57 protein-coding genes (2 of these 57 only partly in view) are annotated in these 55,027 nt (G+C 73.6%); 21 read left to right on the top strand and 36 right to left on the bottom strand.

All coding sequences use genetic code 11. From position 1 onward, the window contains the following. The 6 genes from pdxS to pgsA form a co-directional block, all read right to left on the bottom strand. Nucleotides 1-715 carry the 5' portion of a pyridoxal 5'-phosphate synthase lyase subunit PdxS gene (gene pdxS, locus K8Z49_RS02620; RefSeq protein ID WP_021593372.1) on the bottom strand. 209 nt of this gene lie to the left of the window's left edge, so only the first 715 of its 924 coding nucleotides appear in the window; its start codon is at nt 713-715; the stop codon falls past the left edge of the window. Nucleotides 716-845: 130 nt separating this feature from the next. Continuing rightward, nucleotides 846-1,877 (bottom strand): DUF3048 domain-containing protein, encoded by a 1,032-nt coding sequence (locus K8Z49_RS02615; RefSeq protein ID WP_021593371.1) that lies wholly within the window; start codon nt 1,875-1,877, stop codon nt 846-848. A 95-nt stretch (nt 1,878-1,972) separates the two neighbouring features. Beyond that, nucleotides 1,973-2,527, bottom strand: a complete 555-nt coding sequence (locus tag K8Z49_RS02610) for a hypothetical protein (protein ID WP_083598472.1) — start codon at nt 2,525-2,527, stop codon at nt 1,973-1,975. Nucleotides 2,528-2,538: 11 nt separating this feature from the next. Beyond that, nucleotides 2,539-3,699 (bottom strand): glycosyltransferase family 4 protein, encoded by a 1,161-nt coding sequence (locus tag K8Z49_RS02605; protein ID WP_021593369.1) that lies wholly within the window; start codon nt 3,697-3,699, stop codon nt 2,539-2,541. 27 nt (nt 3,700-3,726) lie between these two features. Beyond that, entirely contained in the window at nt 3,727-4,656 is a 930-nt protein-coding gene (locus K8Z49_RS02600; protein WP_021593368.1) for a phosphatidylinositol mannoside acyltransferase, read from the bottom strand. Further along, nucleotides 4,653-5,327 (bottom strand): phosphatidylinositol phosphate synthase, encoded by a 675-nt coding sequence (pgsA, locus tag K8Z49_RS02595; protein WP_412517537.1) that lies wholly within the window; start codon nt 5,325-5,327, stop codon nt 4,653-4,655. The genes K8Z49_RS02600 and pgsA overlap by 4 nt, the downstream gene beginning before the upstream one ends. 326 nt (nt 5,328-5,653) lie before the next feature. On the opposite strand from pgsA, the gene K8Z49_RS02590 reads away from it, so the two are divergent. From K8Z49_RS02590 to K8Z49_RS02580, 3 genes are read left to right on the top strand one after another with little or no spacing between them, the layout of a single operon-like run. Further along, entirely contained in the window at nt 5,654-7,816 is a 2,163-nt protein-coding gene (locus tag K8Z49_RS02590; protein ID WP_021593366.1) for an elongation factor G-like protein EF-G2, read from the top strand. Between the two features lie 55 nt (nt 7,817-7,871). Beyond that, entirely contained in the window at nt 7,872-8,327 is a 456-nt protein-coding gene (locus K8Z49_RS02585; RefSeq protein WP_021593365.1) for a hypothetical protein, read from the top strand. Beyond that, nucleotides 8,324-9,259, top strand: a complete 936-nt coding sequence (locus K8Z49_RS02580; protein WP_021593364.1) for a hypothetical protein — start codon at nt 8,324-8,326, stop codon at nt 9,257-9,259. The genes K8Z49_RS02585 and K8Z49_RS02580 overlap by 4 nt, the downstream gene beginning before the upstream one ends. 7 nt (nt 9,260-9,266) lie before the next feature. Here the strand turns inward: K8Z49_RS02580 and K8Z49_RS02575 are convergent, their stop codons facing one another. Both K8Z49_RS02575 and K8Z49_RS02570 read right to left on the bottom strand, forming a co-directional pair. Beyond that, nucleotides 9,267-9,677 carry a thiol-disulfide oxidoreductase DCC family protein gene (locus K8Z49_RS02575; protein WP_021593363.1) on the bottom strand — a complete coding sequence of 137 codons (411 nt, stop codon included), beginning with the start codon at nt 9,675-9,677 and terminating at the stop codon, nt 9,267-9,269. Continuing rightward, nucleotides 9,674-10,300 (bottom strand): HIT family protein, encoded by a 627-nt coding sequence (locus K8Z49_RS02570; RefSeq protein ID WP_021593362.1) that lies wholly within the window; start codon nt 10,298-10,300, stop codon nt 9,674-9,676. Before K8Z49_RS02570 ends, K8Z49_RS02575 begins: the two co-directional genes overlap by 4 nt. Nucleotides 10,301-10,499: 199 nt before the next feature. Here K8Z49_RS02570 and K8Z49_RS02565 point away from each other — a divergent pair, with 199 nt between their 5' ends. Then, complete coding sequence (locus K8Z49_RS02565) at nt 10,500-11,144, top strand: Asp23/Gls24 family envelope stress response protein (protein ID WP_024935473.1); 645 nt, start codon at nt 10,500-10,502, stop codon at nt 11,142-11,144. A 30-nt stretch (nt 11,145-11,174) separates the two neighbouring features. Here the strand turns inward: K8Z49_RS02565 and K8Z49_RS02560 are convergent, their stop codons facing one another. The 6 genes from K8Z49_RS02560 to K8Z49_RS02535 form a co-directional block, all read right to left on the bottom strand. Then, nucleotides 11,175-11,777 carry a hypothetical protein gene (locus K8Z49_RS02560; protein WP_412517536.1) on the bottom strand — a complete coding sequence of 201 codons (603 nt, stop codon included), beginning with the start codon at nt 11,775-11,777 and terminating at the stop codon, nt 11,175-11,177. Between the two features lie 107 nt (nt 11,778-11,884). Then, nucleotides 11,885-13,870: a threonine--tRNA ligase gene (thrS, locus tag K8Z49_RS02555; RefSeq protein ID WP_021593359.1), complete on the bottom strand. Its 1,986-nt coding sequence runs from the start codon at nt 13,868-13,870 to the stop codon at nt 11,885-11,887. Nucleotides 13,871-14,161: 291 nt separating this feature from the next. Continuing rightward, nucleotides 14,162-15,637, bottom strand: coding sequence for a sugar porter family MFS transporter (locus tag K8Z49_RS02550; protein WP_412517535.1), 1,476 nt, complete (start codon nt 15,635-15,637; stop codon nt 14,162-14,164). A 52-nt stretch (nt 15,638-15,689) separates the two neighbouring features. After that, nucleotides 15,690-16,322 (bottom strand): class I SAM-dependent methyltransferase, encoded by a 633-nt coding sequence (locus tag K8Z49_RS02545; RefSeq protein ID WP_250362525.1) that lies wholly within the window; start codon nt 16,320-16,322, stop codon nt 15,690-15,692. Between the two features lie 61 nt (nt 16,323-16,383). Then, nucleotides 16,384-16,869, bottom strand: a complete 486-nt coding sequence (locus K8Z49_RS02540) for a cysteine dioxygenase (protein ID WP_021593356.1) — start codon at nt 16,867-16,869, stop codon at nt 16,384-16,386. Nucleotides 16,870-16,914: 45 nt separating this feature from the next. Next, nucleotides 16,915-16,998, bottom strand: coding sequence for a putative leader peptide (locus K8Z49_RS02535; RefSeq protein WP_412520975.1), 84 nt, complete (start codon nt 16,996-16,998; stop codon nt 16,915-16,917). Between the two features lie 133 nt (nt 16,999-17,131). Between K8Z49_RS02535 and K8Z49_RS02530 the strand changes: the two genes are divergently transcribed. Then, entirely contained in the window at nt 17,132-18,385 is a 1,254-nt protein-coding gene (locus K8Z49_RS02530) for a sensor histidine kinase (protein ID WP_412517534.1), read from the top strand. A 73-nt stretch (nt 18,386-18,458) separates the two neighbouring features. Further along, nucleotides 18,459-19,097: a response regulator transcription factor gene (locus tag K8Z49_RS02525; RefSeq protein WP_235206437.1), complete on the top strand. Its 639-nt coding sequence runs from the start codon at nt 18,459-18,461 to the stop codon at nt 19,095-19,097. Between the two features lie 9 nt (nt 19,098-19,106). Here the strand turns inward: K8Z49_RS02525 and K8Z49_RS02520 are convergent, their stop codons facing one another. Both K8Z49_RS02520 and K8Z49_RS02515 read right to left on the bottom strand, forming a co-directional pair. Beyond that, the gene (locus K8Z49_RS02520) at nt 19,107-20,060 is read right to left on the bottom strand and encodes a quinone oxidoreductase family protein (protein WP_412517533.1); all 954 of its coding nucleotides are present in this window, start codon (nt 20,058-20,060) and stop codon (nt 19,107-19,109) included. Between the two features lie 28 nt (nt 20,061-20,088). Next, nucleotides 20,089-20,835 (bottom strand): SDR family oxidoreductase, encoded by a 747-nt coding sequence (locus K8Z49_RS02515; protein WP_021593352.1) that lies wholly within the window; start codon nt 20,833-20,835, stop codon nt 20,089-20,091. A 46-nt stretch (nt 20,836-20,881) separates the two neighbouring features. Between K8Z49_RS02515 and K8Z49_RS02510 the strand changes: the two genes are divergently transcribed. Both K8Z49_RS02510 and K8Z49_RS02505 read left to right on the top strand, forming a co-directional pair. Then, nucleotides 20,882-22,105: an acyl-CoA dehydrogenase family protein gene (locus tag K8Z49_RS02510; RefSeq protein ID WP_024935475.1), complete on the top strand. Its 1,224-nt coding sequence runs from the start codon at nt 20,882-20,884 to the stop codon at nt 22,103-22,105. Continuing rightward, a complete protein-coding gene (locus K8Z49_RS02505; protein ID WP_021593350.1) occupies nt 22,102-22,773 on the top strand; it encodes a TetR/AcrR family transcriptional regulator in 672 nt (223 codons plus the stop codon). The genes K8Z49_RS02510 and K8Z49_RS02505 overlap by 4 nt, the downstream gene beginning before the upstream one ends. On the opposite strand, the gene K8Z49_RS02500 is transcribed toward K8Z49_RS02505, so the two are convergent. Further along, the gene (locus K8Z49_RS02500) at nt 22,718-23,800 is read right to left on the bottom strand and encodes an ROK family transcriptional regulator (RefSeq protein WP_024935476.1); all 1,083 of its coding nucleotides are present in this window, start codon (nt 23,798-23,800) and stop codon (nt 22,718-22,720) included. The two genes, K8Z49_RS02505 and K8Z49_RS02500, sit on opposite strands and share 56 nt — an antisense overlap. A gap of 74 nt (nt 23,801-23,874) precedes the next feature. Here K8Z49_RS02500 and K8Z49_RS02495 point away from each other — a divergent pair, with 74 nt between their 5' ends. Further along, nucleotides 23,875-25,065, top strand: coding sequence for an MFS transporter (locus K8Z49_RS02495; RefSeq protein ID WP_021595009.1), 1,191 nt, complete (start codon nt 23,875-23,877; stop codon nt 25,063-25,065). Nucleotides 25,066-25,146: 81 nt separating this feature from the next. Here the strand turns inward: K8Z49_RS02495 and K8Z49_RS02490 are convergent, their stop codons facing one another. From K8Z49_RS02490 to K8Z49_RS02455, 8 genes are all read right to left on the bottom strand, one after another. After that, nucleotides 25,147-25,350: a cold-shock protein gene (locus K8Z49_RS02490; RefSeq protein ID WP_021595010.1), complete on the bottom strand. Its 204-nt coding sequence runs from the start codon at nt 25,348-25,350 to the stop codon at nt 25,147-25,149. 151 nt (nt 25,351-25,501) lie between these two features. After that, a complete protein-coding gene (kynU, locus tag K8Z49_RS02485) occupies nt 25,502-26,788 on the bottom strand; it encodes a kynureninase (RefSeq protein WP_412517532.1) in 1,287 nt (428 codons plus the stop codon). 11 nt (nt 26,789-26,799) lie between these two features. Continuing rightward, nucleotides 26,800-27,846 carry an amidohydrolase family protein gene (locus tag K8Z49_RS02480; RefSeq protein ID WP_021595012.1) on the bottom strand — a complete coding sequence of 349 codons (1,047 nt, stop codon included), beginning with the start codon at nt 27,844-27,846 and terminating at the stop codon, nt 26,800-26,802. Nucleotides 27,847-27,871: 25 nt separating this feature from the next. Beyond that, nucleotides 27,872-28,444 (bottom strand): 3-hydroxyanthranilate 3,4-dioxygenase, encoded by a 573-nt coding sequence (locus K8Z49_RS02475; RefSeq protein WP_412517531.1) that lies wholly within the window; start codon nt 28,442-28,444, stop codon nt 27,872-27,874. Beyond that, nucleotides 28,441-28,884, bottom strand: a complete 444-nt coding sequence (locus K8Z49_RS02470; RefSeq protein WP_075024428.1) for a RidA family protein — start codon at nt 28,882-28,884, stop codon at nt 28,441-28,443. The genes K8Z49_RS02475 and K8Z49_RS02470 overlap by 4 nt, the downstream gene beginning before the upstream one ends. Nucleotides 28,885-28,990: 106 nt before the next feature. After that, on the bottom strand, nt 28,991-29,734 hold the full coding sequence (locus K8Z49_RS02465) for a 2-keto-4-pentenoate hydratase (RefSeq protein WP_021595015.1): 744 nt from the start codon (nt 29,732-29,734) through the stop codon (nt 28,991-28,993). Next, nucleotides 29,734-30,519, bottom strand: coding sequence for a 2-keto-4-pentenoate hydratase (locus tag K8Z49_RS02460; protein ID WP_021595016.1), 786 nt, complete (start codon nt 30,517-30,519; stop codon nt 29,734-29,736). The genes K8Z49_RS02465 and K8Z49_RS02460 overlap by 1 nt, the downstream gene beginning before the upstream one ends. 11 nt (nt 30,520-30,530) lie before the next feature. Continuing rightward, the gene (locus tag K8Z49_RS02455) at nt 30,531-31,967 is read right to left on the bottom strand and encodes a 2-hydroxymuconic semialdehyde dehydrogenase (protein ID WP_412517530.1); all 1,437 of its coding nucleotides are present in this window, start codon (nt 31,965-31,967) and stop codon (nt 30,531-30,533) included. Nucleotides 31,968-32,077: 110 nt separating this feature from the next. Here K8Z49_RS02455 and K8Z49_RS02450 point away from each other — a divergent pair, with 110 nt between their 5' ends. Beyond that, a complete protein-coding gene (locus K8Z49_RS02450) occupies nt 32,078-33,019 on the top strand; it encodes a LysR substrate-binding domain-containing protein (RefSeq protein ID WP_021595018.1) in 942 nt (313 codons plus the stop codon). On the opposite strand, the gene K8Z49_RS02445 is transcribed toward K8Z49_RS02450, so the two are convergent. Next, entirely contained in the window at nt 32,994-33,854 is an 861-nt protein-coding gene (locus tag K8Z49_RS02445) for an alpha/beta hydrolase (protein ID WP_021595019.1), read from the bottom strand. The genes K8Z49_RS02450 and K8Z49_RS02445 overlap by 26 nt on opposite strands. Nucleotides 33,855-33,942: 88 nt before the next feature. Next, the gene (locus K8Z49_RS02440; RefSeq protein ID WP_412517529.1) at nt 33,943-35,526 is read right to left on the bottom strand and encodes an ABC-F family ATP-binding cassette domain-containing protein; all 1,584 of its coding nucleotides are present in this window, start codon (nt 35,524-35,526) and stop codon (nt 33,943-33,945) included. 73 nt (nt 35,527-35,599) lie between these two features. On the opposite strand from K8Z49_RS02440, the gene K8Z49_RS02435 reads away from it, so the two are divergent. Beyond that, complete coding sequence (locus K8Z49_RS02435; protein WP_235206433.1) at nt 35,600-36,265, top strand: TetR/AcrR family transcriptional regulator; 666 nt, start codon at nt 35,600-35,602, stop codon at nt 36,263-36,265. On the opposite strand, the gene K8Z49_RS02430 is transcribed toward K8Z49_RS02435, so the two are convergent. The 6 genes from K8Z49_RS02430 to K8Z49_RS02405 form a co-directional block, all read right to left on the bottom strand. Then, nucleotides 36,252-38,609, bottom strand: coding sequence for a penicillin acylase family protein (locus K8Z49_RS02430; RefSeq protein ID WP_412517528.1), 2,358 nt, complete (start codon nt 38,607-38,609; stop codon nt 36,252-36,254). The genes K8Z49_RS02435 and K8Z49_RS02430 overlap by 14 nt on opposite strands. 78 nt (nt 38,610-38,687) lie before the next feature. Continuing rightward, nucleotides 38,688-39,440: an amino acid ABC transporter ATP-binding protein gene (locus tag K8Z49_RS02425; protein ID WP_033332065.1), complete on the bottom strand. Its 753-nt coding sequence runs from the start codon at nt 39,438-39,440 to the stop codon at nt 38,688-38,690. Nucleotides 39,441-39,466: 26 nt separating this feature from the next. Continuing rightward, nucleotides 39,467-40,405 (bottom strand): amino acid ABC transporter permease, encoded by a 939-nt coding sequence (locus K8Z49_RS02420; RefSeq protein WP_021595024.1) that lies wholly within the window; start codon nt 40,403-40,405, stop codon nt 39,467-39,469. 7 nt (nt 40,406-40,412) lie between these two features. Next, nucleotides 40,413-41,354, bottom strand: coding sequence for an ABC transporter substrate-binding protein (locus K8Z49_RS02415; protein WP_021595025.1), 942 nt, complete (start codon nt 41,352-41,354; stop codon nt 40,413-40,415). Beyond that, the gene (locus tag K8Z49_RS02410; protein WP_021595026.1) at nt 41,351-42,160 is read right to left on the bottom strand and encodes a nitrilase-related carbon-nitrogen hydrolase; all 810 of its coding nucleotides are present in this window, start codon (nt 42,158-42,160) and stop codon (nt 41,351-41,353) included. The genes K8Z49_RS02415 and K8Z49_RS02410 overlap by 4 nt, the downstream gene beginning before the upstream one ends. Continuing rightward, the gene (locus tag K8Z49_RS02405) at nt 42,157-43,095 is read right to left on the bottom strand and encodes a hypothetical protein (RefSeq protein ID WP_024935480.1); all 939 of its coding nucleotides are present in this window, start codon (nt 43,093-43,095) and stop codon (nt 42,157-42,159) included. The genes K8Z49_RS02410 and K8Z49_RS02405 overlap by 4 nt, the downstream gene beginning before the upstream one ends. Before the next feature lie 129 nt (nt 43,096-43,224). On the opposite strand from K8Z49_RS02405, the gene K8Z49_RS02400 reads away from it, so the two are divergent. Continuing rightward, nucleotides 43,225-44,559: an aminotransferase class I/II-fold pyridoxal phosphate-dependent enzyme gene (locus tag K8Z49_RS02400; RefSeq protein ID WP_412517527.1), complete on the top strand. Its 1,335-nt coding sequence runs from the start codon at nt 43,225-43,227 to the stop codon at nt 44,557-44,559. On the opposite strand, the gene K8Z49_RS02395 is transcribed toward K8Z49_RS02400, so the two are convergent. Genes K8Z49_RS02395 through K8Z49_RS02385 form a run of 3 tightly spaced genes read right to left on the bottom strand, consistent with a single transcriptional unit; the run spans nt 44,556 to nt 46,842 of the window. Continuing rightward, complete coding sequence (locus tag K8Z49_RS02395; protein ID WP_412517526.1) at nt 44,556-44,999, bottom strand: NUDIX domain-containing protein; 444 nt, start codon at nt 44,997-44,999, stop codon at nt 44,556-44,558. The genes K8Z49_RS02400 and K8Z49_RS02395 overlap by 4 nt on opposite strands. After that, nucleotides 44,996-45,634 (bottom strand): response regulator transcription factor, encoded by a 639-nt coding sequence (locus tag K8Z49_RS02390; protein ID WP_075024438.1) that lies wholly within the window; start codon nt 45,632-45,634, stop codon nt 44,996-44,998. The genes K8Z49_RS02395 and K8Z49_RS02390 overlap by 4 nt, the downstream gene beginning before the upstream one ends. Further along, nucleotides 45,622-46,842, bottom strand: a complete 1,221-nt coding sequence (locus tag K8Z49_RS02385; RefSeq protein ID WP_412517525.1) for a sensor histidine kinase — start codon at nt 46,840-46,842, stop codon at nt 45,622-45,624. Before K8Z49_RS02385 ends, K8Z49_RS02390 begins: the two co-directional genes overlap by 13 nt. 172 nt (nt 46,843-47,014) lie before the next feature. On the opposite strand from K8Z49_RS02385, the gene K8Z49_RS02380 reads away from it, so the two are divergent. From K8Z49_RS02380 to K8Z49_RS02340, 9 genes are all read left to right on the top strand, one after another. Beyond that, the gene (locus tag K8Z49_RS02380) at nt 47,015-47,761 is read left to right on the top strand and encodes an ABC transporter ATP-binding protein (protein ID WP_111833633.1); all 747 of its coding nucleotides are present in this window, start codon (nt 47,015-47,017) and stop codon (nt 47,759-47,761) included. Continuing rightward, a complete protein-coding gene (locus K8Z49_RS02375) occupies nt 47,758-50,184 on the top strand; it encodes an FtsX-like permease family protein (protein WP_412517524.1) in 2,427 nt (808 codons plus the stop codon). Before K8Z49_RS02380 ends, K8Z49_RS02375 begins: the two co-directional genes overlap by 4 nt. Nucleotides 50,185-50,198: 14 nt before the next feature. Beyond that, the gene (locus K8Z49_RS02370) at nt 50,199-50,369 is read left to right on the top strand and encodes a hypothetical protein (RefSeq protein ID WP_021600329.1); all 171 of its coding nucleotides are present in this window, start codon (nt 50,199-50,201) and stop codon (nt 50,367-50,369) included. A gap of 111 nt (nt 50,370-50,480) precedes the next feature. Beyond that, nucleotides 50,481-51,317, top strand: a complete 837-nt coding sequence (locus K8Z49_RS02365) for a DUF4253 domain-containing protein (RefSeq protein ID WP_075024440.1) — start codon at nt 50,481-50,483, stop codon at nt 51,315-51,317. 191 nt (nt 51,318-51,508) lie between these two features. Next, nucleotides 51,509-52,342: an STAS domain-containing protein gene (locus K8Z49_RS02360; protein WP_021600206.1), complete on the top strand. Its 834-nt coding sequence runs from the start codon at nt 51,509-51,511 to the stop codon at nt 52,340-52,342. Beyond that, entirely contained in the window at nt 52,342-52,728 is a 387-nt protein-coding gene (locus K8Z49_RS02355; RefSeq protein WP_412517523.1) for an STAS domain-containing protein, read from the top strand. Before K8Z49_RS02360 ends, K8Z49_RS02355 begins: the two co-directional genes overlap by 1 nt. Then, complete coding sequence (locus K8Z49_RS02350) at nt 52,725-53,135, top strand: anti-sigma regulatory factor (protein WP_021600208.1); 411 nt, start codon at nt 52,725-52,727, stop codon at nt 53,133-53,135. Before K8Z49_RS02355 ends, K8Z49_RS02350 begins: the two co-directional genes overlap by 4 nt. Further along, nucleotides 53,123-54,175, top strand: coding sequence for an ATP-binding protein (locus K8Z49_RS02345; protein WP_412517522.1), 1,053 nt, complete (start codon nt 53,123-53,125; stop codon nt 54,173-54,175). The genes K8Z49_RS02350 and K8Z49_RS02345 overlap by 13 nt, the downstream gene beginning before the upstream one ends. A gap of 4 nt (nt 54,176-54,179) precedes the next feature. After that, nucleotides 54,180-55,027 carry the 5' portion of an ATP-binding protein gene (locus K8Z49_RS02340; protein ID WP_412517521.1) on the top strand. The gene runs 865 nt beyond the window's last position, so the window shows 848 of its 1,713 coding nt (coding positions 1-848); its start codon is at nt 54,180-54,182; the stop codon falls past the right edge of the window.

Below are 55,027 nucleotides of genomic sequence, written 5' to 3'. Positions count from 1 at the left end.
GCATCATCATCGCGGCGTCGGCGGGGGTGGCGATGCCGCCGGCGGTGAACAGCACCACGGGCAGCTTCCCGGCCTGCGCCACCTCCTTGACCAGCTCGTAGGGGGCCTGGAGCTCCTTGGCCGCGACGTACAGCTCGTCCTCGGGCAGGTTCTGCAGGCGGCGGATCTCCTGCCGGATCTTGCGCATGTGCGTCGTGGCGTTGGAGACGTCGCCGGTGCCCGCCTCGCCCTTGGAGCGGATCATCGCCGCGCCCTCGGTGATGCGGCGCAGCGCCTCGCCGAGGCTCGTGGCGCCGCAGACGAACGGGACGGTGAACGCCCACTTGTCGATGTGGTTGTCGTAGTCGGCGGGCGTGAGCACCTCGGACTCGTCGATGTAGTCGACGCCGAGGGCCTGCAGCACCTGGGCCTCCACGAAGTGGCCGATGCGGGCCTTGGCCATGACCGGGATGGACACCGCGGCGATGATCCCGTCGATCATGTCGGGGTCGCTCATCCGGGAGATGCCGCCCTCGGCGCGGATGTCGGCGGGGACCCGCTCCAGGGCCATGACGGCGACCGCGCCGGCGTCTTCGGCGATCTTCGCCTGCTCGGGCGTGACGACGTCCATGATCACGCCGCCCTTGAGCATCTCCGCCATGCCGCGCTTGACGCGGGCGGTCCCGGTCTCGGGCGCGGCGTTCTCAGGAGCGGAAGTGGAAGTGGACACGGGCATTCCTCACGTGACGGACGACAAGTCGCTTTCCATGGTATTGCCTGCTCGCACGACCTCTCGACCCGGCAGAGTGTCAACGTGCGGCGCCCGCCGCTTACGAAGTGACGGAACCGGGCGGTGCGCGCATGCGCTATGGGGTGTAAGGCTTGCCGTCGTTGACGAGAAGCACCCAGACCTGGCCGGGGGCGAAGTTCATGGGCTTGCCGTCCGCCGCGGTGAAGGTGGTGCCCTTGCCCTCGGACGGCCGCGACCACTTGGCCTTGTAGGACTTCCCGTCGCGCAGGACGACGGCCCGCCCGGTGCCGGTGGTGTGGATCAGGGGCGTGTAGCTGCCGAGGAAGTCGTGGAACTTCGACCGGGTCGTCTTGGCGTACTGGATGACGACGGTCTTGCCGCCGAGGCGCCCGCCCTCGGCGGCGCGGTCGGGACGCCCGCCCCAGCTGGCGAGCCACCGCTTCTCCTTCGCCGACCAGGTGAACCCCATGGTCGCGGCCGGCCACCTGGCGGTGAAGGACTTGGTCCGCTTGCCGCCGGCCGGGGCCTCCCCGAAGCGGAACCCGATGTCGCGCGGCTTGCCCGCCTTCGGGGCGCGCTTCAGCAGGTTCTTGGGGTCGGCGTAGAGGTTGTACGGGATGGGCTTGGCGCCGGACCGGAAGTAGGCGCCGCCCGCCTTCTCCTGCGAGATGTCGTACAGCGGCGCCTTCCGGATGTACTTCTTCATCTTGCTCTGGACGCCGGAGAACGCGAACGCGGGGCGCCCGAACTGCGGCAGGATGTGCAGGTCGGAGATGCGGGCGCTGCGCACCGGCCCGACGCGCTTCGGCAGCTTGGACGAGTAGACGGCCATCAGCCGCGTCTCGCCGCCCTCGACCTGCTCGACGTAGACGATGTCGGCGTCCTTCACGCCGCTCTGCGGGAACGCGGGCGCGGTGTTCTCGATCTTGACGGCGAGGACGGGGTTGTCCAGGCCCTTGCGGCCGCCGGTGAACGGGTGCGTCGCGGGCTCGGGCGTCCCGCTCTCCCGGGGCGTGCCGGAGCTCTTCGGCGGCGGCGCCGTCTTCGGGCCCCCGGAGTCCGAGCAGGCCTGCAGCGCGGCGCCGGCGACGAGGACGCCGAGACCCGCGGCGACGCGGCCCGGGACGGTGCCCCATACGGAACGCACGATGTACCCCTCCCTTGGACGGTCTGCCAGAGGGTAGCGAACGTGGTCGGATGCGCCGCCCCGCCCAGCGGTACGGGCCGGCGCCGCCGGTGTGATCAACGCGGCGGTCGGATTCCGGGCGGATCGTCGTCGATCTCGAAGAAGTCCGGCAGGGGGGCGCGGCCGGCGAGGGGCAGGATCCGGATCAGCGGCTTGCGGCGCGCGATGCGGGCCTGGGACACGGCGTCGTTGTAGAAGCGGCGGGCGTAGGCGACCTTCGCCGCCGCGGACGACAGCTCCTCCAGCACCGCGCCCCCGTCGCCGGCGCCCCGGGCGGAGAGTGTGTCGACGAACCCGGGCTGGTCGACGGCCGCGCGCAGCGCCCGGGACAGGTCGCTCTCGGCGAACTCGCGGGCGTCGGCGTCGGCGGTGCGCGCCTCGTGGGCGGCGGTGGCCAGCACCAGGCTGGTGGCCGGGTCCAGCAGCCGGGACGCGGCCAGCTCCAGCGTGGCGGCGGCCCTCCTGACCAGCGCGGCGTCCAGCGCGGCGCGGGCCGTCTCGACGCGGACGTGCAGCCGGTCCAGCCGGGTGGCGCGCCACGACACGTACACGGCGACCAGGAAGGCGACGGCGACCCAGAACAGGACGTCGATGATCCAGTCGTAGGACATCCGGCGGTCTCCTAGGTGCCGTGGCCGGACTCGACGACGACGGCGCGGCCGCCGGTGACCGTCTCGTAGACCCTCACCACGTCGCGGGCCACGGACGACCAGTCGTAGGCGCGCACGGCCGCGCGGGCCTCCGCGGACAGCTGCTTGCGGCGGGCCGGGTCGTCCAGCAGCTCGGCCGCCGCCGCGGCGAGCGCCTCGTGGTCGCCCACCGGGAACAGGACGCCGGCCCGGCCGCCGCGCAGCACCCGGTCGAACGCCTCGATGTCGCTGGCCAGGATCGGGGCGCCCGCCGACATCGCCTCGGCGAGCACGATGCCGAAGCTCTCGCCGCCGAGGTTGGGCGCGACGAACACGTCCACCGAGTGGTAGGCGCGGACCTTGTCGTGCTCGCTGACCATGCCGAGCACGACGACGCGCTCGCGCAGCCCGGGCGGCACCCGGGACATCACGTCGCCGGCGTCGCCGGGCCCGGCGAGCAGCAGCCGCAGCCCGGGCCGGCGGCGGCCGAGGATCTCGAACGCGCGCAGCAGCACCTGCAGCCCCTTGCGGGGCTCGTCCATCCTGCCGAGGAAGCCGAGCGCCTCCCCGTCCCCGGAGCCGGATGCCCCCGCCCTGCCGCGCCAGCCGGGCAGCGGCTCGGCCATCGCGTACCGCTCGGTGGCGACCCCGTTGGGGATCAGCACCGCGTCGCCGCCGAGGTGCTCGACCAGGGTGGTGCGGGCGGCCTCGGACACCGCGATCCGGCCGGTGATCTTCTCCAGCGCGCTCTGCAGGATCGGCGCGGTGACCGACACCACGCGGGACTTCTCGTAGGACGCGTGGAAGGTGCCGACGATGGGGCCGTCCGCCGCCCAGCAGGCGAGCAGCCCGAGCGAGGGCGCGGCGGGCTCGTGGACGTGCAGGACGTCGAAGCCGCCGTCGTTGATCCAGCGCCGGACCCGGCCGGCCGACAGGAACCCGAACGCCAGCCGCGCCACCGAGCCGTTGTAGGGGACGGGCACGGCGCGCCCGGCCGACACGGCGTAGGCCGGCAGGTCGGCCTCGTCGTCGGCGGGCGTGATCACCGACACCTCGTGGCCGAGCGCGATCAGCGCCTCGGCGAGGTCGCCGATGTGCTGCTGCACGCCGCCCGGGACGTCCCAGGTGTACGGGCAGACGATGCCGACCTTCATGCGATGCCGACCTTCATGGCCCGGTCCTCATCCCCCGCCGCCCGCCAGGTCGTCGACCCAGACCTTCTGCAGCATGTGCCAGTCCTCCGGGTGCGCGGCGATGCCCGCCTCGAAGACCCGCGCGAGCTCCTGGGTCATGGCCTGGATCTTCTCCTGTCTGCCGCCCTCGTCCGGGACCGGGATCTCCTCGTGGACCCGCGCCGCCCAGTACTCGCCCTCATACCAGAGTGTCACGGGAATGAGCGCGGCGCCCGTCTGCAGCGCGAGCGCGGCCGAGACGGCGGGCATCCGGGCGGTGGCGCCGAAGAACTCGACGTCGACACCGCTCGCGGTCAGGTCGCGGTCGACGACGAGGCACACCGGCCGCCCCGCGCGGAGCCGCTGCGCCATCCGCCCGTACGCCGAGGCGCCCGTGTGGGCGAGGACCTCCATGCCGAGGCTCTCGCGGAACTCGACGAACCGGTCGAACAGCGACTCCGGCTTGAGCCGCTCGGCGACCGTGGTGAACGGGTAGCCGCAGTGCACGAGCCACGCCCCGGCGTGCTCGTAGTTGCCCATGTGGGGCAGGGCCAGGATCACGCCGCGCCCGGCGTCGAGGTTGGTGAAGATCTTCTTCTCGCCGGTGACGCGCATCCGGCCGAGGATCCGCGCCCGGTCGTACTCGGGGAGCCGGAACACCTCCAGCCAGTAGCGGAAGTAGGAGCGCAGCACCTTCTTGCTGAGGACGCGGACCTCGTCGTCGACGGCGTCCTTGCCGAGGACGCGGCACAGGTTCTTCTCCAGCTGCCGCACGCCGCCGCCGTAGCGGTGCCAGGTGCGGTCGGCGAGGGCGGCGAACGCCAGCCGTGCCGCGCTCTCCGGCATCTTGCGCACGACCGTCCAGCCCAGGGCGTAGACGGCGTCGGTCACCTCATCGCGAAGCGACGGCGTCGCCTCTCCGCGGCGGGGCGTGGTCATCGATGGGGCTCCGGCGTCTTCTGCGCCCCGTTGCCGGCACCGTTGTCGGCCCCGTCGCCCGCTCCCGGCCCCGCGCCGTCCCTGGCCTGGACGTAGACGGTGGCGAAACGCTGCCCGACCGTGATCGTGCTGAGCACGGCGAGCGCCCACAGCGCGACGGCGAGGATGAAGGGGACGCCGAGCCCGTCGAACCCGGCCGCGACCAGCGCGACGATGAGGCGTTCCGCGCGCTCGGCGATGCCCACGTCGCAGGTGTAGCCGAGCCCTTCGGCGCGGGCCTTGGCGTAGGACACCACGACCCCGGAGACGAGGCAGTACAGGGCGACGGCGGCGAGGGGCTCCTGGCCGTCCCGGTACAGCCCGATCATCAGCCCGGAGAAGATCGCGGCGTCGGCGACCCGGTCCATGGTGGAGTCCAGGAACGCGCCGAACTTGGAGATCTTCCCGGTGACCCGGGCGACCGCGCCGTCGAGCATGTCGAACAGCACGAACGCGGTGATGACCATCGTCCCCCAGAAGAACTCCCCTCGCGGGAAGAGGACGAGCGCTCCGGCGGCGACGCCCGCGGTCCCGATGACGGTGATGGCGTTGGGCGACACTCCGGTCCGCGCGACCGCCTGTCCGACGGGGGTGAGGACGCGCCCCAGCGCGGGCCTGATCTTGTTGAGCATCGCCGTCCGTTCTCGACTGGTCTCCGGGGTGCCGGCCTCCGCACGCGGGACGGGCCGCCGGCCGTGGCGCGCCCATCGTAGTGCGGACCTCGCCGGCCCGTGGTCAGGGCGGGGTTTGGGGGCCGCGCGGCACGGACAGATCACGGTTGATTGCCGTTCACCCCTTGTGGTCCCGGCCATCACGGGAAAGGGTGTTGGCACGGGTGTGACGTCGGTCACGCGCGCTACGAGGTCGGACGCCGCACTCGGACGTCAGGGCCGGGCCCGCCGGGCCGGGCCCCAGCCGCACGCGGGCCTCCGCGAGAGGCCCGTCCGAGGAGGTAGTCATGGCGGACAAGGGAGGCCACCCGGGAGCCCCCGGCAGGGCACCGGAGGCCGGCGGGTGCGACAGGGTGCGCAATGTCGCGCTGGTCGGCCATTCGGGGGCAGGCAAGACGACGCTCGTCGAGGCGCTGCTCGCCGCCACGGGCACGCTGCAGCGGGCCGGCAAGGTCGAGGACGGCACCACCGTCAGCGACTTCGACGAGGTCGAGATGCGCCAGCAGCGCTCGGTCAACCTCGCGCTCGCCCCGCTCGTGCACGGGGACGTCAAGGTCAATCTCATCGACACGCCCGGTTACGCCGACTTCGTCGGCGACCTGCGCGCCGGGCTCCGCGCCGCCGACGCCGCGCTGTTCGTGATCTCGGCGGTGGACGGCATCGACGGGCTCACCCGGATGATCTGGGACGAGTGCGCCGCGGTGCAGATGCCCCGCGCGGTCGTCATCACCAAGATCGACCAGCAGCGCGGCGACTTCGACGACGTGGTCCTCACCTGCCAGGACGTGTTCGGCGAGGGCGTCGCGCCGCTGTACTTCCCGGCCGGCGGAGGCGACGGCCTGAAGGGCCTGATCGGGCTGCTGTCGCAGCGCTGCCTCGACTACTCCAGCGGGGAGCGCGTCGAGTGCATGCCGGACCCGGAGTACCTGGACCAGATCTCCGAGCAGCGCGCGTCGCTGATCGAGGGCATCATCCAGGAGAGCGAGGACGAGAGCCTCATGGACAGGTACCTGTCCGGCGAGGACATCGACGTCAAGGCGCTCATCGAGGACCTGGAGACCGCGGTGGCGCGCGGCAGCTTCTACCCCGTCCTCGCGACCTCGGTCCCGCACGGCGACCACCCCGGGCCGGTCATCGGGATGCTGGAGCTCCTGGAGGTCATGACGCAGGCCTTCCCGTCCCCCCTCGAACACGGGATCCCGACCGTGACGCCGGTGAAGGGCGGGCCGCCCAGGGAGATCACCTGCGATCCCGAGGGCCCGCTGGTCGCCGAGGTCGTCAAGACCACGTCCGACCCGTACGTCGGGCGGATCTCGCTGGTCCGGGTGTTCTCCGGCACGCTGCGCCCCGACACGACCGTGCACGTCTCCGGGCACGGCATGGAGGACCGCGGCCACGAGGACCACGACGTCGACGAGCGCATCGGCGCCCTCACCTCGCCGCTGGGCAAGACGCAGCGGACCATGTCGTCCTGCATCGCCGGCGACGTCTGCGCGGTGGCTAAGCTCGGCCGCGCCGAGACCGGCGACACCCTGTCCGACCCGGGCTCGCCCGTGGTGATGGCGCCCTGGTCGATGCCGGACCCGCTCCTGCCGGTGGCGATCCGCGCCAAGTCCAAGGCCGACGAGGACAAGCTCAGCCAGGCGCTCGGCCGGCTCGTCGCCGAGGACCCGACGCTGCGGCTGGAGAACAACTCCGAGACCCGCCAGCTGGTGCTGTGGTGCATGGGGGAGGCGCACGCCGACGTGCTCATCGAGAGGCTCCGCAGCCGGTACGGCGTGGAGGTCGAGCGCGTCGACCTGCGCGTGCCGCTGCGGGAGACGTTCGGCGGCAAGGCCAAGGGCCTCGGCCGGCACGTCAAGCAGAGCGGCGGGCACGGCCAGTACGGCATCTGCCACATCGACGTGGAGCCGCTCCCCTCCGGTGAGGGCTTCGAGTTCGTCGACAAGATCGTCGGCGGGGTCGTGCCGCGGCAGTTCATCCCGTCGGTGGAGAAGGGCGTCCGGCAGCAGATGGAACGCGGCGTCTCGGCCGGGTACCCGCTGGTCGACATCAAGGTCACGCTGCACGACGGGAAGGCGCACTCGGTCGACTCGTCCGACATGGCGTTCCAGGCGGCGGGGGCGCTCGCGCTCAAGGACGCGGCCGGCCAGGTGCCGATCCTGCTGCTGGAACCGGTCGACGAGGTCGACGTGCTGATCGCCGACGAGTACGTGGGCCCGATCATGTCCGACCTCACCTCCCGCCGCGGCCGGGTGCTCGGCTCCCAGGCGGTGCCCGGCGGCCGCACCATGATCAAGGCGGAGGTGCCGCAGCTGGAGATCATCCGGTACGCGATCGACCTTCGCTCGATGTCGCAGGGGACCGGCACGTTCAGCCGCTCGTTCCTGCGGTACGAGCCGCTCCCGTCGCATCTCGCCGAGAAGGTGGCCGCCGCCAAGGACGGCTGACCCGGCTGGGCCGATGCCCCGCCCGGCGCCCCGGGCGGGGCTCTAGGCTTGTCCGGTGAGTCTTCCTGTCCTCCGCCTCACGCCTCGCGCGCGGCTCTGGCGGTCCCTCTCCGGCGCCGCGGTCGTCGGCGCCCTGCTGTGCAGCAGCGCGTTCGGAAGCAACGACCATTTCCCGCTCGGGCCGATGACGCAGTACGCGTTCTCGGTGAAGGACGACGGCGGCACCATCAACTCCTTCTGGCTGGAGGCCGACACCGCCGCGGGCACGCACGTGGAGTTGTCCCGGGACGCGGCGGGAACGGGGATGAAGCGCGCCGAGATCGAGGGGCAGATGGACCGGATCGTCCACCACCCGGCCATGCTGCAGGGCATCGCCGAGGGGCAGCACCGGCTGCACCCGGACTGGCCGAGGCTGACCAGGATCTACGTCGTGCAGGAGATCAGGACGCTCCGGCACGGCAAGGTCGTGTCGACGACCAAGCGCAACCGCGTCGTCTGGGACGTGCGATGACCGCCGCCGCGACCCCGGAGGCGCCGCGTCCCGTCCGGTCCTCGCGGGACGCCGCCGGCCCGTCCCGCACGGCGTGGGACCGCTGGTGGTTCGGGCCCGTCCCGCGTGCGCGGATCGCGTGGCTGCGGATCATCGGCTACGCGTTCCTGCCGTTCGACATGCTGCTGCTGACCAGCAGCTCGCTGGCGCACGCGCGGCTGCCGGCCGACCTGTACCGGCCGGTCCTGCTCGGCCGGCTGCTGCACCTTCCCGCGCCCACCCCGTGGGCCATGTACACGCTGCTGGCGGTGACGATCGGGGCCGGCCTCGTCGCCGCGACCGGCCGCTTACTGCCCCGTGCGAGCGGCTACGCCGCCGCGTGCGGGTACCTGTGGTGGGTCACGGTCAGCATGTCGTACGGCAAGGTCGACCACGACCACCTGGCGCTCGTCGTCGCGCTGTTCGTGCTGCCGAGCGTCGGGCGCGCGAAGGTCGGCGACACCGCGCGCTGCGAGGCGTCGGCGTGGTCGGTGCGCGGCATCCAGATCGCGGTGGTCGCGGCCTACTTCCTGTCCGCGTGGGCGAAGGTGCGCATCGGCGGGTTCCCCGCGTGGCCGAACGGGTCGACCGTCCAGTGGGCACTGAGCCGCCGCGGTACCCCGATCGGGCGCGTCTTCATCGACCATCCGCTGCTGCTGAAGGCCAGCCAGTGGTTCATGTTCATGGCCGAGGCCATCTCACCGGTGCTGCTGTTCCTGCGCGGGCGGCCCCTGTATCTGCTGGTGCTGTTCTTCGCGGGCTTCCACGTCGTGACCTACGCGCTGATGACGATCCACTTCCTGCCGCACGCCATCTGGCTCGCCGCCTTCCTGCCGCTGGAGCGGCTCACCGTGCTGCTGCCCGAGCGGCTGCGCGGCCGGGCACCGGAGGCGGGCGAGCCCGCCGCCTCCTGACGGCGGCTCAGTCGCGGGCGCCGGGACGCTGCGCGGCCGGCAGCATGCAGGCCGCCGTCCCGCCCGGCATCCGGTGGCGGTTGGCGGCCACGAGGCGGTACACGCCGTGCGCGAGCCAGCTCACCGGCGCGACGCGCATGACCACCCCGAGCGCCTTCCAGGGGCCGCCGGCCGCGGTCAGCAGCCGCCCGACCGCCTCGGCGCCGCCGCTGACGCGTCCGGCCCGGTCGATCCACAGCACCTCGTACTCGGCCCGCTCCGCCGTGGTGCCGAGCGCGTCCAGGTCGGCGAACTGGAAGGCCACGACGGTGGCCTGGACGGGCACGTGCCGTTCCAGGAACCGGACGGAGGACGTGCAGAAGCCGCAGTCGCCGTCGTACACGAGCACCGGCCGCCCGGGCCGCTCCGGCCCGGTCATGAGGCGGGCCAGGCGTCGGCGAGCATCTGGCGGGTGTCGCGCAGGAGCTGCGGCAGCACCTTGGTGTGCCCGACGACCGGCATGAAGTTGGTGTCCCCGCCCCAGCGCGGGACGACGTGCTGGTGCAGGTGCGCGGCGATCCCCGCCCCGGCGACGAGGCCGAGGTTCATGCCGACGTTGAAGCCCTGCGCGCCGCTCGCCTTGCGCAGCGCCGTCAGGGACCGCTGGGTGAACGCGGCGAGTTCCAGGTACTCCGGCTCCTCCAGGTCGGCGTAGTCGGCGACGTGCCGGTACGGGACGACCATCAGGTGCCCGGAGTTGTACGGGTAGAGGTTCAGCACCGTGAACACCGACTTGCCGCGGGACACGACGAGGCCCTCCTCGTCGGTCATCTCCGGGATCTCGCAGAACGGGCAGCCGTCGCCCTCGCCCGCGCCCGTCGGCTTGTTCTCGCCCTTGATGTAGGCCATCCGGTGCGGGGTCCAGAGCCGCTGGAAGTTGTCGGGCACGCCCGCGCCGCCCCTCTCCTCCTCGAAGCGGGGTCTGCGCTCGTCCCCGGCGCCGGCCCCGGGCGCGTCCTCGCGCCCCTGGTGCACCACGGACTCCTCCGGCTCTGCGGTCAAGGCGGCGGTCTCCTTTTGTTCACGGCCTGACCAGCAGCATAGAGAGAGACGCCCGCCGGGCTGTAGCCGGGGAGCCCCGAAGGCACCGCCGCGGCGGGCCTGCGCGCGCCGCCCCGGACGCCCGCGTCCGGCGGCCCGGCATGGCGTCCGGCGGGCCGTTCCGACACCATGGTCACCCGACCGAACGCAGGGAGCGATCATGAGCGGGCTCGACAAGCACGGCGCGAACGCGGAGCAGGGACCGGAGGCCGGGCCGAGGCCCGCCTTCTCCGGACCCGGGGCCGGGCGCCAGGCGTCGGTACCGCCCCAGGGGCCACAGCAGGGAACACAGCAGGGAACGCCGCAAGGGACGCCGCTCTCCGCGCCGCCCGCGCAGCAGGCGGCCCCTCCCCCGCGCAGCGTGCTGTCGTCCGGGCCGAACGCGGTGCCGATGACGCTGCACGGCTCGTCCGGCGACCTCACCTCGCCGGTGGAGGGCCGCATCACGATCGGGGACGCGGTGATCGGGAAGATCGCCGCGTTCGCCGCGCTGGAGGTCGAGGGCGTCGCCGCGCTCACCGCCCGGGACGAGACGCCGAGCGCGGGGGTGCGCGTGGTCCAGAACGACGACGAGGTGACGGTCGACGTCGCCATCGCCGTCGACTACGGCGTCGTGATCAAGGACGTGGCGAAGGTCGTGAAGGGCAACGTGGCCCGGGTGGCCGGAATGATGCTGGGGGCGCGGGTCGCCGCCGTCAACGTGTCCGTCGAGGACGTCCGCATGCCGCCCGCCCAGGGAGGCGCCGCGCAGAAGTCCGGGGCCCGCAAGGCGGCCGCGCCGAACACGGCGCCGCCCGCCCGCTGAGCACGCCCGGCCCGTCGCGTCCCCCGGACGTCACGTGCCGGCGCGGGCGTAGCACGTCTGCATGGCGACGCCGACGGAGACCGTGTTGACCTTGACTCGCTCGACCAGCTGCGGCGCGACGCCCCTGAAGTGGAACGCGTGCGGCCCGCCGCTCCGCACGGTGGTCTGCTGGGACTGGGGCTCCCGCCCTCGCAGCGACAGCTCGGCCCGGATCGCGCCGCTTGAGGCGACCGTGACGACGACGTCCACACCCGTGGCGGTGGCCTTGTAGAACGCCGTCCCCTTCGGGCACCAGCCGATGCCGCCGGAGCCCTGAGTGGGGATCGCCGGCCCGCCGCCCTGCCCTCCGGACCCGCCGCCGTCCTGCCCGGGCGGATACGGCCGGCCGCTCCCGTCCTGCTGCGGCGCCGGGTTCGTCGGGGTCGCCGGGAGCCCGGAACCGTTCGGCGCCCCGCCCGCCGGCGCGGACGGGCCGGCGGTCCCCTGGGCGCCGGCGGTGCCCTTCCCGCCGTCGTCGGTGAGCGGCATGAGCAGCACGATGACGGCCGCGGCGACCAGCGCCAGCGTCCCGGTGTAGCCGGCGATCCGTGCCCAGAGCGACCGCGCCGTCCGCGTCGGCCTCCTGGACTTCATCTCCGCTGTCTCCCCGGTCCTCACACGTGGTCGATGAGGCTACCAATTCCGTCCCGGTCAGGGTGCCCGGACCGGGCCGTGCCCGCGGGACGGGCACGGCCCCCGGCTCAGATCTGGACGCGCGCCTCGACGGCCTTGACGATCTCGTCCACGGCCTCGGCGATCGGGACCCCGTTCTTCTGCTCGCCGCTGCGGTACCGGAACGACACCGCGTCCTTGGCGACGTCGTCGTCCCCCGCCAGCAGCATGTACGGGACCTTCTGCTTCTGCGCGTTGCGGATCTTCTTCTGCATCCGGTCGGAGGAGGTGTCGACCTCGACGCGTAGACCGTGCTCGCGCAGCTTCGCCGCGACCTTCTCCAGGTGCGGGACGTGGGCGTCGCCGATCGGGATGCCGACCGCCTGGACGGGCGCCAGCCACGGCGGCATCGCGCCCGCGTAGTGCTCCAGCAGCACGCCGAAGAACCGCTCGATCGACCCGAACAGCGCCCGGTGCAGCATCATCGGCCGCTGCCGGGTGCCGTCCGCCGCCTGGTACTCCAGGCCGAACCGCTCGGGCTGGTTCGGGTCGACCTGGATGGTGGACAGCTGCCAGGTCCGGCCGATCGCGTCCTTGGCCTGCACGGAGATCTTCGGGCCGTAGAACGCGGCGCCGCCCGGGTCGGGGACGAGGTCGAGCCCGGTGGACTCGGCGGCCTCCCGCAGCGCGGCGGTGGCCTTCTCCCACATCTCCTCCGAGCCGATGAACTTCTCGGACTCGTCCCGGGTGGACAGCTCCAGGTAGAACTCGTTCAGCCCGTAGTCGCGCAGCAGGCCGAGGACGAAGTCGAGGAGCCGCTTGATCTCCTCGCCCATCTGCTCCTCGGTGCAGTAGATGTGCGCGTCGTCCTGGGTCATGCCGCGGACGCGGGTGAGGCCGTGCACGACCCCCGACTTCTCGAACCGGTACACCGACCCGAACTCGAACAGCCGCAGCGGCAGCTCCCGGTAGGACCGGCCGCGCGCCCGGTAGATCAGGTTGTGCATCGGGCAGTTCATCGGCTTGAGGTAGTAGTCGCCGCCGTCGACCTCCATGGCCGGGAACATGTCGTCCTTGTACCAGCCGAGGTGCCCGGAGGTCTCGAACAGGTGGCCCTTGGAGATGTGGGGGGTGTTGACGAACTCGTACCCCTCCTCCTCGTGCCGGCGGCGCGAGTAGTCCTCCATCACCTTGCGGACGGCGCCGCCCTTCGGGTGGAAGACGGCGAGGCCGCTGCCGATCTCGTTCGGGAAGGAGAACAGGTCGAGCTCGGCGCCGAGCCTGCGGTGGTCGCGCTTCTCGGCCTCCTCCAGGAACCGCAGGTACTCGTCCTGCTTCTCGCGCGACTCCCACGCGGTGCCGTAGATCCGCTGGAGCTGCGGGTTCTTCTCGCTGCCGCGCCAGTAGGCGCCGCCGCTGCGCATCAGCTTGAAGGCGGGGATGACGCGGGTGGACGGCAGGTGCGGGCCGCGGCACAGGTCCTTCCAGCGCCGCTCGCCGGACTTGGCGTCGAGGTTGTCGTAGATGGTCAGCTCGCCGCCGCCCACCTCGACGTCGGCGCCGTCGGCGGCGTCCTCGACCGGCCCGGCCCCCTTCAGCCCGATCAGCTCCAGCTTGTAGGGCTCGGCGGCCAGCTCGGCACGGGCGTCCTCCTCCGAGACGGGACGGCGGGAGAACCGCTGCCCCTGCTTGACGATCTCGCGCATCCGCTTCTCGATGCGCTTGAGGTCGTCGGGGGTGAACGGCTCGGCGACGTCGAAGTCGTAGTAGAAGCCGTTCTCCACCGGCGGGCCGATGCCGAGCCTCGCCTCGGGGAACAGCTCCTGGACGGCCTGCGCCATCACGTGCGCGGCGGAGTGCCGCATGATCGCCCGGCCGTCGTCGGAGCCGATCTCGACGGGCTGGACGGCGTCGCCGTCGGCCAGCTCGCCGGCGAGGTCGCGCAGCTCGCCGTTGACGCGGGCGGCGACCACGGTGCGGCCGTCGGCCTCCAGTGCCTGCCCCGCGGTGGTGCCCGCCGGCACCGCCCGCTCGCTCCCGTCGAGGGTGATGCGCAGCTCAGACACGGTGGACACGGGTACTCCTCGCGATGGTGGGTTGGGATCAGCGGGTTCCGATGCTATCGACTCGGGGTGTCCCCCGGACGCATGCGGCTCCATCGGCCGCTCCTCTCGTCGGGCGGAGGCCCGGCACGTCCCCGGACAGCGGAAGGGCCCCGGGAACGCTCCCGGGGCCCTTCCGCGTGCGATGTCAGGACATGCCGCGTTCGCGCCGGGAGTGACCCGGCGTCGTCGTCTCGAAACACGCGAGCGGCATGCCACCACTGTAGCCGACGGGCACGCGCGCGGCACGGCGGTTCCGCGCGGTCACGCGCGGGCCCTCGGCGCTCTCGGGGCTCTCGGGGCTTCGAGCCGGTCCATGTCCTCCAGCTCGCGCCCCTTGGTCTCGGGGACGGCGCGGAACACGAACACGAACGCCAGGATGGAGAACAGCGTGTAGATGCCGTAGGCCAGGCCGAGCGAGAAGCCGGAGATCCCGGGGAAGGTCGTGGTGACCAGCCAGTTGGCGAGCCACTGCGCGGCCGCGGCGACGGCCAGCGCGGAGGCCCGGATGAAGTTGTTGAACATCTCGCCGAGCATCACCCACACGACCGGGCCCCAGGTCGCGGCGAAGGAGGCGACGAACACGTTGGCCGCGACGAGCGCGACCGGCCCGGCGAGGCCGCCGAGGCGCGGGTCGCCGTCCACCACGGGCGCGGTCGCGAAGCAGGCGGTGAGGACGCCGAGGGAGACCGCCATCCCGGCGGCGCCGGTGAGCAGCAATGGGCGCCGCCCGATCCGGTCGACGAGGGCGATCGCGACCAGCGTGAAGGCGACGTTGACCACCGAGTTGATCACCGAGGTGAGCATCGCGTCGTCCTCGGAGAACCCGACCGCCTGCCACAGCGAGGACGAGTAGTAGAAGATCACGTTGATGCCGACGAACTGCTGGAAGACCGACAGCAGGATGCCGGCCCACACGATCGGCAGCAGGCCGAGCCGGGGCCCGCGCAGGTCGCGCAGGTGCACGGGCCGGTCCGCGGCGATGGACCGCGCGATCTCGCCGATCTTGGTGTCCACGTCGCCGCGGCCCATGACCCGCCGCAGCACCTGCCGCGCGCGGGCCGTCTCGTGCTTCTTGACGAGGTAGCGGGGCGACTCGGGGATGGTGGTGGCGATCAGGCCGTACATCACGGCGGGGACGACGCAGCTGGCGAACATCCAGCGCCAGGCGCCGCCGCCCCAGGGGAACGTCCCGGTGGCGCCGCCGTCCGAGACCTGGGCGATGACGTAGTCGACGACGAGCGCGGCGAAGATCCCGAGCACGATCGCCATCTGCTGCAGCGAGCCGAGCCGCCCGCGCAGCTCGGCCGGGGCGATCTCGGCGATGTAGGCGGGGGCGATCACCGACGCGGCGCCGATGGCGAGGCCGCCGACCAGCCGCCAGAAGGTGAGGTCGACCGCGCTGAAGGCCAGCGCCGAGCCGAGCGAGCTGACCACGAACAGCACGGAGGCGATCAGCATCACCCGCACGCGGCCGATCCGGTCGCCGAGCGGCCCGGCGAACCAGGCGCCGGCGGCGCAGCCGAGGAGCGCGGCGGACACGACGAAGCCGACGGCGAAGCCGCCGAGGCCGAACTGCTCCTTGAGCGCGTCGACCGTCCCGTTGATCACGGAGGAGTCGTAGCCGAACAGGAAGCCGCCGAGTGCCGCGGCGCCCGCGAGGAGCACCGCGATGGCCGACGAGTGCGCCGGCCCCTCCGCCCGATCGTCCGCCGCCGTCCCGCTTCCCGGTGCGCTCATGGGGGCGGATCTTCCCGGGAGAGGGAACCTTATGCGGGACGCTTGACCCGGGTCACTCGCGGATGGCGATTCCCAGCACATGCGGTGAGGCCGGGTTGCCCCGGCCCGGCTCGGGGAACTCGAAGCGCCGCTCGGTCCGCACGGTGAAGCCGCCGCGGGCGATCCACTCGCTCGTCGGGCGGGTGAGGTGGCAGCCCGCGGCGAAGAACGGCCAGAGCACGTCGGCGCAGCGCTGGAACCGGACCTTCCCCGGCGTGGTCCCCCGCACGTGCTCGTAGTAGCGCAGCTCGCCGCCCGGTCTGAGGGCGCGCCGCAGCTCGGCCAGCGCGCGGGCGGGGTCGCGGACCGAGCAGAGCACGAGCGACGCCACCGCCACGTCGAACGACGCGTCGTCGACGTCGAGGTCCTCGGCGACGCCGGGACGGACCGTCACCGGCACCGGGGCGCGGCCCGCCGCGTGGTCGGCCTTCGCGCGCAGCCGCGGCTCGGGTTCGAGCGCGACGACCTCGGTGACCTCCGGCGGGTAGTGGGCGAAGTTGGCCCCGTATCCGGCGCCCACCTCAAGCACGCGGCCGGACGCCCCGGCGAGCAGCTCGGCGCGGTGCGCGTCGCCGCCCGCCCTGGCGCACTGGGCGTCCAGCCGCGGATAGAGCCGGGCGAAGATCGGATGGCTCAGGTCGCTCATCCCCGCAGTGTCCGCCGCCCCGGCGATCACCGCAAGATCGCGGCGCGGCGGCGCGCCGCGGTCACCAGTCGTCGGCGGACTCGTCGGCCAGCCGGACGAGCTCGCCGTCCGGGCCGAGGTCGTAGCGGCGCATGGCGGCCAGGGGCGGCGAGTAGACGTGCACGCTCACGGCGGGCGCGTCGCCGGTGTTGCGCACGTCGTGGACGTAGCCGGGGCCGAACGCGCGGGCCTGCCCGGCGCCGATGTCCTGCCGGGTGCGGACGCGGTCCTCCTCCAGCGTGCCGAGGGCGACGGCGAAGGCGCCCGCGGAGCCGCCGTGGTCGTGGAACCCGGTGGACTGGCCCGGCAGCCAGCTGATCAGCCAGATCTCGTGGTCGGCGTCCAGGTGGACGCGCTCGTACCAGCGCCCGTCCGGGTCGAGGCGGACCCGGCGCACCCACTCGTGCGGGGCGGCGGCGATCTCGCGGGCCCGCTCGGCGAGCCGCGGCGGGGCGAAGCGGCCGTCCCCGGTTCCGGGCACGGCGACATCGGTCGTGGTGACGGTCATCCGGGTCGTTCTCCTCGTGGTGTGGGCCGTTCGTCCTCGCCGGTTTCAGGACGGGCGGCGACACAGCGCGCTGGCCTGGCGGCGCAGGTCGACGTGGAGGCGCTCGTGGCGGAGTCCGATGATTGTCACGGCGACAAGGATGGTCCAGATTCCCTATAAAGTCAATCGGAAATAACAGGTAGCCGATACCCAGGGGCCGGGCCGGATCTCCCTCCAGGGGGGCAGGTCAGTGCGGCGCCGCGCGTTCTAGGCTCACGACCAAATGAACGAACCAGACCACCACGCATCCGGCGGCAAGGCCCGGCTGGTCGCCGGCGTCCGCGCCGCAGTCGTGCCCGGACGGGACGACCCGGCCGTCATGCTGCTGCCCGGGTCCCTCGCGCTGCGCGTCCCGATCCTGGTCTTCCTGCTGGCGCTGACGGTCGGCTTCACCGGCGGGTCCATCGCGATCCCGATCCAGATGTACGGCGTCGATCCGGGGCTGGCGTGGCCGCTCGGCGTGCTGCAGGCGACGCCGCTGATCTTCGCGGCGCGGTGGCCGCTCGCCGCCTGGCGGATCGCGATGACCGGGCTGGTGCTCACGGTCATCGTCCGGCACGGCGACGGCTTCATGCCGTGGCCGGTGACCGCGATCCTGGCCCTGGTCGTCATCCTGTTCTTCACCGGCGTCGGAGCCGACCGGCAGACCACCGTCGGCGTCGGCGCGGTGACGATCGCCGCGGCGCTCCTGCCCGCGGTGCTGCTCGGGATGCCGGGCTGGTTCGGGATGATCCTCGCCGGGATCGCGGCGCTCGCGCTGACGTTCGGCGACGCGGTCGGCGGGCGGCACTCGGCCGTGGAGGAGCTGCGCCGGCGCGAGGAGCAGCACCGCGCCGACCTGGCCCGGCAGGCGGTGCTGGAGGAGCGCGCCCGCATCGCCCGCGAGCTGCACGACGTGGTCGCGCACCACATGTCGGTGATCGCGATGCAGGCGGAGGCCGCCCCCTACAAGATCCCGGACCTGCCGGACGCCGCCCGCCAGACGTTCGGGGTGGTCCGGGACGCGGCCCGCGAGGCGCTCACCGAGACGCGCCGGGTCGTCGGGCTGCTGCGCGCGGACGACGAGGGCGCCGAGCGCGCCCCCCAGCCCGGCCTCGACCGGCTGGACGACCTGGTCGCCGCGGCCCGCCGCTCCGGGCTGTCGGTCGCGACCGTCGTCGTGGGGATGCCGCGCCCGCTGAACGCCGGCGTCGACCTGTCGGCGTACCGGATCGTCCAGGAGTCGCTGAGCAACGCCTCCCGTTACGCGCCGGGCTCGCGGGTGCACGTCGAGGTGAAGTACGGCACCGGCTCACTCGTGGTGTCGGTCACCGACGACGGCGCCCGCGGCGAGCCGGAGCAGTCGCAGGGCGGCGGCCACGGGCTGGTCGGCATGCGCGAGCGCGTGACGATGCTCGGCGGGAGCCTGGACGCCGGGCCGCTGGACGACGGCTGGGCGGTCGCCGCCGAACTGCCCTATGGGGATCCGGACCGATGATCGCCGGGACCTTCACCGGGACCCGTAAGGTTGGTTCGTGACGATTCGGGTGCTGATCGCCGACGACCAGGTGATGATCCGCGACGGGCTCGCGGCGCTGCTGTCCTCCGATCCCGGGATCGAGGTGATCGGGCAGGCGGGCAACGGCCGCGAGGCGGTGGAGATGGCCCGCCGGCTCGACCCGGACGTGGTCGTGATGGACATCCGGATGCCGGAGATGGACGGCCTCGCCGCGACCGCCGAGCTGGCGGGCGACCTCGACCCCGACGCCGACCCCGCGGCGGCGCGGCCGAAGGTGCTCGTCCTCACGACGTTCGACCTGGACGAGTACGTCTACGAGGCGCTCGGCGCGGGGGCGAGCGGGTTCCTGCTCAAGGACGCGTCGGCCGCCGACCTGGTGACCGGCGTCCGGGTGGTGGCGGCCGGGGACGCGCTGCTCGCCCCGTCCATCACCCGGCGGCTGATCGGCGACTTCGCCCGCCGCCGCCGGCACCAGCGGCCGAGCCCGAAGGCCACCGCCGGCCTGACGCCGCGCGAGCTGGACGTGCTGCGGCTCATCGCCCGCGGCCTGTCCAACGCCGAGATCGCCGCCGAGCTGGTGCTGGCCGAGCAGACGGTCAAGACGCACGTGGGGCACGTGCTGACCAAGCTCATGCTGCGCGACCGCACCCAGGCCGTCGTCTACGCCTACGAGAACGGCCTGGTCGGCTAGGGGCCGGCCTCAGCGCGAGGGATCGAGGACGAGCTTGCCGGTGGTGCGGCGGGCGCGCAGGTCCTCGTGGGCCCGCCGGACCTCGGTGAGCCCGTACTCGCCGCCGCCGATCACGCGCAGGCGGCCCTCCGTCGCGAGACCGAACAGCTCGCCCAGGGCCTGGCCCATCACGTCGCCGGGCAGCCGGAACACGTGCGCCAGCCACATGCCCGAGATCGTGGTGGAGTGCGCCATCAGCGCGGCGGGCCGGACGGGTGCCGGCTCCTTGCGCGAGGCCATGCCGTAGAAGGCGAGGCGGCCGAACGGGGCGAGGGCGCGCAGGCTCTGGTCGGTGACCGTGCCGCCGGTCATCTCCAGCACGGTGTCGACGCGCCTGCCCTCGTTGGCCTCGATGAGCGCGTCCTTGAGGTCGGGCTCGTTGGCGTCGATCGCGACGTCGGCGCCGAGGTCGAGGGCGAGGTCGCGTTTCTCCTCCGACGACGCGGTGGCGATGACGCGGCCGGCGCCCCAGGCCTTGGCGAGCTGGACGGCGAGCGTCCCGACCCCGCCCGCGGCGGCGTGCACGACGACGGACTCGCCCGGCGCCAGGTGCACGCTGCGGCGCAGCAGCAGCCATGCCGACGCGCCCTGGACGATCATGCCGAGCGCGGTGACGTCGTCGATGGCGTCCGGGACGTCCCAGGCCAGCGCCTCGGGCGCGACGGCCTTCTCGGCGTAGCCGCCGGTGCCGACGAGCGCGACGACGCGGCGGTCCCCGGCGGTGCCGACGACCTCGCCGCCCGGCACCATCGGCAGCGTGGACGCCGACAGGTAGCTGTTCTCGGCCTGGTGGGTGTCGGCGTAGTTGATCCCGGCCCGCGCGACGTCGATGAGCAGATGGCCCGGCCCGGCGACCGGGTCGGGCAGCTCGGTGACGTTCAGGACCTCGGGCCCGCCGAACTCGGTGATCTGGATGGCGCGCATGACTCTCCTTCGAAGGCCTGGAGCCCGCTCAGCGCGGGCCGGGGACGCCGCGGAACGCGAACGGCTCGGACGGGCGTCCGGGTACGACGTACCAGGCCTCGCCGGTCCCGTCGGCGTTCAGGATGCGCATGAACGCCTCGACGACGTCGCCCACGTCCAGGATCGGGAAGCCGGTCTCCTCAAGCTGCCCCTTCATCGGGGTGAGGATGTCGGTGTCGGCGAAAGAGGGGCAGAGCGCGTTCACGCGGACGCCCTCCTCGGCGAACGTCGGGCCGAGGGCGCGGACGAGGCCGACGACGGCGGCCTTGTTCGCGCCGTAGACGGGGTCGAACGGCGTCGCCGTCAGCGCGGCCATGCTGGCGGTGGCGACGATGTCGCCCCCGCCGCGGGCGCGCAGGGCCGGCAGCGCGGCGTGCGCGCCGAACACGACGCCGTCGAGGTTGATGCCCATGGCCCGCCGGTACGCGGCGAGGTCGAAGTCGTCCCCCACGCCGCCGCTCCCGGCGACCCCGGCGTTGAGGAACGCCACGTCCAGGCCACCGAACCGCTCGACGGCGGTCGCCACGGCGGCCTCGCTCGCGGCGGGCTCGCGGACGTCGCAGCGGACGAACGCCCCGTCCAGCTCCTTCGCCAGCGCGTCCCCGGCCTCCGCGTCGACGTCGGCGAGGACCACGCGGGCGCCCTCGCCGGCGAGCCGGCGCGCCACCGCGGCGCCGATGCCGTTGGATCCACCCGTGATCAGCGCGACCTTGCCGGTGCCGTCGAAGGCTGGCATGGGGACTCCTTCCCGAAGTAACTGACTCGTCAGTTACTCTAGCGGAATGGACTTCGGTTTGAGCGAGCGGGCCGGGGAGTACCTCGGCCGCCTCCAGGAATTCATGGACACCCACGTCTACCCGGCCGAGCCGGTCTACGCCGCCCAGCGGGCGGAACTGCGCGCGGCCGGACGCGAGCACCACGTCCCGCAGGTCGTCGAGGACCTCAAGGTGGAGGCCCGCAAGCGCGGCCTCTGGAACCTCTTCCTGCCCGACAGCGAGGACCCCGCGCACGGGCTCAGCGTCACCGACTACGCCTCGCTCGCCGAGGTGACGGGACGCTCCCCCAGCCTCGCGCCCGAGGCCGTGAACTGCGCGGCGCCCGACACGGGCAACATGGAGGTCCTGCACCTGTTCGGGACGCCCGAGCAGAAGGAGAGGTGGCTCACGCCGCTGCTGAACGGCGAGATCCGCAGCGCGTTCGCGATGACCGAGCCGGACGTGGCGAGCTCGGACGCCACCAACATCTCCACCCGCATCGAGCGGGACGGCGACCACTACGTGATCAACGGCCGCAAGTGGTGGATCAGCGGCTCCGCCGACCCGCGCTGCAAGATCATGATCGTGATGGGCAAGACGGACCCGGAGGGGCACCCCTACCGGCAGCAGTCGATGGTGCTGGTCCCGCTGGACACGCCCGGGGTGGAGGTCGTCCGCCCGCTGCCGGTGTTCGGCTACCAGGACCAGCACGGCCACTGCGAGATCACCTTCACCGACGTCCGCGTCCCGGTGGAGAACCTCGTCGGCGAGGAGGGCGGCGGCTTCGCGATCGCGCAGGCCCGCCTCGGCCCCGGCCGCATCCACCACTGCATGCGCGCGATCGGGATGGCCGAGCGGGCGCTGGAGCTGATGTGCGAGCGCGCGGTGTCGCGCGTGGCGTTCGGCGGCCCGCTCGCCAAGCAGGGCGTGGTGCGCGAGCAGATCGCCGAGTCGCGGATGGCGATCGAGCAGGCCCGGCTGCTCACGCTGAAGACCGCCTGGATGATCGACAGGCACGGCGTCCAGGCGGCGAGGTCGGAGGTGGCGGCCATCAAGGTGATCGCCCCGCGCGTCGCGCTGGAGGTCGTCGACCGTGCGATCCAGGTGCACGGCGGCGCCGGCGTCAGCGACGACACGCCGCTGGCCGGCATGTGGGCGGGCCTGCGCACGCTGCGCCTCGCGGACGGGCCGGACGAGGTCCACGTCCGGTCCGTGGCCCGCGCCGAGCTGGGCAAGTACCTCGGCACATGACCGGTGAAGCGGGGGAGGTCGCGCCGGACCCGGGCGTGCGGCGGCGGATGCCGCACGCCCGGCGGCGCGAGCAGCTGCTCCAGGTGGCGCTGGAGGAGTTCGGCAGGCGCGGCTACCACCTCACCCAGATGGAGCACGTGGCGGCCGCCGCGCGGGTGTCGAAGGCGCTCCTGTACCAGCACTTCGCCTCGAAGGAGGAGCTGTTCGCCGAGGTCACCGAGGCGATCGTCGCCGAGCTGACCGGCCGGCTGAACGAGGCCGTGCTGGCGGCGCACGGCTCGGCCGACGGCATCCGGGCGATGATCCGGGTGCTGTTCGACTACGCCACCGAGGAGCCGGACGCGTGGGCGCTCGTGGTCCGGCACCTGGACAAGCCCGAGGTGGGGCTGGAGCTGCGGGAGCTGCGCGACCGGCTCGGCACGGCGTTCGCCGACCTCCTGCTGCGCCGCCGCCGCGCCGACCCGGCCCTCTCGCCCGCCGCGCTCGAGGTGAACGAGCGGCGGGCGCGGCTCCTCGTCCCGCTGATGTACGGGTCGATGCTGTCGATGGTGTCGTGGTGGCTGGAGCACCCGGACACCCCGCGCGAGCGCGCGGAGCAGATGGCCGTGGAGTTCATCTGGCTCGGTCTGGACCGGCTCCGCGCGGGCGAGCGGCTGCCGAGGGAGTAGGGCGCCGCCGGCCGAACACCTCGTCGCGGACGAGGTCGAGAGCGGTCAGCACGGCGCCGCGCAGCACCGCGTCGCCCTCGACGCGGCCAGCGCGCACCTCGGTGGCGGCCGGGCTGAGGACGCCGAGCCGGCCGGCGACCAGCCCGGCCAGCCGGTCGCCGCCGGCCCGCCCCTGCGCGCCGGCGAGCACGACGAGCCCCGGGTCCACGACGGCGACGAGCACGAACACGGCCTTGGCGATGCGCGCGGCGATCTCCCCGTCGTCCAGGGTCGCGACCGCCCGCGTGTCGAGCAGGTCGCAGAAGTCCGCGTCGCCGAACTTCAGCAGCCCCACCTCGCCGGCGCCGCCGGACGCGCCGCGCCGGAGCCGCCCGTCCAGGACGAGGGCACCGCCGACGCCGTCGTCCAGCCACAGCATCGCGAAGTCGTCCCGGCCCGCCGCCGCGCCCTCCCGGTGCTCGGCGACGGCGCCCAGGTTCACCTCGTTCTCCATGACCACCGGCGCGCCGAGCCGGTCCTGGAGCACCGCGCCGAGGTCGGGCCGCCAGCCCGGGACGCCGCTGTCGGTGGCGAGGCCGGTGCGCGGGTCGATCAGGCCGGGGGCGCCGAGGACGACCGTGTGCGGGACGCGGCCGCCGGCCGCCTCGGCGACCGCCTCGGCGACGAGCGCGGCGAGGTCCGGTGCGGCGGGCAGCGGACGGGACGCCGCCCCCGCCGGGTCGCCCGCGATGTCGGCGACGCCCACGTGCACGGCGTCGCGGCGCAGGTTCACCCCGGCGACGTGGGCGCGGTCGGCGACCAGCCCGTAGAGCCGGGCGTTCGGGCCCCGCCGGTCGGCGCCGGTCTCCCCCGCGACCTCGATCAGGCCGCCGGCGCGCAGCCGCTCGATCAGATCGGACACCGTCGGCCGCGACAGCCCGGTCAGCGTCCGCAGCTGCGGGGCGGTCAGCGGGCCGCGCTCCAGCAGCAGGTCAAGCGCGAGCCGGTCGTTGATCGCGCGGGCCATCGTGGGGTCGGCGGTCTGCACGGCCCCATGGTAGTAGGCAGGGAGCCTGCCTGATCCCCTTTTCATCAGGAAGCCTGCCTGTTAGTTTCTGCGCCATGACCTCTCGGCCTTCGCGTGAGCATCGCGCCATCGCGATCGTGTTCGTCCTGCACGGCGCCGTCGCGGGCACCCTGGCGACCCGCATCCCGTGGATCCAGGACCGGCTCGACCTGTCCCCCACCATTCTCGGCTTCGCCTTGCTCTGCCCCTCCATCGGCGCCTTCGGCGCGATGCCGACCGCGAGCCGGCTCGCGCACCGGATCGGCGAGCGCCGGGCCACCCGCCTGCTGATCGCGGCGTGGTGCGCGGCCGTGGCGCTCCCCGCCCTCGCCCCGGCGCCGGCCTTCCTGTTCGCCGCGATGTTGCTGTTCGGCGCCGCGGCCGGGATGTCCGACGTGGTCATGAACGGGCACGCGGTGTCGGTGGAGCGGCACCTGCGGCGGCCGATCATGTCCGGCCTGCACGGCCTGTGGTGCGTCGGCAGCCTCGGGGCCGGCGGGGCCGGCGTCCTCGCCGCGCACGCCGGCGTGGACGCGCGGCTGCACCTCGGGCTCGTCGCGGCCGTGCTGGTGGCCGCTGGCGCCGTGGCGGGACGGGGTCTGCTGCGCGTCCGGCCGTCCGCCTCCGCTCCGGCCCCGCGCCGGTTCGCACTGCCCACGAGGGCCGTCCTCGCCATCGGCGTCGTCGGCTTCTGCGCGACGTTCGCCGAGGGCGCGAGCGCGGACTGGGCGGCCGTCTACCTGACCGAGGTGGCGGGCGCGGGGCCGGGATCGGCCGCCGCGAGCTACACGATCTTCATGTCGTGCATGGCGGCCACCCGCCTGGCCGGCGACCGGCTGGTGCGGCGGTTCGGGCCGGTGCGGACCGTCCGGTACGGGGGCGTGGTGGCGGTGCTGGGCGGCGTGCTCGTCGTGGCGTCCCGCGCGCCGTGGCCCGCCATCGCGGGCTTCGCGCTGCTCGGCATCGGGGTGGCGACGACGCTGCCGCTGGTGTTCGCGGCGGCGGGCGACGCCGGCGCGACGCCCGGGGAGGGCGTGGCGGGGGTCGCGACGATCACCTACCTGTCGGGGCTCACCGCGCCCGCCGTGACCGGCTGGACGGCCGGCGCGCTGTCCTATCCGGCCGCGTTCGCGCTGATCACGTGCGTGGCCGGGGTGATGTCGGTGACCGCCGGCGCGCTCGCCCCGCGCGGCGGAGACCCGAAGGCCCCGGCGCCGGAGCCGTCCGGCGACGTCGTGCGCCGGTGACCGGGGCGCCCGGCCCGCGAGCACGCGAAAGGCCGGGGACGGCGAGCGTCCCCGGCCCTCGGTGCGCTGATTCCGCCGCGGTTAGAGCGGGGAGACGTTCTCGGCCTGAGGGCCCTTCTGGCCCTGCGTGATCTCGAACGCGACGCGCTGGTTCTCGTCAAGGCTGCGGTAGCCGTTGGTGGCGATCGCCGAGTAGTGGACGAACACGTCCGGGCCGCCGCCGTCGGGCGCGATGAACCCGAAGCCCTTTTCGGAGTTGAACCACTTCACGGTGCCTTCGGCCATGATCTTTCCTTCCGGGTGGACGTCACCGGCCCGCCGGTCGGCGGGCCGGGCTGCAGCGGACTCCCTCACGCCCGCCGGTCACCCGGAGAAAACGCTTCGAGACTGCCTGGCTCCCGGCCGCGGCCGGACGCCATCGTGCAACACACCGAACCTACCCGATGCGGCCCGTGTTGGGGGAACCGACACCCTGGGCAAGATCCGCGAGTGCCGCTGCGGCCCGGTGGCAGTCGTGGAAGGTGCAGTACAGCGGGACGGGCGCGAGCCGGACGATGTCGGGCTCGCGGGCGTCGGCGATCACCCCGTGCCGGTCGGCGAGCGCGCGGACGAGGCCGCCCGCGTCGGCCACCCGCAGCGAGAGCTGGGCGCCCCGGGCCACCGGATCGGCCGGCGTGATGGTCTCCAGGCCGGCCGCGCGCAGCCGGGACGCCAGGTAGCCGGTGAGGCGCTCGCTCTTGCCGCGCAGCGCGTCCATCCCGACCCGGTCGAAGATCTCCAGGGACGCCAGGACGGGCGCCAGCGCCATGATCGGCGGGTTGGACAGCTGCCAGGCGTCGGCGGAGGCCGGCGGCGCGATGCAGGGGTCCATCCGGAACCGCACCGCCGGGTCGGTGCCCCACCAGCCCTGCAGCTTCGGCACCGAGGCGTCCCGGACGTGCCGCTCGTGGACGAAGCATCCGGCGACCGCGCCCGGCCCGCCGTTGAGGTACTTGTAGGTGCACCACGCGGCGAAGTCGGCGTCCCAGTCGTGCAGCCGGAGGGGGACGTTCCCGGCGGCGTGCGCGAGGTCCCAGCCGACGACGGCGCCGGCGGCCCGGCCCGCCTTGGTGATCGCCGCCATGTCCATGAGCTGGCCGGTCAGGTAGTTGACGCCGCCGAGCAGGACCAGCGCGATCGTGTCGCCCTCGCGTTCGAGACGGGCGAGGACGTCCTCGGTGCGCAGGTTGTCCTCGCCGTCGCGGGGCCTCAGCCGCACGACCGTCGCGTCCGGGTCCAGCCCGTGGTGGACGGCCTGGCTGGCGACCGCGTACGAGTCGGACGGGAACGCGGTGTCCTCGATGACGATGCGGGTCCGCCTCCCGGCGGGCCGGTAGAAGCTCGCCATCAGCAGGTGCAGGTTGACGGTCAGCGAGTTCATCGCGACGACCTCGTGCGGCCGCGCGCCGACGAGCCGGGCCGCGGGTTCGCGGAGCAGCTCGTGGTAGTCCACCCACGGGCGGCGCCCCCGCGTGTGCGCCTCGACGGCGAGCCGCGCCCAGTCGTCCAGCTCCTCGCGGAGCCGTCCGGCCACGCTCCGCGGCTGGAGGCCGAGGGAGTTGCCGGCGAAGTAGGCGGCCTCCTCGTAAGTCCCGCCGGGCGCCGGCGGGACGAGGAACTCGCCGCGCAGCGTGGGCAGCGGGTCGGTCTCGTCGAGCCGCCGGGCCTCGTCCTCGTCGCTCACTGCGTCCTTCCTCACGGTGCGGTCCCGGCGACGGCCGGGTCCGCCGCGGCGGGGGCGGGCACGTCCGGCCGGGCGAAGAACGCCTGGGCGTTGCCGCCGAGGAGCCGCGCGCGGCCGGTGCCGTCCAGCCCGGGGCAGGCCCGGATCGCCGCGCCCGGCACCTCCTCGCCGAGCGGGAACGGGTAGTCGGTGCCGAGCATCACCCGGTCGGTGCCCATGACGTCGACGAGCAGCCGGAGCGCCCGCGGATCGAACACGGCCGAGTCGACGTGGAAGCGGCCGACGTACTCCGACGGCGGGCGCGGCGAGTCGGCGCGCACGATGTCGCGCCGGCGCCAGGCGTTGTCGGCCCGGCCGAGCAGGAACGCGAAGCTCCCGCCGCCGTGGCAGAAGCACAGCCGCAGCGACTCCGGGATGCGCTCGAACGCGCCGGACAGCATCAACCCGAGGATGCTCAGCTGCGTCTCGGCGGGCATCCCGGACAGCCACGGCAGCATGTGGCCGCGCATCCGGTCGGCGCCGAGCATGTCCCAGGGGTGCGCCAGGACGGGCAGCCCGATCCGGGCGCAGTGCGCGAGGAACGCGGTGATCCCGTCGTCGTCGAGGTTGCGGGCGCCGACGTGGGTGCCGATGTGGACGCCGCGGTGCCCGGCCGCGGCGGCGCGGGTCGCGACGTCGCAGGCGAGGGCGGTGTCCTGGAGCGGGACCTGGCACAGCGGGAGCAGGCGGTCCGGCGCGTGCGCGCAGAGCGCCAGGATCCGCTCGTTGACCAGGTCGCACCAGTCGGCGGCGCGGGACGGCTCGGCCGCGTAGCCGAACATCAGCGGGGTGGACGAGACGGCCTGCACGTCGACGCCGGCGGCGTCCATGTCGGCGACACGGCGCGCGGGGTCCCAGAGCGCCTCTTCGACGGGGCGGTACTCGTCGTCCCCGCTCATCATCATGCCGGTGCCGCCGCCGTCGACGCGCAGCCACGGCGCTCCCGCGCCGCCGAGCACGCGTCCCTCCTCCCGCGTGATGCGCGGGAAGGCATGGGCGTGGACGTCGACGACCCTCACTGGACCGCCATCGGGCACTGCGTGCTCAGACACGGGGCGCCGTGGTCGGGGTCATCGTCTGCGGCCACTTCTTGCCCGGGTGGATCGCGCCGCAGTTGGGGCACTTGCGGTCGCTGCCGTAGAAGCCCTCGAACGCGGGCGGCAGGTCGTCCACGATCGAGCGGACCTGCAGTTCGGTGCGGTGGACGAGGTGGTGGCACTCGGTGCAGTACCACTCGAACGCCTCCTTCGTCCCTTCGGGGCGCGGGATCTCCACGACGAGGCCGATGGACCCGGCCTCGGGCCGCTGCGGCGAGTGCCGGACGTGCGGCGGCAGCAGGAAGACGTCGCCCTCGTTGATCTGCAGGTCGGTGGGCGGGCGGCCCTCCTCCTCCATGACGCGCAGCACCATGTTGCCCTTGAGCTGGTAGAAGAACTCCTCGATCGGGTCGTCGTGGAAGTCGGTGCGCTGGTTCGGGCCGCCGACCACCATGATGATCAGCCCGGCCTCGTCGAACACCTGGACGTTGCCGACCGGCGGCTTCAGCAGGTCGCGGTGTTCGTCGATCCAGGCCTCGAAATTGAAGGGGCGCCCATACGAGAGCTGCGGCAGGGTCATGCTCCGGCCTCCTCACCGGTCGACGTTCCGAGGGGCATGTGCGCGACGCACGACATCTCGACGAGCAGATGCGGGTGCGGGAGTTGGTGGACGGCCACGGTCGTGCGGGCGGGGCCGGTCTCGTCGAAGTACTCGCCGTAGACCTCGTTGTAGCCGCCGAAGTCGTTCATGCTCACCAGGTAGGCGGTGACGTTCACGACGTCGGACAGCCCGCCGCCGGCGGCCTCCAGCAGGTCCCGGATGTTCCCGATGACGGCGCGGGTCTGCTCCCGGATGTCGAGGTCGGTGACCCCCATCGGGTCGGCGCGCGCGCCGGCGAACGTGCCGTCGGGGCGGCGCGAGCTCGTCCCGGACACGAACACGAAGTCGCCCGCCCGCCGCACGTGCGGGAACCGGCCGCGCGGCCGGGCCTTGCCCTCGACGAGAATCGCGTCACCCATCCCAGTCCCCCGCGGGGGGCCGACCCCCCGCACCCCCCGGTTCGCTCCGCTCATCCCTGTCCCCTGCGGGGGTCGACCCCCCGCACCCCCCGGTTCGCTCCGCTCATCAGGTGGTGACCTCCGCACTTCCGAGGCCCGCGCCGGTGACGCGGACGTGGGCGTCCTTCGGCAGCGGGACGGCGGCCGTCGCGGCGCCGGCGAGGACGATCCAGCCGGGTTCGAGCGCCATCCCGGCGCCGAGCGCGAGCCGCGCCGCCGCCCGCAGCGACCGCGCCGGGTCGCCGAGGATCGCGGCGGACGAGCCCGTCTGGACGGGGCGCCCGTCGATCTCCATGAGCAGCCCGGCGTTGGACAGGTCGCGGGGCGGGTGCCAGGCCCCGAACCCGAACCGGGCCGCCGACGCGTTGTCGGCGACGACGTCCGGGAGCGTGAACTCGAAGCCGGTGTAGCGGGAGTCGAGCACCTCGAACCCGACCGCGACCCCGGCGACGGCGGACTCGACCTCGGCGGCGGAGCGGACCTCCCGCCCGATCAGGTAGGCGATCTCGGGCTCGATCCGGGGATGGATGAGGCGCGACACGTCCACCGACGACTCGGCCGTCATCCGGTCGGTGAGCAGGCCCCAGATGACGTCGTCCACGCCCATCTGGACCATCTTGGCGCGGCTGGTGAAGCCCATCTTCACCCCGGCGAGGCGCTCGCCCCGCCGGAGCCGCAGGTCGATGCCGGCGCGCTGCACCGCGTAGGCGGTCGCGACGTCGAGCGGCGTCCTCGCGGTGAGCTTCGGGATCGCCCTCACGTCACGGGCGGCCTCGTCCAGCGTCGCGGCCAGCGCGTGCACGTCCGCCATCACGAGTCCTCCTTGCCGAACGCGACGCGGACGTCGCCGAGCCCGTCGATGCGCGCCTCGAACACGTCGCCGGGGGCGGCCGGGACCACGGGGCCGAGCGCGCCGGTCAGCACGGTGTCGCCGGCGCGCAGCGGGCGGCCGACCTCGGCGAGGGTGTCGGCGAGCCACAGCGCCGCGTTCAGCGGATGGCCGAGGCAGGCGGCGCCGTTGCCGGTGGAGACCTGCTCGCCGCGCCGCTCCATCACCATCCCGCACAGCCGCAGGTCGACGCCGGTGAGCGGGACGGGGCGGTTGCCGAGGACGTACATGCCGGAGGAGGCGTTGTCGGCGACGGTGTCGGCGAGCGTGATGTCCCAGTCGCGGACGCGGCTGCCGACCACCTCGATGGCGGGCAGCGCGAACGCGGTCGCGCGGATCACGTCGGCGACGGTGTGCCGTTCGTGGGTCAGGTCCCGGTCGAGCACCAGCGCGACCTCGGCCTCGGCGCGCGGCTGCAGGACGGCGCCGGCGGGGATCTCCTCCCCGTCCGGAACGGCCATGTCGGCGAACAGCATGCCGAAGTCCGGGCTGTCCACCCCGATCTGCCGCTGCACCGCCCGCGACGTGAGGCCGATCTTGCGTCCGGCGAGGCGGCGGCCCTGCCCGAGCCAGCGTTCGGTGAGCCGGTCCTGGACGGCGTAGGCGTCGCCCGCGGCCGTGATCAGGTCGCGGACGGGCGCGCACGGGGTGCCGGTCGCGTAGGCGCCGAGGAGCCGGTCGGCGGCGGCGTCGATGTCGGTGGTCACGGGGCTCGCTCTCAGATCTGGACGCAGATGTTGACGGGTTCGGAGAAGAAGTCCAGGGAGTACTCTCCGCCTTCTCTGCCGATCCCGGACGCCTTGACACCGCCGAACGGCGTGCGCAGGTCCCGCAGGTTCCAGCAGTTCACCCAGACGATGCCCGTTTCGAGGCGCGGGGATACCCGGTGCGCCCTCGACAGGTCCCGTGTCCACACCGTGGACGCGAGCCCGTACGCGCTGTCGTTGGCGAGCGCGAGGGCCTCCTCCTCGGTGTCGAACGGCGCGAGGTGGCAGACCGGGCCGAAGATCTCCTCCTTCACCGTGCGGGCCGTCTCGGGGAGCCCGGTGAGGACGGTCGGCTCGACGTGGAAGCCGCCGTCGCGGACGTCGCCGAACTCCGGCACGCCGCCGCCCGCGACGACCGTGGCGCCCTCCTCGCGGGCGAGCCGGTAGTACGACAGGACCTTGTCCCGGTGCTCCGCCGAGATCATCGGCCCGTAGCCGTCCAGCGCCCGGGCACGCTCACCGAGCCTTGCGGCGAACTCCTCGAAGACGGGCCGTTCGACGTAGACGCGCTCGGTGCAGAGGCAGATCTGGCCGGAGTGGGTGAAGGACGAGCGGACCGTTCCCTCCAGGGCCGCGTCGAGATCGGCGTCGGCGAAGACGAGCGCCGGGTTCTTGCCGCCGAGCTCGAACGAGACGGGCGTGACGTGGTCCGCGGCGTTGCGCATGATCGCGGCGCCGGTGGCCGACTCGCCGGTGAACGCGATCGCGTCCACGCCGGGATGGCCGGTGAGGAACTCGCCCGCCGCGCCCGCGCCGTGCCCGTGCACCAGGTTGAACGCGCCGTCCGGGAGCCCGGCCTCGTCGATGACCCGTGCGAGGAGGGTCGCGGTGGACGGGGTCTCCTCGGACGGCTTGGCGACGACGGCGTTCCCGGCCGCGAGCGCCGGCGCGACCTTCCAGGTGAGCAGGAGCAGGGGGAGGTTCCACGGCGAGATGACCGCGACCACGCCGAGCGGCTTGCGGACGGTGTAGTTGAGCGCCTCGCCCGTTCCGCCGCTCCACCCGGGGACCCGGGTCGTGTACGCCCGTTCGGGGCGCCCGTACAGCAGGTCGGCGTACGCGCGGAAGTTCCCGATCGCCCGCGGGACGTCGACGGTCGAGGCGAGGTCCCGCGGCTTGCCGGTGTCGGCGACCTCGGCGTCGACGAACTCCTCGAACCGCTCCTGGACGCCGTCGGCGATCCGCCGCAGCGCGGCGGCCCGGCCGCCGGTCCCCGCCGATCCCCACGCGCCCTTCAGCGCGGCCCGCGCGGCGGCCACCGCGTCGTCGACGACCTCCCGCGTCGCCTCGGGGACGGAGCCCAGCTCGGTGCCGTCCACCGGCGCGACGAGCGGGAAGGCCGGCCCGTCCGAACGGAACACCCCGCCGATGTAGTGCTCGGCCTTCATCCCAGCTCCTCCCCGATGCTCCGGCACCCCCGATCCTCTGCCCGCCCGGCTATGCCTGGCAAATACCAAACGACCTGGGAGCTATCACGAACTCGTGATAGTAAGGCGGCATGCGCGCGATCGATCTGCTCAACGGGCGGCTGAAGCTGCGGCACCTCGTCCTCGTGGTCGCCATCGCCGACCAGGGAAGCGTGCTGCGGGCCGCGGAGCACCTGCACCTGGCGCAGCCCGCGGTGACGCGGAGCCTGCGCGAGGTCGAGGGCATTCTCGGCGTCGACCTGTTCACGCGCGGCCCGCGCGGGGTGACGCCCACGATGTTCGGCGACGCGTTCGTCGAGCACGCCCGCGCCGTCCTGGCCGAGCTGCGCCGCGCCGGCGAGCGCATCACCGGGCTCGCGGACGGCGCGGTCGGCACCGTCGCCATCGGCACGCTGCTGGCCGGCTCCAACGTCCTGCTCCCCCGGGCGATCGCGGCGTTGAAGCAGGACAGGCCGGGCATCACCGTCATCGTCCAGGAGGCCACGTTCGACGCCCAGGTGCCGCGCCTGCTGGACGGCGAGATCGACCTCATCCTCGGCCGCCTTAATCCGATCGACGACCTGCGCGGCCTGCGCCAGATCACCCTCTACGGCGAGCCGGTCCGCCTCGTCGCCCGCCGCGGCCATCCGGCCCGGTCCCTCCCGGAGCCGGGCCTGGCCGACCTGCTCGCCTACCCGTGGGTGCTGCCCCTCGAGCAGACGGCGCTGCGCACCGAGCTGGAGCAGGTGTTCCGCGCCGAGGGCCTCGAACTGCCCGGGAACCTGGTCGAGTGCACGTCGGTCCTGACCGTCCGGACGCTGGTCCGCGACACCGACATGATCGCCGCGCTCCCCGAGCTCGTCGCCCGCACCGACGCCGACATCGCGCCGCTCCCGGTGCCGCTGGAGACCGTCCGCCGCCAGGTGGGGGTCACGCTGCCCGCGCACCGGGCGCCGACCCCGTCCGCCCGGCTCATGCTCGACCACCTGCGGCGCGAGGCCGCCGCGATCACACGGCGCGAACCAGGTCGATGAGCGCCTTGCCCGGCATGGACGCGGCGTCGGCCAGGTCGAGGACCACGTCGAAGTGGTCGCGCCCCGGCACGATCATCAGGTCGCCGGCGTCCCAGCGCGGATGGAACAGCCGCGACTGCGCCAGGAAGCCGTCCCCGTCGTGCTCGGCGGCCACGACGACGGCCGGGCACCGGTAGCGCGCCGGCAGCAGCGCCGGGCTGAGCGCCGCCGCCCGTTCCAGGTCGAGCCGGACGTGCTCGTTGACGTAGACGCGGGTGATCGGCCGGATGTCGAACAGCCCGCTGATCGGCATGGCGGCCTTCACGACGTCCTCGGGCAGCCCGAGCGGCGCCTGCCAGCCGCCGACCATCGCCATGCCGGTGAGGTGCCCGCCCGCCGAACTGCCCCCGACCACGATCCGCCGCGGGTCGAGCCCGTGCTCGCGCCCGTGGCGGTGGACCCAGGCGATGGACGCCCGCACCTGCCGGACGATCTCCTCCAGCGTCGCCGCCGGCGCGAGCGTGTAGTCGGGCACGACCGTCGCGACGCCCTGCTCGTAAAGCGTCCGCGCCATGAACGACGAGACGTCCCGCGACAGCGCCATCCAGTAGCCGCCGTGCAGGAACACGAACACGGGACGCGGTTCGTCACCGACTCCCCACACGTCGAGACGCTCGCCGCTGGCCTCGTCGTAGACGATCCCCCGATGCCCGGGAAGCCCTTCGACCGCCTGCTCGGACATCTCGCGGTACCGCGCCATGTGCCTCTCGAACAGCTCGGGGCCCGCCTTCCGCCGCACGTTGTAGGCGACGTCCAGTTCCTCATCGGTGAGCCCGCTTCCCGGCCAGTCGTCCATTGCCGCACCCCTCCCCATCCCCCCGCAGCCTCCCGCCCGCCGCCGGAATGATCAAATACCCGTCCCGCCCCGGGCTATCACGGCCCGGTCATGGCTCCGTCCAGAGCGGGGCGGCGGACTCCAGGACAAGGCCGGCCGACGTGAAGATCAGGTAGCGGTCGAAGTCCGCGGCGAACCAGCGGTCGTGGGTGACGGCGAGGACGGTCCCCGAATAGGACGCCAGGCCCTCCTGCAGTGCCTCGGCGCTGGCGAGGTCGAGGTTGTCGGTGGGCTCGTCCAGCAGCAGCAGCGTCGCGCCGGACAGTTCCAGCAGCAGGATCTGGAGCCGGGCCTGCTGGCCTCCCGAGAGCGTCTCGAACGCGCGGGCGCCGGCGGGGGCCAGCTCGTAGCGGGCGAGCGCCGCCATCGCGTCGTTGCGGGTGAGCGCCTTCTCCGCCATGACGATGTCCGCGGGTGTGCGTCCGCGCAGGTCGGGGCGCGTGTGGGTCTGGACGAAGTGGCCGGGCACCACGCGGGCGCCCAGGTGGAAGGCGCCGCTGTGCGGGACGGGCTCTCCTGCGAGGAGGCGCAGGAACGTCGATTTGCCCGAGCCGTTCGATCCCAGTACCGCGACGCGTTCGCCGTACCAGATCTCCGTGTCGAAGGGCCGCGTCAGCTCGGCCAGTGCGAGCGAGTCGCAGACGACCGCTCGTTTGCCCGTGCGCCCGCCCTTCAGGCGGATCCTCACGTTCTGTTCCTTCGGGGCGCTCTGCGGGGGTCCTGCCTCTTCGAACCGTTGCAGCCGGGTGCGGGCGGCCTGGTAGGACGAGGCGAGCGCGTCGTTGTTGGTCGCGCGCTGCCGGAGCGTATGGACGAGCCGCTTGAGACGAGCATGTTCCTCGTCCCAGCGGCGGCGCAGTTCGTGGAGGCGTTCGGTGCGTTCACGGCGCGCCTGGGCGTAGCCCGCGAATCCACCGCCGTGCACCCAGACGTCGCGCGACTCCACGGTGACGATGCGGTCGGCCGTCTCGGCGAGCAGCCACCGGTCATGGGACACCAGCAGGACGGTCTTCCCCGTGGCGCGCAGTCTCCCGGCCAGCCACTCCTTGCCCGGCACGTCGAGGTAGTTGTCGGGCTCGTCCAGGAGGAGCACCTCGTCCGGGCCGCGCAGCAGCGCCTCCAGGACCAGGCGCTTCTGCTCGCCGCCGGAGAGGGTGGTCACTCCGCGGGCCTTCACCTCGTCGAACGGCAGCCCCAGCGCGGCCGTCGTGCAGGTGTCCCAGACGACCTCGATGTCGTATCCGCCCGCGTCCGTGTAGGCGGTGATGGCCTCCGCGTAGGCGAGCTGGCTGCGCTCGTCGTCCCCCACGTCCCGCTCGGCCCGCGCCAGCTCGTCCGCCGCGGTCCGCACGCGTTCGGGCGCGACCGAGAGCAGCAGCTCGCCGACGGTGCGGTCATCGCGGATACCGCCGATGAACTGGCGCATCACGCCCAGGCCGCCGGTGCGGGCCACGGACCCGTCCGAGGGCCGGACGTCCCCCGCGATCAAGCGCAGGAGCGTCGTCTTCCCCGCGCCGTTCGGGCCGACGAGCGCCGCCTTGGCGCCCTCACCGACGCGGAAGGAGACGTCGTCCAGCAGGAGGCGCCCGTCGGGCAGCGCGTAGGTCAGGCGGCTCACTTCGACATGCCCCACGGGACCTCCCTCGCACAATGTTCGATAACCAGATCATTGATCCGGTACTCGTCCAATGTACTACCCTGGGTCCGTGAACGAGAGCGTGTGGTTGCGCGAAGGCCGTCCCCGGCGGGAGGCGCCGCCGCTGACGCGGGAGCGCATCGTCGCCGAGGCCGTGGCGCTGCTGGACGAGGAGGGCGCCGGACGGCTGACGATGCGCCGGCTCGCCGAACGCCTGGACACCGGGTCGACCACCCTGTACTGGCACGTCGAGACCAAGGACGACGTGGTGGAACTGGCGCTCGACGCCGTCTTCGGCGACGTCCCCGTCCCCGCGCCGGGACCGGACTGGCGCGCCGATGTGGTCGCGCTGATGTCGGGCTGGCGGCGCGCGATGCTCGGCCATCCGTGGTCGGCGGCGGTCCTCGGCGGGCGCCCGCTCCTCGGCCCGAACGTCCTCGCCCGGACCGACTTCCTCTACGCGAGGCTCGCCGGCCTGGGGCTGAGCGGCGCGCGCCTGGCCACCGCCGCGTACTCGGTGGCCAACTACGTCATCGGCTCAGCGCTGATGGAGGTCGGCGCCCGCGGTCAGGACGCCGGCGGGGAGCAGGGCGCCGCAGAGTACCTCGCCCGCAACCGCGAGCTGTATCCGAGCCTCGCCGAACACGGCCATCTCAACGACGACGGCTGGGACGCCGCGTTCACCGAGGGGCTGAACTGCCTTCTCGACGGTCTCGGCCGGCTCAGTTCCCGCTGAGACCGATGACGTCCAGCCCGGGAGCCTTGCTGATCTCATCGGCGCAGAAGCGTTCGGTCACCCATGCCTTCCTTGAGAACAGGCGGGTCTGGTCGGCGTAGTGCGGGGAGGTGGGGTCGGCCGACTGGGAGTAGGTCAGCAGCGTCCGGGTGTCGGGGCAGGCGTCGCCGTCGAAGGAGACGACCTGGACGTAGCTGGAGCCGGTCGTGACCTCGGTGTAGCCCTTCCCCGGCGTCCACGGCGCCTCGATCTTGTTGAGGATGCCGAGGTCCTCCGTGCCGCCGCCGAGCGGGATCCGCTCACCGTTGCGGACGACGTACTGGTGGTCGCCCAGCGGAGCGTCGAGCGGCATGCCGGACGACTTCAGCTCGGCGACGGCGTCCAGGAGGGCCTTGCGCGCCGCCCAGGAACCGGTGTTGAAGTCGCGGGGCGTGCCGACCGGGTCGGACGCGTCGAAGGGGGTCTTCCACAGGTCCCAGGCGTCGGTGGCCCTGCGCCAGTAGCGGTCGAAGAGCAGGGCTCCGCGGCTGCCGGCGTCGGCCGTCCCGTCCCACTTGGCGAGGATGTCGCACGGCTCGCCGAGGCGCATGTCGCGGCACATGGCCACCGTGCCGGACGCCGCGAGCTCGCCCGCGTGGTTCCGGTCGGCGAAGACGAGGCTCTGCATATCGGCGCGCGTGAAGCGGCCCTCGGCGAGCTGGCCCCGGACGGCGACCAGGCCGCTGCGAGTGCGGAGCGAGCGGGCGGCCTTCTCGTCGCCGATGATCCGGTCGTAGCCGGTGAGCGGTTCGCCCGGATTCGACAGCCAGTAGCTGTCGTTGGAGTTGGTGACGTAGTCGGCGCGGGTCAGCACCGGGTAGCGGCCGGGGTCGAGGATGCCCGGCTGGACGGTGCCCGGGGCCCTGCCGGGGGCGCAGGACGATCTGGTCCCGTCCAGGATCGCCAGGCCGCCCTGCCGGAACGTCAGGTGGCCGAGCAGGGTGTTGCAGCGGTCCGCGAACTCGTCGGTGACGTTCGGCAGGACCTGGATCTGGGCGAAGAGCGCCTTGCCGCGCGAGTCGGCGGCGATGGTGTTCACCCACGGCAGCCCCTGGGTCCCCTTCAGCGCGCGGACGGCGTCATCGGTGGTGCGCGCCTTGCCCAGCGCGAGCGAGGTGTTGGCGAGGCGCAGGTTCGTGGCGTTCGGATCTGTGATCGCGTAGGCGTTCCAGGTCGTCCAGGGCAGGTCGATGGACGACACGGACGTGACGATCGGTCCGTACCGCGTGCGCCACTGCGTGGTGGTGACGGGCTTGAGCGAGCCGTCGGGCTGCTTGGCCTGGACGGTGACCCGTTGCCGGGTCATCTTCTCCCTCTTGCCGTCGACGAGGTAGGACGTCGGGTCGCCCGGTACCAGGCGCAGTTCGGTGAGCGTGAAGGGGACGCCCGTCGCGACGGTGTGGCTCCAGGCGAACGTCGAGGTGTGGCCGATGTTGACCGAGGGCGCGCCGAGGAGGGCGGCGCCGCTCACGTCCAGCTCGCCGGGGATCGTCTGGTGCGTCTGCCAGAAGCGGCGCCCGTTGTGCCAGGGATAGTGCGGGTTGCCGAGGAGGAGGCCCCGGCCGTTCGCCGTGGCGCCGCCGCCCACGGCGATGGCGTTGCTGCCCATGCCGGCGTCCGCCATGAGGTTCCGGGCCCCCTCGGCGGCCTTCTCAGGCGGCTGCGTCGAGGGCTTCACCGCGTTCTCAGCGGGCGGCTCGGCCCTGGTGATCTGGTCGGTCACCATGCCCGAGCCGCCGAGCATCGCCAGCGCGTAGCCGCGGCGGTAGACGTCCTTTTCGGTGACCGGCCGCAGCCACCGGGCTCCCTCGCAGGCCGGGTCGGTGATCTTGCCCTCCCGCAGGAACCGGTTGAAGCCCGCCGCCCAGCCCCGGCTGAGCCGCCGCACGTCCTCGGTGGGTCCGTACGGGGCGGGCGCCGCCGCCAGCCGCTCGACGATCCCGCTGTCGTTGACGGCGGTGAAGAACGCGTCGCTGGCCAGGTTGGTGGACGCCGAGGACAGCGACCCGTCCGGCCGCTCCGAGGGCCCGAAGTACCTGGAGCGTTCCCCGCGCAGGGTGACGACGCCCTGCGCGATGAGGCACGCGTTGTCCTTCGCCGCCGCGTACCCGGTGCCGTACCCGAGACCGGCATAGTCCTTGGCGGTGATGTGCGGGATGCCGTACTCGGTGTAGCGGATCGTCGCGGACATGCCTCGTCCGCCGACGGTCGCGGCGGACGCTGCACCTGGGGTCAGGAGGGCGACGGGGATCAGCAGGGCGGCGGCCAGGGCGGCTCCCGCCACCGGCGATGCGGTGCGCGGCATCGGGGCTCCTTGATCACAGAGGCCCCGCAAAGCTGACATATGCCAGCGGTCCTGGCAAGGTCCGGTCCCGGTCAGGGCCTAGAGGACCTTGCTCAGGAACGCCTTCGTCCGCTCGTTGGTGGGGTTGTCCAGGATGTCGGAGGGACGGCCCGACTCGACGATCACGCCGCCGTCCATGAAGACGACGCGGTCGGCGACCTCGCGGGCGAAGCCGATCTCGTGCGTGACGACGATCATGGTGAGGCCCTCCTCGGCGAGGGTCTTCATGGTGTCCAGGACGTCCCCGACCAGCTCGGGATCCAGCGCCGAGGTCGGCTCGTCGAACAGCATCAGCTTCGGCCGCATGGCGAGGGCGCGGGCGATCGCGACGCGCTGCTGCTGGCCGCCGGACAGGTGCCGGGGGTAGCTGCCCGACTTGTCGGCGAGGCCGACCTTGGCGAGCAGCTCGCCGGCCCGCGCCCGGGCCTCGGCGCGAGGCTCGCCGCGCACGCCGGTGGGCGCCTCGATCACGTTCTGCAGCACGGTCAGGTGCGGGAACAGGTTGAACTGCTGGAACACCATGCCGATCTCGCGGCGCTGCCGGGTGATGGCGCGCTTGCGCAGGTGCCGGACCCTGCCGCCGGCGGCGGTGAAGCCGATCAGCTCGCCGTCGACGTGGACGGAGCCCCCGTCGATGGTCTCCAGGTGGTTCACGCAGCGCAGGAACGTCGACTTGCCCGACCCGGACGGCCCGAGCACCACCACGACCTCGCCCGGGCTCACGTCGAGGTCGACGCCCTTCAGCACCTCCAGGTGCCCGAACTTCTTGCGGACGTTGCGCGCCCGCACCATCGGCACGGACTCCTTCACAGCGGCGGTCACGGCGACACCTCCGGGGCGGGGCGGCGGCGCCGCATCAGGACGAAGTCCCAGAAGCCCTGCCGGGCGTTGCGGGTCGCGCCGCGCGAGTAGTGGTGCTCGATGAACGACTGCCCGACGTACAGGATCGAGGTGATCACCAGGTACCAGAGGCAGGCGACGAGCAGCAGCGGGATGGTCTGGAACGTCCGGTTGTAGATCGACTGGACGGTGTAGAGCAGGTCGGCGAGCGCGATCACGCTGACCAGCGAGGTGGCCTTCAGCATGTTGATCACCTGGCTGCCGGTTGGCGGGATGATGAACCGCATCGCCTGCGGCAGCACGATCCGCCGGAAGGTGCGGGCGCCGCCCATGCCGAGCGCCTGCGCCGCCTCGGTCTGGCCGGGGTCGACGGCCAGCAGGCCACCGCGGATGATCTCCGCCATGTAGGCGGCCTCGTTCAGGCCGAGGCCGAGGATGGCCGCGATCAGCGGGGTGATGAGGTGGTTGGTGTCGCCGTGCAGGAACTCCGGCCCGAACGGGATGCCGACCGAAAGCCGCGGCATGAGCGCCGACAGGTTGTACCAGATGACGAGCTGCACGAGGACGGGCACGCCGCGGAAGAACCACACGTACAGGCCGCAGGCGGTGCGCAGGAGCGGGTTGTCGGACAGCCGCCCGACCGCGAGCAGGACGCCGCCCGCGATCCCGACCGCCATCGCGATGACGGTCAGCTCGATCGTGATGGCTATGCCGTCGCCGATGATCGAGGCGTTCATGTAGCGGCCGACGACGTCCCACTGGAAGTTGTCGTTGGTCCACAGCAGGTGCGCGAACTGGACGGCCAGGACGAGCACGACGAGCGAGGCGACCCACCGCAGTGGGTGCCGGACGTGGGCGGCGCCCGCCACGTCGACGTCGGCGACGGTGTCGCGGGACTGCTCCTTGGTCAGGGTCACGTCCGGTTCACCCCTCTCTGGGCGCCAGGTTCACGCCCGGCTTGTCGAGCATGTTGGAGGCCAGGCCCCACTTGGTCATGACCTTCTTGTAGGTGCCGTTCTCGATGAGCTTGCGGAACCCTTCGAGGAGAACGTCCCGTAGCGGCGAGTCCTTGGCGACCACCGAGCCCTGGTACAGGTCGTCGAACCCGTTGGGCTTGCCGGTCCCGGCCAGTTCGAGGTCGTCGCCCGACTGCTTGACGAAGTAGCTGAGCGGCGCCTGCGAGGAGAAGAACCCGTCGGCCCGGTGCGACCGGACCGCGAGGATCGCGGTCGGCTGGTCCTTGTAGGACTGCACCTCCACGGCGGGCTTGCCCTCCTGGACGCACTTGGCGGACTGCTTCTTGACGACGTCCTCGGCCGAGCCGCCCGCCATCACGGAGATCTTCGTCCCGCACGTGTCGGTGATCGAGTTGATGTGCTTGGGGTTGCCCTTCAGGACGGCGAACACGACGAACTCGCGGACCCAGTCGACGAAGTCGTTGGCGGCCTCGCGCTCGGGGAAGTCGCCGACCGGGCCCATCGCGAAGTCGTACCGGCCGGCCTTGATCCCGGTGAGCAGGCTGGGCAGCCCGTCCACGGTGACGTGCTCGATCTTGACGCCGAGCAGCTGGCTCAGCGCCGTCGTCAGGTCGGCGGACGCGCCGCTCAGCGACCGCCCGTCCGAACCCGCGATCTCGTAGGGCGGGAACGACCCGTTGTTGACCGACACCAGCCTGCCCGACGCCTTGGTCTTCGCGGGCAGCCGGTCGTGCAGCCCGCGGTCGAGGGTCTGGCGGAGCTGGGCCTCGTCGACGCCCTGCGACGACTTGCCGTTCAGGATGCCCTCCGCCTCCGGCGGGTTCGCCCCGCACGCGGCGGTCCCCGCGAGCAGGGCCGCCGCGGACAGGGCGGCGATGGCGCGTCTCATGCGGACTCCTCTACGGGACGGATGGACGGGTCGACGCGGAACCGGCGGTTGGCGAGCACGGGCAGCCGACCGCGGGCGTCGGCGAGCTCGTCCCGGTCGGCGATGGCCCAGAGCAGGCCGGGACGCTCGCCCAGCCGGTCGCGGACGATGCCGAGCGGGTCGACGACCATGCTCGATCCGATGTTGCGGCGGCCGCACTCGCCGGAGGCCGCGACGTAGCAGGTGTTCTCCAGCGCGCGGGCGGTCACCATGACCTGCCAGTGCCATTCCTTGGCGGGGCCGCGCACCCAGGCCGCCGGCACGGCGAGCACCTGCGCCCCCGCGTCGACCAGCAGCCTGGCCATCTCCGGGAATCGTACGTCGTAGCAGGTCATGAGTCCGACGCGCCAGCCGGCGCAGTCGAGGACGACGGGCTCGCCGTCGCCGGGCGTCACCCGGTCCGACTCGCGCGCCCCGAACGCGTCGTACAGGTGCACCTTGCGGTAGACGGCGGCCAGCTCGCCGTCCCGGACGGCGACGAGGGTGTTGAAGACCTTGCCGTCCCCGGCCGGTTCGTGGACGCCGGCGACGACCGTCGTCCGCGAACCCTCGGTGTGGGCGCGCAGGCCGGTCACGAACGGGCCGTCCAGCGGCTGCGCCGCCCCGGCGATCCGCTCCGGCTCGTCGATGAACAGGGCGAGGGAGTCCTCGGGGAGGACCAGCAGATCCGCCCCGCCCTCGACCGCCTCGTCGATCAGCCCCATGCAGGTCTTGAGATTGGTCTGCCAGTCCTCGGTGGAGGCGAACTGGCCCACGGCGATCCTCATCCGAAGAGCTCCTCGGCCTTGATCGGGCGGGGCGCGATGCCCTGCTCGTGCAGTTCCGCGCAGAACGCGGAGGTCATGGCGGCGTTGGCCGCGGTCCCGTAGGGCATCCAGTCGGGACCGAAGATCCGCGCCTGCCGCTCCAGCTCGTCCAGGAGCCAGGGCGTGGTGTCGGCGAGCAGCCGCCGGCGCTCCAGCCACATCCGCTTGGACTCCTCGAACGCGTCCTGGAGCGATTCGGGGAGCCAGGGGTGCTCGTCCACGACCTCGCGCTTGAGGGCGAGGAGGTGGATCCCGGGGACGAAGCCCGTCCGGCCGAAGTACGCCGCCTCGGCGCCGCGGTAGTCCCCGTACAGGTGGCGGAACCGGCCGCGGGCGGTGAACATCTCCGGCGGCATGAACGGCGTGAAGATCGCGTCGAACGTCCCGTCGGCGAGCCCGTCGACGAGGGCGGTCTCCGCGACCCGTGCGTTGCCGGGCAGCGGGCGGGGGCCGACGCGGTCCTTGCCGGTCTCGCCGGTCGTCAGGGGTCCGATCCGCCACTGGACGGCGGACAGGTCGACGCCCTCGGCCCGCAGCAGCGCCCGCGTCCAGGTGTTGCCGGAGTCGGGCCAGCCGGTGAGGCCGATCGTCGCGCCCGCGAGCTCCCGCGGCGAGGTGAGCGGGCTGTCCCGGCGGACCAGCACGCAGCGCTGCCGGAAGCCGCGCATCAGGAAGACCGGCAGGCCGACGAGGCGGTCGTCGCCGCCGGCGCGGCCGAGGGCGTACCGGCTGAAGGACGTCTCGCCGCCGTGCAGGCCCGGCTCGGCGAGGACGTCGGGGGTGATGTCCCGGGTCTCGATCTCCAGGGCCGCCCCGCGGGCGCGCGCCCGGCCGGTCAGCAGCGGGACGACATGGTCCCAGTCCCGCACCGCCAGGCGTATCCGTGGAATCGGCACGACGCTCCATTTCCGCATGTGGGAGGGGTTTCGAAGGCGCCTCGGGGGCGACGCGTCCCGACTCTAGGGTCTGTTTGTAGCCAGTACAATGGGGCTTTTGTTACTGCACAAAACTTGGTGGAGGGGTTCGTGATCGACGCGCCATGGCTGGCCGAGCGCATCGGCGACCGGACGGCCCGGGGCATCGCCGCCGCGCTGACGAGCCTGATCCGCAGCGGGGAGATCCCGGCGGGCACCCGGCTGCCGACCGTCCGGGGCCTCGCGGCCGAGCTCGGGGTCAGCCCCGGCACCGTCGCCGACGCCTGGACGACGCTGCGCCGGCACCGCGTCGTCAGCGCGCAGCGGCGCCGCGGCACGGTGGTGATCGGCCCGCCCAACGTCCCGCATCCGGCCCGGTACGAGCGGATCGGCGAGTTCGGCACCCGGCTCGCGATCGACCTCGCCGTCGCCGCGCCCGACCCGGCCCTGCTGCCGCCCCTCGACGCGGCGCTCGCCGCCGGCGCGCGCACCGCGAACCTGAACGACTACACCCGCGAGACGATCACGCCCGCGCTGCGCGCGGCGGTCGAGCCCGGCTGGCCGTTCCCCGCACCCGGCCTGCTGACCGCCGGAGGCGGCTACGAGGGCGTCCAGCTCCTCTGCCAGACGGTCGCCGTCCCCGGTGACCGGATCGCCGTCGAGGACCCGACCGGCGCCCGCCTGCTGGACATCCTGGAGGCGCAGGGAGCGGAGATCGTCCCGGTCGCCTGCGACGCCGAGGGCCCCGTGCCGGACTCCCTCGCCGAGGCCCTCGCGTCCAGGCCCGCGGCGTTCGTCTACCAGCCGCGCGCGCACACCCCCCGCGGGCACGCGCTGACCGCCGGCCGCGCCGCCGACCTCGCCGCGCTCCTCGCCCGCGTCACCACGCTCGTGATCGAGGACGACGGCACCGGCGAGGTGTCCGCCTCCCCCGCCGTCAGCGTCGGGACGCACCTGCCGCAGCGCACCGTCCTCGTCCGCTCGTACTCCAAGTCGCACGGGCCCGACCTGCGCATCGCCGTGATCGGCGGCGCGGCCGAGCCGGTCGAGCGGGTCCGGGTGCTGCGCAGCTTCGGCACCGGCTGGACGAGCCGCATCCTGCAGGACGCCCTGGCGTACCTGCTGGCCGACGCGGCCACCCGCGAGGTCGTCGCCCATGCCCGCCGCACCTACGCCGAGCGCCGCGACGCGCTGGCCTCCGCGCTCGCCGAACGCGGCGTCGCGACCGGCAACCGCGACGGCCTGATGCTGTGGGTTCCCGTCGCGGACGAGTCCGGCGCCCTGGTCACGCTGGCCGCGCACGGTGTCGCCGCCGCGCCGGGCAGCCGCTACCAGGTCGTCCCGTCCGCGCCGCACCTGCGGATCGCGACGAGCCGCCTGCACGACACCCCGATCCCGATCCCGGAGCTGGCCGACCTGATCGCGCTGGCCGCCCGCCCCAGCTAGGGAAGGAGGCCGGGCAGGTCGTCCGCGTACTCGCTCAGGTAGGCGGCGAGGGTCTCGGGGATGAGGTCGATCTCCGCGAGACCGGCGGGCGTGCACGGGACGAGGTCGACGTCGTAGCGGCCCTTGGCCGGGTCGTCGAACTCGGGGCCGTGCCTGCGGGACAGGTCCATCGTCTCCAGGCGGCACACGTAGAAGGTGTTCAGGCGGTGCACTTCGGGGCTCTGCTCGCCGCACGCGAACACCTGGCGGAGCGGCCCCGCGGTCGCACCGAGCTCCTCGTCCAGCTCCCGGCGCAGGGCGGCCTCCGGGCTCGCGTCGGTGGGCTCGATCTTGCCGCCCGGCGTCGTCCAGTAGACGGGACGGTCCGGACGGGTGCGGCGCAGCAGCACCAGCGCGTCGCCGTCCAGGAGGAGGGCGCGGACGGCCCGGCGGACCCTCATGGGTTCAGGTAGGCGAGGACCGCGAGGACGCGGCGGTGCCCGCTGTCGGACGGCGGCAGCCCGAGCTTGGCGAAGATCGCGCCGATGTGCTTGCTGACCGACCGCTCGGTGATGACGAGGGTGGTCGCGATCGTGGCGTTGCCGAGGCCCTGCGCCATCAGACCGAGCACCTCGTGCTCGCGCGGGGTGAGCGCCTGGAGGGGGTCGTGGCGCGACGTCATCAGCTGGGAGACGACCTCGGGGTCGAGGGCGGTGCCGCCCGCGGCGACGCGGGACAGGGCGTCCAGGAACTCGTCGACGCGGCTGACGCGGTCCTTGAGAAGGTATCCGACGCCGCCGGCGCCGCCCGCGAGCAGCTCGGCGGCGTAGGTCTCCTCGACGTACTGCGACAGGACCAGGACCGGCAGGTCCGGCAGCCTCTTGCGGGCCTCGATCGCCGCGCGCAGCCCCTCGTCCCGGAACCCGGGCGGGAGCCGGACGTCGAGGACGGCGGCGTCCGGGCGGTGCTCCAGCAGCGCGGGCAGCACGTCCTGCCCGGTGGCGGCGGCCGCGACGACCTCGTGGCCGTCGGATTCGAGCAGCATGACGAGGCCCTCGCGGAGCAGGGCGTTGTCCTCCGCGATCACGATCCGCACGGCAGCTCCACCTCGAGCGTCGTCCCTTCCCCGTCGGGGCTGTCGAGGCGGGTCGTCCCGTCGAGCGCCGCCACCCGGCGGCGGATGCCCGCGAGGCCGCTGCCGCGGTCCGGGTCCGCCCCGCCCTTGCCATCATCCCGCACGCTGATCGTCAGCCGGCCGGGTTCGCGGCGGACCGCGACCCGGCCGTGCCGGGCGCCGCTGTGCTTGGCGATGTTGGTGAGGGCCTCGGCCACGACGAAGTAGGCGGCGGCCTCGACGGCGGCGGGCGCCCGGCCGTCCTCGACGTCCATCTCGACGGGGATCGGCTGCCCGGCGGCGAGCGCGCGCAGCGCCCCGGCCAGGCCCCGGTCGGACAGGATCGGCGGGTAGATGCCGCGGATCACCGTCCGCAGCTGGGTGAGCGCCTCCTCGATGCCCTCCCGGGCCTCCAGGAACAGCGCCCGCGCGGCCTCCGGGTCGCCGTCGAAGCGGCGGTCGGCGAGCCCGAGCCGCAACGCGGCGGCGACGAGCTGGGCCTGCGTGCCGTCGTGCAGGTCGCGCTCGATGCGGCGCAGCTCGGCGCCGTGCGCCTCCAGGGCCTCGGCGCGGGTCTCGGTCAGCTCCTCGACCCGCTCGGCGAGGCTCGTGCGGCGGGTCGGGGACAGCAGGGCCTCGGCGAGCCGCGCCTGCCAGCGGACGAGCCGCGGCACCAGCCACAGCAGGACGGCGAGATCGAAGGCGCCCTGGAGGAAGGGCATCGTCAGCGCCTTCGGCCAGCTGTCCAGCGTGATGAACGCCGACTGGGAGCCCTCCGGCGCCGCCCACCACCACAGGGGCAGCGACAGCGTGAACGGGATCGACGGCCAGATCCCCACCGCGATCATCGCCGTCCCGAGGGCGGTGACGCCGTGGAGCGCCAGCCAGGCCACGTCCCGCCAGGTGGACGGCGACCGCAGCAGCCGGCGCGCCTCGGCCAGGCCCTCCCCACGGGATGGCGGGTACGGCTCGGGGATCTCGCGCCCCAGGACGCGGCCGGCGCGGCGCCGCTCCGCGCTCGCCAGCGCCCGCAGCGGCTTCACGGCCGACGGAAGCGAGGGCAGGGCGATCGGAAGCAGCGCCAGGACGGCCGCCAGCGGGACGAGCCCGGCCAGCGCGGGGAGGCCGGTGCGCAGCGCGCGCACCAGCTCCGCGGTCGCGTCCGCGCTGCGTCTCAGAGCCCCGTCCATGTCACCTCGCAGGACACCGTAAGGGACGCCGGGGCACCGCGCACCCGGGCCTGCACCCATGCCGTGGTGTAGCCCGCTACACCACCGATTCGGTAGTGCGGTGCAATGTGCCCGGCCCCCTCCGGAACCTAGGTTCGTCCAGGTGAGAGGTGGCGTCCCCCGGAGGGAAGACATGACGACGATGACGGCCGGGGCCCCGGCGCCGGCGACGGTCCTGGACGCGGTCAGCCTGGACGCGGTCAGCAAGACCTACGGCGAGGTGCGGGCGCTGGACGGCGTCACCCGCACGTTCCCGCGCGGCGGGTTCACCGCCGTGATGGGGCCGTCCGGGTCGGGCAAGAGCACGTTCCTGCACTGCGCGTCCGGGCTCGACCGCCCGACCGCCGGCACCGTCCGGATCGGCGGCGTCGAGCTCGGCCGACTGGGCGAGGCGAAGCGGACCCGGCTGCGCCGGGAGCGGATCGGGTTCGTCTTCCAGGCGTTCAACCTGATCCCGTCCATGGACGTCGAGCAGAACATCACGCTCCCGCTGCGGCTCGGCGGCGCCGAGGCGGACCCGGCCTGGCTCGGCGAGGTCGTCGCGCGGGTCGGGCTCGCGGACCGGCTCCGGCACCGGCCGTCGGAGCTGTCGGGCGGGCAGCAGCAGCGCGCCGCGCTCGCCCGCGCGCTGATCACCCGTCCGGAGGTCGTGTTCGCGGACGAGCCGACCGGGGCGCTCGACCCGCGCACGGCCCGCGACGTCATGCGAATGCTGCGCGAGGCGGTGGACCTGACCGGCCAGACCGTCGTGCTGGTCACGCACGACCCGATGGCGGCCGCGTGGGCCGACTCGGTCGTCTTCCTCAGCCGCGGCCGGATCGTGGACGAGCTGGCCGCCCCGACCGTGTCCGCCGTCATGGCCCGCTGGGAGACGCTGTGAAGGGCAGGGGGCCGTCCGCCGGGATCTTCGTGGCGCTGGCGTTCGCGGCGGCGCTCGTCGGGGCGTGCGGGGTCCTGCTGGAGTCGGCGCTGCGGGCGCACGCCCCGGTCGAGCGGTTCGGTGCCGCCACGGCGATCGTGACAGGGCCGCAGAGCGTCGAGGACCGGATGAAGCGGTTCGGTGACGAGCCGGAGGAACAGAGCCGCCCTTTGACCGAGCGCGCGCCGGTCCCTCTCGCGGTCGCGGCGAAGCTGCGCGCCGTCCCGGGGGTGCGGGCCGTGGTGGCGGACGTCTCCTTCCCCGTCCTGCTCTCCACCGGCCGGACCGTGACCGGCCACGGCTGGGAGTCGGCGGCCCTGCGTCCCTACAGCCTCAGCGCGGGCCGCGCGCCACAGGCACCTGACGAGGTGGTGCTGAGCGCCTCCACCGGCGTCAGGCCGGGCGACCCGGTCCGGGTGCAGGCCGGCGGGACGCCCCGCCCGTACCGGGTGTCCGGGCTCGTCGCGGACGGTCCCGGCGCGGCCTTCTTCACCACGGCGACCGCCGCCGCCCTCGGCGGGCACCCGGGCCGGGCCGACGCCCTCGCGGTCGTCGGCGACGCGGACGGGGACGCGCTCCGCGCGGCCGCCCCGGGGCTCACCGTCGCGACCGGGGCGGCGCGCGGCGACGCCGAGGACCCGGCCGTGGCCGCGGCGCGCCCCGGCATCGTGGAGCTGGCCGCCTCGTTCGGCGGCCTGGCCGTGCTGACCGCGCTCGTGGTCCTCGGCGGACTGATCGTCCTGTCGGTGCGGGAGCGGGGCCGCGAGCTCGCACTGCTCCGGGCGGTCGGGGCGACGCCGGGCCAGGTCCGGGGCGCGGTCGTGCGGGAGACGACGCGCATCGCCGTCCCGGCCGCGCTGACCGGCGGCGCGCTGTCCCTCGCGCTCGGCGCGGGGATGCACGCCGCGATGGTCCGCAAGGGCGTGCTGCCGGACGGGTTCGGGCTGTCGCTCAGCCCGCTGCCCGCGCTGGCCGCGGTCGCGACCGCGGTCCTCGCCGCCGCCGTGACCTCGCTCGTGGCCGCGCTGCGGGTGTCGCGGATCCGCCCGGTGGAGGCGCTCGGCGAGACCGCGGCCGAGCCCGGCGGCCTGCCCCGGTGGCGCGTCGTCACCGGCGTGGTGTTCCTCGTCATCGGCCTGAACGCCCTCGGCTTCTCGGCCGGTGCGACCGGGCCCGCCGCGAACGCCTCGCTCGGCGGCCTCGTCATCTCCCTGATCATCGCGACGGCCTTCCTCGGCCCCCTGCTGGCCCGGTTCGGCAACCGGGTCCTCGGGCGGGCCGCCCGGACCGTCGCCCCGGTGTCCGGGCGGATGGCCCAGCACGCCGCCGGCGCCGCCGCGCTGCGCGCCGGGTCGCTGATCACGCCGGTCGCCCTGGCCGTCGCCTTCGCGGGCGTCCAGCTGTTCGCGCAGTCCACGGTCGCGCACGCCGCGCGGGTGCAGGCGGAAGAGGGCCTTCGCGCCGACCGGGTCGTGGTGTCGTCCGGCCCCGGCCTCCCGCACGGGGTCGCCGAGGCGGTGCGCCGCGTCCCCGGCGTGACGGCCGCGACGCCGGTCAGGCGCACCGGCGTCGTCATGGCGGTCAAGGAGCTGGGCGAGAAGAACCTCCGTTCGCTGGACGCCCGCGGCATCGGCCCGGACGCCGCGGCGACCATGGACCCCGACGTCTCCTCGGGCCGGCTCGCCGACCTGCGCGGGAACGCGGTCGCGCTCAGCCGGGACGTGGCGGGCGGCTTCGACGTCGGCGACACGGCGGCGCTGTGGCTCGCCGACGGAACGCGCGTCCGCGCCCGCGTGGTGGCGGTCTACGGCCGGGGCTTCGGCTTCGGCGACGTGCTGCTCCCGCGCGACCTGGTCGCCGCGCACTCGTCGGCTCCGCTCGACGACCATGTCCTCGTCCGCGGAGACGCGGACCTGACGGCCGTCACCGCCGCCTACGCCGGCGTCCGGGTGGTCTCCCCCGCCACGTTCCGGACGGGCCTCTCGCAGGAGATCAGGCTGCAGGGGTTCGTCGGCCGCGTGATCGTCGCGGCGATCACCGGGTTCATCCTCATCGGGCTCGTCACGACGCTCGCGGTGGCCACGGCGGCGCGGCGGCGCGAGTTCGCCCTGCTGCGGCTGGTCGGCGCGACCCGCCGGCAGGTGCTGCGGATGCTGCGGCTGGAGGCCGCGATCGTGCTCGGCACCGGCATCGCGGCCGGGACGCTCATCGCGGCCGTGACGCTGCTGACCTTCGCGGCGGCCGTCACCGGCCTCCCGCTCCCCTCGGTCCCGCCGCTGACCTGCGCGGCCGTCCTGCTCGGCACGGCGGGCCCCGCCGCCGCCGCGATCCTCCTGCCGGCGCGGGCGGTCCTGCGCCGGCGCACCTCCCCCTCCCTCTCCTGAAAGGAGACGTCATCATGACCAACTCCACCCGCTGGACCCTGTTCGCGATCCTCATCGCCGTCAACGTCATCTCCAACGTGGTCCTCGGCGACGCCTGGCTGCAGATCGTCGTCAGCGCCGTGACCGGCGCCGCCGTCGTCGCGGTGCTGATCGACTACCTGCTCCGGGGGCGGCGCGAGCGCTGATCCCGCCCCGCCCCGGCCGCCCGGGACGGACGAACCGCACGGCTCGTCCCCCGGGCGGCCCCGCCGCCGTTACGATCGCCACTGGCATGCTCTGTACCGGAACGGCGTGAAATGGATGATGTGGAGGTCCGGCACCTGCCGGGCGATCTGCCGCAGCTGTTCGACGGCGGCGCCGGGGACGGCGCGGCCGGGCGGACGCTGTCGGCGCCGCTGCCCGACGGGGACCTGATCTGGCCCGACCCCGGCTACCCGCAGCGGCAGTTCCTCATGCGGCCCGCCTTCTGGCTGAGCGACGACCCGGTCGGCGGGCAGGTGTGGGCCAGGTTCCGCGCCGAGCACCCGCGCTCGGGCCTGTGGCCCCTGCTGATGGACGAGACGGACCAGCCCTGGGCGGCCGGCCAGATCGCCCCCGAGCCGGTCGCCGAGGTCGGCAACTACCAGCCCCACGCGTTCATGTACGAGGTGTGGGCCGACTGGGCGGAGCAGGCGGACGGCGACCACGACGACCTCGCCCCGTTCGGCCGGCACTGCCCCGGGCCGGCCCCGGCGGGCGTCCCGGTCGACGACCCGGACGCCGTGGCCGACCGGCACGCCCGCGCGCTCGCCGCCCGCGGCCTGTCGCTCGGCCTGGTGGCGGTGGACCGGGGCGCCGACGCGCTCGCCGCCGTCGGCTGGCAGGGCGCTCTGAACCACAACGAGTGGACCGCGCCGCTCGCCGCCGTCCTGCGAGGCTGGGAGGACCGGTTCGGCGCGCGCGTCATCGGGCTCGGCTTCAACACGCTGGAGCTCAGCGTCGCCGCGCCCCCCGTCACCACCCGGCACGCCGTGCACGTCGCGGCCGAGCACTGGGCGTTCTGCCCGGACATCCTGTTCCAGGGCCCGGGGACGCTGGCCGGCTACGCCGAGGAGATCCGCGGCAAGACCAACTGGTCATTCTGGTGGGACTGACACCAAAGCCAAAAGGTGGTCATCTCACGTAAACGTCCAGGTCAGTACCGGTGGGACCCGCCGATTCCGCGGTTACCGTGGTGCGGGTGAGCACCGGGTGGCGCGGCCGGGACGACCCCCTCGAATGATGCGCGCGGGCGACCCCCGCCGAGCGGCCGCCGTCCGGACCGGGGCACGGAGGGAGCGCGGCGATGACCGACGGCTCGGGCGATGTACGGATCACGGAGCTGCTGCGCTCTTGGCGGGAGCCGGTGCTGGCCCGCTGGGTCGAGCTGGTGACCCCCGGCATCCGCGGCAGGCTCACCGAGCATGAGGTCCAGGCGGAGCTGGGCGAGTTGTACGGGCTGGTCGAGCGCTCCCTGGAGGGCGACGACGCGGCCTCGGGCGAGCTGCGGGCGACGCTGGCGGAGATCTCGCGCAGCCGGGCCCGGCAGGGGTTCAGCCCGCGCGAGACCGCGATCAGCGTGTTCGCGCTGAAGCAGGCGCTGTACGAGCAGATCAGGACCACCCGTGACCAGCGCGCCTACAGCGAGATCATCGACTTCTCGGCCTACGTCGACGAGCTCGGGCTGGCGACGTTCGAGACCTACGCGGCGGCGCGCGAGCAGGTCATCGCCGACCAGGCCGAGCAGCTGCTGGAGCTGTCGACGCCGGTGGTGAAGCTGTGGGACGGGGTGCTCGGGGTCCCGCTCGTCGGAACCCTCGACTCCGCGCGCACCCAGGTCGTGATGGAGACGCTGCTGCAGACCCTGGTGGACACCGGCTGCCGGTTCGCGGTGATCGACATCACCGGCGTGGCCGCCGTGGACACCGAGGTCGCCCAGCACCTGATGAAGACGGTGATGGCGGCCCGGCTGATGGGCACGCACTGCGTGATCTCGGGGATCCGGCCGCAGATCGCCCAGACGATCGTGACGCTCGGCATCGAGTTCGGCGACATCGTGACCAAGCCGACCCTGGCCGACGCGCTGGCGTACACGCTCGCGCTCCGCGGCGTGCGGGTGGTCGCCGGGCGGGAGGACTGATGGAACGGGTGCCGATCCTGAAGATCGGGGACGTCCTGCTCGTGTCGATCCAGACCGACCTGCAGGACCAGACCGTCATGGCACTGCAGGAGGACCTCGCCGCGCGGGTCTCCGGCACCGGCGCGCGCGGCGTCGTGATCGACATCACCGCGGTGGACATCGTCGACTCGTTCATCGGCCGGATGTTCGCCACCATCGCCGCCATGTCGCGGCTCATGGACGCCGAGACGGTGGTCGTCGGGATGCGCCCCGCGGTGGCGATCACGCTGGTGGAGCTCGGGCTGTCGCTGGGCGGGGTGCGCACCGCGCTGGACCTGGAGGAGGGCATGCGGCTGCTCGGCGCCGGGCCGCCGGGCGCCCGCACCGCCGCGGCGGGCGGCCCATGACCCTGCCGCCCGGCGGCGAGATGCCCATCGCCTCCAACGACGACGTCGTCCGCGTCCGGCACCTGGTCCGGTCGGCCGCCGCGGCGGCGGGGCTGTCCCTGGTCGACCAGACCAAGATCGTCACGGCGGCGAGCGAGCTGGCCCGCAACACCTACGCGCACGGCGGCGGCGGGACGATGCGGGTGGAGCAGGCCACCGGCGAGGGAGGCCGCCGGGGCGTGCGCGTCGTCTTCACCGACAAAGGGCCCGGCATCGCGGACGTGGACCAGGCGCTCAGCGAGGGATGGACGAGCGGGACGGGCCTCGGTCTCGGCCTCTCGGGCGCCCGCCGGCTGAGCGACGAGTTCAGCCTGTCGAGCGAGGTGGGGAAGGGCACCACGGTGACGGTGGCCAAATGGCTCCGCTGAACGGCGGCGGATGGACGACCAGCCCGCCGGCGGGCGACTCGCTGCTGGTGCGGGTGGAGGAGCCGAGCGCGGCGGCGGGCGTGCGGCGGCGGATCACCGCGTTCGCCGAGCGGCTCGGGTTCGGCGGGGAGCGCCTCGGCCAGGTCCAGCTCGCGGCGACCGAGGCGGCCACGAACCTCGCCAACCACGCGCGGCAGGGCGAGATGGTGGTGCGGATCGTCCGGTCCGGTGAGACCGCGCTGCTGGAGTTCGTCTGCGTGGACCGCGGGCCCGGCATCGCCGACGTGCCGGCCTCACGCGCGGACGGCTACTCGACCAGCGGCACCCTCGGGCTCGGGCTCGGGTCGATCGAGCGGCTCGCCGACCGCTGCGGGATGTTCTCGCTGCCCCGGACGGGCACGGTGCTGTACGCGCGGTTCCTGCCTCCGGGCACGCCCGCCGGGCGGGACGCCGCGGACCCGCCGTTCGCCGGCCTCACCGTGACGATCGAGGGCGAGGAGGTGTGCGGCGACGCGTACACGGCGCGCCTGGCCGGCGGCACGGTCCACGCGCTGCTCTGCGACGGCCTCGGGCACGGCCCGCTGGCCGCGCGGGCGGCGTGGGAGGCCGTCAGGGCGGCGCACGAGACCGCGCCGCCGGCCCGGCCCGGCGACGTCCTGCGCCACGTCCACCGGCGGATGTCGGCCACCCGGGGCGGCGCGGTCGGCGTCGTCTCCGTCGACCCGGCGGCCGGGCGGGTGCGGTTCGCGGGGATCGGGAACATCGGCGCGTGGATCGTCGGGCCGGAGCGCCGCACCGGGATGATCTCCGTCCCGGGGATCGCGGGCGTCCATGCCGACCGGATCCGGGAGCACTCCTACGACCTGCCGCCGGACGCGGCGGTGGTGCTGCACTCCGACGGCCTGACCGGCCGGTGGGACCTCGCCGACCAGCACGGCCGCCGCGACCCGATGCTGATCGCGGCGACCCTGCTGCGCGACGCCGGGGTGCGGCGCGACGACCGGTCGGTGCTCGCCGTCACCACGGCCGGATGGGAGTGACCGCATGGCCGGCGACCTGCTCCGCATGGAGATCGTGGACGAGCACGGCGTGTTCGCCGTCCGCCAGGCCGGCCGGCACGTCGCCGCCGCGGTCGGCCTCGACCACCAGGACCAGGTCCGGGTCGCCACCGCGCTCAGCGAGGCCGGGCGGCAGCTGTACGCGTCCGCCGGGAGGGTGTCCGTCGCGTTCCGCCTCGACGACGGCGGGCGGCCCGGCCTGGTGATCGAACTCGATCTCGGGCGGGCCCGGCCGGACCGCCCGCCGGAGTCGCTGAACGCGGCGGCCCGCCTGATGACCCTGGTCGAGGAGGACCGGACCGGCGACCGCGACCGGATCCGGCTGCGCAAGGACCTGCCCACCGGCGCCGCTCCGATGGCCGACGAGGACGTGGCCGCCCTGCGGGTCCGGCTCCGCCGGCTCCGGCCCGCCACCGCCCTTGAGGAGCTCAGGACGCAGAACGCCGAACTCCTCGCCGCGCTGGAGGAGCTGCGGAACCTCAACGCCGAGCTGGAGGCGACCAACCACGGCGTGATGGCCCTCTACAACGAGATCTCCGAGGAGCTGGAGGAGACCAACAGCGGCGTGGTGGCGCTGCACGCCGAGCTGGAGGAGAAGTCCGACCAGCTGCGGAGGGCGGTCGAGGTGAAGAACCGCTTCTGGGCCAACATCAGCCACGAGCTGCGCACCCCCGTGAACGGCATCATCGGCCTGTCCCGGCTGCTCCTGGACCCCGCCGCCGAACCGGTCACCCCGGAGCAGCGCCAGCAGATCATCCTGATCGGGGAGACCGGCGGCACCCTGCTCACGCTGGTCGACGAGCTGCTCGACATGGCGAAGGCCGAGCAGGGCAG

Source organism: Actinomadura madurae (genome assembly GCF_047130825.1).
GTDB classification, from domain to species: Bacteria; Actinomycetota; Actinomycetes; order Streptosporangiales; family Streptosporangiaceae; genus Spirillospora; species Spirillospora madurae.
Note: the sequence above shows the minus strand (reverse complement) of the source record. Positions and strands in the feature narration are given on the sequence as shown.

Bases quoted from the DNA above. Each gene is read 5' to 3' on its own strand.
- K8Z49_RS02510 (WP_024935475.1), top strand. From the start codon at position 20,882: ATGGACTTCGGTTTGAGCGAGCGGGCCGGGGAGTACCTCGGCCGCCTC.
- K8Z49_RS02385 (WP_412517525.1), bottom strand. From the start codon at position 46,842: ATGGACGGGGCTCTGAGACGCAGCGCGGACGCGACCGCGGAGCTGGTG.
- K8Z49_RS02395 (WP_412517526.1), bottom strand. From the start codon at position 44,999: ATGAGGGTCCGCCGGGCCGTCCGCGCCCTCCTCCTGGACGGCGACGCG.
- K8Z49_RS02345 (WP_412517522.1), top strand. From the start codon at position 53,123: ATGGCTCCGCTGAACGGCGGCGGATGGACGACCAGCCCGCCGGCGGGC.
- K8Z49_RS02450 (WP_021595018.1), top strand. From the start codon at position 32,078: ATGCGCGCGATCGATCTGCTCAACGGGCGGCTGAAGCTGCGGCACCTC.
- K8Z49_RS02360 (WP_021600206.1), top strand. From the start codon at position 51,509: ATGACCGACGGCTCGGGCGATGTACGGATCACGGAGCTGCTGCGCTCT.
- K8Z49_RS02515 (WP_021593352.1), bottom strand. From the start codon at position 20,835: ATGCCAGCCTTCGACGGCACCGGCAAGGTCGCGCTGATCACGGGTGGA.
- K8Z49_RS02415 (WP_021595025.1), bottom strand. From the start codon at position 41,354: ATGAGACGCGCCATCGCCGCCCTGTCCGCGGCGGCCCTGCTCGCGGGG.
- K8Z49_RS02380 (WP_111833633.1), top strand. From the start codon at position 47,015: ATGACGACGATGACGGCCGGGGCCCCGGCGCCGGCGACGGTCCTGGAC.
- K8Z49_RS02605 (WP_021593369.1), bottom strand. From the start codon at position 3,699: ATGAAGGTCGGCATCGTCTGCCCGTACACCTGGGACGTCCCGGGCGGC.
- K8Z49_RS02425 (WP_033332065.1), bottom strand. From the start codon at position 39,440: ATGGTGCGGGCGCGCAACGTCCGCAAGAAGTTCGGGCACCTGGAGGTG.
- K8Z49_RS02520 (WP_412517533.1), bottom strand. From the start codon at position 20,060: ATGCGCGCCATCCAGATCACCGAGTTCGGCGGGCCCGAGGTCCTGAAC.
- pgsA (WP_412517537.1), bottom strand. From the start codon at position 5,327: ATGCTCAACAAGATCAGGCCCGCGCTGGGGCGCGTCCTCACCCCCGTC.
- K8Z49_RS02600 (WP_021593368.1), bottom strand. From the start codon at position 4,656: ATGACCACGCCCCGCCGCGGAGAGGCGACGCCGTCGCTTCGCGATGAG.
- K8Z49_RS02575 (WP_021593363.1), bottom strand. From the start codon at position 9,677: ATGACCGGGCCGGAGCGGCCCGGGCGGCCGGTGCTCGTGTACGACGGC.
- K8Z49_RS02445 (WP_021595019.1), bottom strand. From the start codon at position 33,854: ATGGACGACTGGCCGGGAAGCGGGCTCACCGATGAGGAACTGGACGTC.
- K8Z49_RS02455 (WP_412517530.1), bottom strand. From the start codon at position 31,967: ATGAAGGCCGAGCACTACATCGGCGGGGTGTTCCGTTCGGACGGGCCG.
- K8Z49_RS02505 (WP_021593350.1), top strand. From the start codon at position 22,102: ATGACCGGTGAAGCGGGGGAGGTCGCGCCGGACCCGGGCGTGCGGCGG.
- K8Z49_RS02410 (WP_021595026.1), bottom strand. From the start codon at position 42,160: ATGAGGATCGCCGTGGGCCAGTTCGCCTCCACCGAGGACTGGCAGACC.
- K8Z49_RS02550 (WP_412517535.1), bottom strand. From the start codon at position 15,637: ATGAGCGCACCGGGAAGCGGGACGGCGGCGGACGATCGGGCGGAGGGG.
- K8Z49_RS02475 (WP_412517531.1), bottom strand. From the start codon at position 28,444: ATGACCCTGCCGCAGCTCTCGTATGGGCGCCCCTTCAATTTCGAGGCC.
- K8Z49_RS02610 (WP_083598472.1), bottom strand. From the start codon at position 2,527: ATGTCCTACGACTGGATCATCGACGTCCTGTTCTGGGTCGCCGTCGCC.
- K8Z49_RS02365 (WP_075024440.1), top strand. From the start codon at position 50,481: ATGGATGATGTGGAGGTCCGGCACCTGCCGGGCGATCTGCCGCAGCTG.
- K8Z49_RS02545 (WP_250362525.1), bottom strand. From the start codon at position 16,322: ATGAGCGACCTGAGCCATCCGATCTTCGCCCGGCTCTATCCGCGGCTG.
- K8Z49_RS02565 (WP_024935473.1), top strand. From the start codon at position 10,500: ATGAGCGGGCTCGACAAGCACGGCGCGAACGCGGAGCAGGGACCGGAG.
- K8Z49_RS02490 (WP_021595010.1), bottom strand. From the start codon at position 25,350: ATGGCCGAAGGCACCGTGAAGTGGTTCAACTCCGAAAAGGGCTTCGGG.
- K8Z49_RS02590 (WP_021593366.1), top strand. From the start codon at position 5,654: ATGGCGGACAAGGGAGGCCACCCGGGAGCCCCCGGCAGGGCACCGGAG.
- K8Z49_RS02430 (WP_412517528.1), bottom strand. From the start codon at position 38,609: ATGCCGCGCACCGCATCGCCGGTGGCGGGAGCCGCCCTGGCCGCCGCC.
- K8Z49_RS02525 (WP_235206437.1), top strand. From the start codon at position 18,459: ATGATCCGCGACGGGCTCGCGGCGCTGCTGTCCTCCGATCCCGGGATC.
- K8Z49_RS02465 (WP_021595015.1), bottom strand. From the start codon at position 29,734: ATGGCGGACGTGCACGCGCTGGCCGCGACGCTGGACGAGGCCGCCCGT.
- K8Z49_RS02495 (WP_021595009.1), top strand. From the start codon at position 23,875: ATGACCTCTCGGCCTTCGCGTGAGCATCGCGCCATCGCGATCGTGTTC.
- K8Z49_RS02355 (WP_412517523.1), top strand. From the start codon at position 52,342: ATGGAACGGGTGCCGATCCTGAAGATCGGGGACGTCCTGCTCGTGTCG.
- K8Z49_RS02370 (WP_021600329.1), top strand. From the start codon at position 50,199: ATGACCAACTCCACCCGCTGGACCCTGTTCGCGATCCTCATCGCCGTC.
- K8Z49_RS02530 (WP_412517534.1), top strand. From the start codon at position 17,132: ATGAACGAACCAGACCACCACGCATCCGGCGGCAAGGCCCGGCTGGTC.
- K8Z49_RS02560 (WP_412517536.1), bottom strand. From the start codon at position 11,777: ATGAAGTCCAGGAGGCCGACGCGGACGGCGCGGTCGCTCTGGGCACGG.
- K8Z49_RS02350 (WP_021600208.1), top strand. From the start codon at position 52,725: ATGACCCTGCCGCCCGGCGGCGAGATGCCCATCGCCTCCAACGACGAC.
- K8Z49_RS02580 (WP_021593364.1), top strand. From the start codon at position 8,324: ATGACCGCCGCCGCGACCCCGGAGGCGCCGCGTCCCGTCCGGTCCTCG.
- K8Z49_RS02470 (WP_075024428.1), bottom strand. From the start codon at position 28,884: ATGGGTGACGCGATTCTCGTCGAGGGCAAGGCCCGGCCGCGCGGCCGG.
- K8Z49_RS02540 (WP_021593356.1), bottom strand. From the start codon at position 16,869: ATGACCGTCACCACGACCGATGTCGCCGTGCCCGGAACCGGGGACGGC.